This window comes from Pseudomonas hunanensis, from assembly GCF_013393325.1.
In the GTDB taxonomy this organism is placed as follows: domain Bacteria; phylum Pseudomonadota; class Gammaproteobacteria; order Pseudomonadales; family Pseudomonadaceae; genus Aquipseudomonas; species Aquipseudomonas putida_P.
The window spans coordinates 1-56,526 of sequence record NZ_QJRC01000073.1 but is presented as its reverse complement, the minus strand read 5'-3'; the positions used below and the strand labels follow the sequence as shown (position 1 = coordinate 56,526).

General features: G+C 62.2%; 58 protein-coding genes (1 of these 58 only partly in view). 12 read left to right on the top strand and 46 right to left on the bottom strand.

Features of this window, described 5'->3' with window-relative positions; all coding sequences use genetic code 11:
* The 42 genes from flhA to DM807_RS06330 form a co-directional block, all read right to left on the bottom strand.
* Positions 1-812 carry the 5' portion of a flagellar biosynthesis protein FlhA gene (flhA, locus tag DM807_RS06535; protein WP_012273494.1) on the bottom strand. The gene continues 1,318 nt to the left of window position 1, outside the view, so only the first 812 of its 2,130 coding nucleotides appear in the window; the start codon lies at positions 810-812; its stop codon lies beyond the left edge, outside the window.
* Positions 813-953: 141 nt separating this feature from the next.
* Positions 954-2,096 (bottom strand): flagellar biosynthesis protein FlhB, encoded by a 1,143-nt coding sequence (gene flhB, locus DM807_RS06530; protein WP_012273495.1) that lies wholly within the window; start codon positions 2,094-2,096, stop codon positions 954-956.
* A gap of 2 nt (positions 2,097-2,098) precedes the next feature.
* Positions 2,099-2,875 (bottom strand): flagellar biosynthetic protein FliR, encoded by a 777-nt coding sequence (gene fliR, locus DM807_RS06525; protein ID WP_012273496.1) that lies wholly within the window; start codon positions 2,873-2,875, stop codon positions 2,099-2,101.
* Positions 2,876-2,882: 7 nt separating this feature from the next.
* Positions 2,883-3,152 (bottom strand): flagellar biosynthesis protein FliQ, encoded by a 270-nt coding sequence (fliQ, locus tag DM807_RS06520; RefSeq protein WP_012273497.1) that lies wholly within the window; start codon positions 3,150-3,152, stop codon positions 2,883-2,885.
* A 21-nt stretch (positions 3,153-3,173) separates the two neighbouring features.
* Positions 3,174-3,929, bottom strand: a complete 756-nt coding sequence (gene fliP, locus DM807_RS06515) for a flagellar type III secretion system pore protein FliP (protein WP_060514507.1) — start codon at positions 3,927-3,929, stop codon at positions 3,174-3,176.
* Positions 3,929-4,363, bottom strand: coding sequence for a flagellar biosynthetic protein FliO (gene fliO / locus DM807_RS06510; protein WP_012273499.1), 435 nt, complete (start codon positions 4,361-4,363; stop codon positions 3,929-3,931). Before fliO ends, fliP begins: the two co-directional genes overlap by 1 nt.
* Before the next feature lie 12 nt (positions 4,364-4,375).
* Positions 4,376-4,840: a flagellar motor switch protein FliN gene (gene fliN, locus DM807_RS06505; protein ID WP_012273500.1), complete on the bottom strand. Its 465-nt coding sequence runs from the start codon at positions 4,838-4,840 to the stop codon at positions 4,376-4,378.
* Positions 4,841-4,887: 47 nt separating this feature from the next.
* Complete coding sequence (gene fliM, locus DM807_RS06500) at positions 4,888-5,856, bottom strand: flagellar motor switch protein FliM (protein WP_012273501.1); 969 nt, start codon at positions 5,854-5,856, stop codon at positions 4,888-4,890.
* Positions 5,857-5,865: 9 nt separating this feature from the next.
* The gene (gene fliL / locus DM807_RS06495; RefSeq protein ID WP_012273502.1) at positions 5,866-6,363 is read right to left on the bottom strand and encodes a flagellar basal body-associated protein FliL; all 498 of its coding nucleotides are present in this window, start codon (positions 6,361-6,363) and stop codon (positions 5,866-5,868) included.
* Between the two features lie 151 nt (positions 6,364-6,514).
* Positions 6,515-7,780, bottom strand: a complete 1,266-nt coding sequence (locus DM807_RS06490; RefSeq protein WP_069942263.1) for a flagellar hook-length control protein FliK — start codon at positions 7,778-7,780, stop codon at positions 6,515-6,517.
* A 72-nt stretch (positions 7,781-7,852) separates the two neighbouring features.
* On the bottom strand, positions 7,853-8,200 hold the full coding sequence (locus tag DM807_RS06485) for an Hpt domain-containing protein (RefSeq protein ID WP_179027178.1): 348 nt from the start codon (positions 8,198-8,200) through the stop codon (positions 7,853-7,855).
* A gap of 48 nt (positions 8,201-8,248) precedes the next feature.
* Entirely contained in the window at positions 8,249-9,940 is a 1,692-nt protein-coding gene (locus DM807_RS06480; protein ID WP_179027177.1) for a fused response regulator/phosphatase, read from the bottom strand.
* An 8-nt stretch (positions 9,941-9,948) separates the two neighbouring features.
* Positions 9,949-10,254, bottom strand: coding sequence for an STAS domain-containing protein (locus tag DM807_RS06475; RefSeq protein ID WP_012273506.1), 306 nt, complete (start codon positions 10,252-10,254; stop codon positions 9,949-9,951).
* Positions 10,255-10,368: 114 nt separating this feature from the next.
* The gene (fliJ, locus tag DM807_RS06470; RefSeq protein WP_179027176.1) at positions 10,369-10,821 is read right to left on the bottom strand and encodes a flagellar export protein FliJ; all 453 of its coding nucleotides are present in this window, start codon (positions 10,819-10,821) and stop codon (positions 10,369-10,371) included.
* A 6-nt stretch (positions 10,822-10,827) separates the two neighbouring features.
* Positions 10,828-12,183, bottom strand: a complete 1,356-nt coding sequence (fliI, locus tag DM807_RS06465; protein WP_012273508.1) for a flagellar protein export ATPase FliI — start codon at positions 12,181-12,183, stop codon at positions 10,828-10,830.
* A complete protein-coding gene (gene fliH, locus DM807_RS06460) occupies positions 12,173-12,955 on the bottom strand; it encodes a flagellar assembly protein FliH (protein ID WP_069942261.1) in 783 nt (260 codons plus the stop codon). Before fliH ends, fliI begins: the two co-directional genes overlap by 11 nt.
* Positions 12,956-12,991: 36 nt before the next feature.
* Entirely contained in the window at positions 12,992-14,011 is a 1,020-nt protein-coding gene (gene fliG / locus DM807_RS06455) for a flagellar motor switch protein FliG (protein ID WP_003254434.1), read from the bottom strand.
* Positions 14,004-15,782 (bottom strand): flagellar basal-body MS-ring/collar protein FliF, encoded by a 1,779-nt coding sequence (gene fliF, locus DM807_RS06450; protein WP_012273510.1) that lies wholly within the window; start codon positions 15,780-15,782, stop codon positions 14,004-14,006. Before fliF ends, fliG begins: the two co-directional genes overlap by 8 nt.
* A 15-nt stretch (positions 15,783-15,797) precedes the next feature.
* The gene (gene fliE, locus DM807_RS06445) at positions 15,798-16,130 is read right to left on the bottom strand and encodes a flagellar hook-basal body complex protein FliE (RefSeq protein WP_179027175.1); all 333 of its coding nucleotides are present in this window, start codon (positions 16,128-16,130) and stop codon (positions 15,798-15,800) included.
* An 87-nt stretch (positions 16,131-16,217) separates the two neighbouring features.
* Complete coding sequence (locus tag DM807_RS06440; protein ID WP_012273511.1) at positions 16,218-17,573, bottom strand: sigma-54-dependent transcriptional regulator; 1,356 nt, start codon at positions 17,571-17,573, stop codon at positions 16,218-16,220.
* A complete protein-coding gene (locus DM807_RS06435; protein WP_060493034.1) occupies positions 17,573-18,790 on the bottom strand; it encodes a sensor histidine kinase in 1,218 nt (405 codons plus the stop codon). Before DM807_RS06435 ends, DM807_RS06440 begins: the two co-directional genes overlap by 1 nt.
* Before the next feature lie 209 nt (positions 18,791-18,999).
* Positions 19,000-20,475 (bottom strand): transcriptional regulator FleQ, encoded by a 1,476-nt coding sequence (gene fleQ / locus DM807_RS06430; protein WP_060514511.1) that lies wholly within the window; start codon positions 20,473-20,475, stop codon positions 19,000-19,002.
* Positions 20,476-20,643: 168 nt separating this feature from the next.
* Positions 20,644-20,973, bottom strand: coding sequence for a flagellar protein FliT (gene fliT / locus DM807_RS06425; protein WP_060514512.1), 330 nt, complete (start codon positions 20,971-20,973; stop codon positions 20,644-20,646).
* Positions 20,954-21,355, bottom strand: coding sequence for a flagellar export chaperone FliS (gene fliS / locus DM807_RS06420; RefSeq protein WP_012273515.1), 402 nt, complete (start codon positions 21,353-21,355; stop codon positions 20,954-20,956). The genes fliT and fliS overlap by 20 nt, the downstream gene beginning before the upstream one ends.
* Positions 21,356-21,482: 127 nt before the next feature.
* A complete protein-coding gene (gene fliD, locus DM807_RS06415; RefSeq protein WP_179027174.1) occupies positions 21,483-22,871 on the bottom strand; it encodes a flagellar filament capping protein FliD in 1,389 nt (462 codons plus the stop codon).
* Positions 22,872-22,954: 83 nt separating this feature from the next.
* The gene (locus DM807_RS06410; RefSeq protein WP_060493038.1) at positions 22,955-23,305 is read right to left on the bottom strand and encodes a flagellar protein FlaG; all 351 of its coding nucleotides are present in this window, start codon (positions 23,303-23,305) and stop codon (positions 22,955-22,957) included.
* Between the two features lie 76 nt (positions 23,306-23,381).
* Positions 23,382-24,833 carry a flagellin N-terminal helical domain-containing protein gene (locus DM807_RS06405; RefSeq protein WP_179027173.1) on the bottom strand — a complete coding sequence of 484 codons (1,452 nt, stop codon included), beginning with the start codon at positions 24,831-24,833 and terminating at the stop codon, positions 23,382-23,384.
* 407 nt (positions 24,834-25,240) lie between these two features.
* Positions 25,241-26,170, bottom strand: a complete 930-nt coding sequence (locus DM807_RS06400) for a ketoacyl-ACP synthase III (protein ID WP_012273519.1) — start codon at positions 26,168-26,170, stop codon at positions 25,241-25,243.
* A gap of 287 nt (positions 26,171-26,457) precedes the next feature.
* Positions 26,458-28,020, bottom strand: coding sequence for a flagellar hook-associated protein 3 (locus DM807_RS06395; RefSeq protein ID WP_179027172.1), 1,563 nt, complete (start codon positions 28,018-28,020; stop codon positions 26,458-26,460).
* A 13-nt stretch (positions 28,021-28,033) separates the two neighbouring features.
* Complete coding sequence (gene flgK / locus DM807_RS06390; protein ID WP_179027171.1) at positions 28,034-30,076, bottom strand: flagellar hook-associated protein FlgK; 2,043 nt, start codon at positions 30,074-30,076, stop codon at positions 28,034-28,036.
* A 12-nt stretch (positions 30,077-30,088) separates the two neighbouring features.
* Positions 30,089-31,243, bottom strand: a complete 1,155-nt coding sequence (flgJ, locus tag DM807_RS06385) for a flagellar assembly peptidoglycan hydrolase FlgJ (protein ID WP_179027170.1) — start codon at positions 31,241-31,243, stop codon at positions 30,089-30,091.
* Positions 31,244-31,254: 11 nt separating this feature from the next.
* Complete coding sequence (locus tag DM807_RS06380; protein ID WP_049275241.1) at positions 31,255-32,364, bottom strand: flagellar basal body P-ring protein FlgI; 1,110 nt, start codon at positions 32,362-32,364, stop codon at positions 31,255-31,257.
* A gap of 12 nt (positions 32,365-32,376) precedes the next feature.
* Entirely contained in the window at positions 32,377-33,072 is a 696-nt protein-coding gene (gene flgH, locus DM807_RS06375; RefSeq protein WP_012273524.1) for a flagellar basal body L-ring protein FlgH, read from the bottom strand.
* A gap of 36 nt (positions 33,073-33,108) precedes the next feature.
* Positions 33,109-33,894 carry a flagellar basal-body rod protein FlgG gene (flgG, locus tag DM807_RS06370; protein ID WP_012273525.1) on the bottom strand — a complete coding sequence of 262 codons (786 nt, stop codon included), beginning with the start codon at positions 33,892-33,894 and terminating at the stop codon, positions 33,109-33,111.
* A 47-nt stretch (positions 33,895-33,941) separates the two neighbouring features.
* Positions 33,942-34,682, bottom strand: a complete 741-nt coding sequence (gene flgF, locus DM807_RS06365; protein WP_012273526.1) for a flagellar basal-body rod protein FlgF — start codon at positions 34,680-34,682, stop codon at positions 33,942-33,944.
* 160 nt (positions 34,683-34,842) lie between these two features.
* Positions 34,843-35,025 (bottom strand): hypothetical protein, encoded by a 183-nt coding sequence (locus DM807_RS06360; protein WP_016498521.1) that lies wholly within the window; start codon positions 35,023-35,025, stop codon positions 34,843-34,845.
* A gap of 158 nt (positions 35,026-35,183) precedes the next feature.
* The gene (gene flgE, locus DM807_RS06355; protein WP_012273528.1) at positions 35,184-36,506 is read right to left on the bottom strand and encodes a flagellar hook protein FlgE; all 1,323 of its coding nucleotides are present in this window, start codon (positions 36,504-36,506) and stop codon (positions 35,184-35,186) included.
* Positions 36,507-36,534: 28 nt separating this feature from the next.
* Positions 36,535-37,236, bottom strand: coding sequence for a flagellar hook assembly protein FlgD (flgD, locus tag DM807_RS06350; protein ID WP_012273529.1), 702 nt, complete (start codon positions 37,234-37,236; stop codon positions 36,535-36,537).
* A gap of 12 nt (positions 37,237-37,248) precedes the next feature.
* Positions 37,249-37,692: a flagellar basal body rod protein FlgC gene (gene flgC / locus DM807_RS06345; protein WP_012273530.1), complete on the bottom strand. Its 444-nt coding sequence runs from the start codon at positions 37,690-37,692 to the stop codon at positions 37,249-37,251.
* A gap of 2 nt (positions 37,693-37,694) precedes the next feature.
* Complete coding sequence (gene flgB, locus DM807_RS06340; protein WP_012273531.1) at positions 37,695-38,105, bottom strand: flagellar basal body rod protein FlgB; 411 nt, start codon at positions 38,103-38,105, stop codon at positions 37,695-37,697.
* A gap of 272 nt (positions 38,106-38,377) precedes the next feature.
* A complete protein-coding gene (gene cheR, locus DM807_RS06335; protein ID WP_012273532.1) occupies positions 38,378-39,205 on the bottom strand; it encodes a protein-glutamate O-methyltransferase CheR in 828 nt (275 codons plus the stop codon).
* Positions 39,206-39,254: 49 nt separating this feature from the next.
* Positions 39,255-40,184: a chemotaxis protein CheV gene (locus tag DM807_RS06330; protein WP_069942256.1), complete on the bottom strand. Its 930-nt coding sequence runs from the start codon at positions 40,182-40,184 to the stop codon at positions 39,255-39,257.
* Positions 40,185-40,261: 77 nt separating this feature from the next.
* On the opposite strand from DM807_RS06330, the gene flgA reads away from it, so the two are divergent.
* The 4 genes from flgA to DM807_RS06310 all read left to right on the top strand — a co-directional run bounded on the left by flgA (position 40,262) and on the right by DM807_RS06310 (position 42,833).
* Positions 40,262-41,014 carry a flagellar basal body P-ring formation chaperone FlgA gene (flgA, locus tag DM807_RS06325; RefSeq protein ID WP_179027169.1) on the top strand — a complete coding sequence of 251 codons (753 nt, stop codon included), beginning with the start codon at positions 40,262-40,264 and terminating at the stop codon, positions 41,012-41,014.
* Positions 41,015-41,178: 164 nt separating this feature from the next.
* Entirely contained in the window at positions 41,179-41,493 is a 315-nt protein-coding gene (gene flgM / locus DM807_RS06320) for a flagellar biosynthesis anti-sigma factor FlgM (RefSeq protein WP_012273535.1), read from the top strand.
* Between the two features lie 49 nt (positions 41,494-41,542).
* On the top strand, positions 41,543-42,010 hold the full coding sequence (locus DM807_RS06315) for a flagella synthesis protein FlgN (protein WP_012273536.1): 468 nt from the start codon (positions 41,543-41,545) through the stop codon (positions 42,008-42,010).
* 79 nt (positions 42,011-42,089) lie between these two features.
* The gene (locus DM807_RS06310; protein ID WP_012273537.1) at positions 42,090-42,833 is read left to right on the top strand and encodes a flagellar brake protein; all 744 of its coding nucleotides are present in this window, start codon (positions 42,090-42,092) and stop codon (positions 42,831-42,833) included.
* Between the two features lie 105 nt (positions 42,834-42,938).
* Here DM807_RS06310 and DM807_RS06305 read toward each other — a convergent pair whose 3' ends face one another.
* The 3 genes from DM807_RS06305 to bkdR form a co-directional block, all read right to left on the bottom strand.
* Entirely contained in the window at positions 42,939-44,282 is a 1,344-nt protein-coding gene (locus tag DM807_RS06305; protein ID WP_179027168.1) for an MFS transporter, read from the bottom strand.
* 128 nt (positions 44,283-44,410) lie between these two features.
* Positions 44,411-45,652: a glutamine synthetase family protein gene (locus DM807_RS06300; protein WP_179027193.1), complete on the bottom strand. Its 1,242-nt coding sequence runs from the start codon at positions 45,650-45,652 to the stop codon at positions 44,411-44,413.
* 171 nt (positions 45,653-45,823) lie between these two features.
* Positions 45,824-46,309 carry a Bkd operon transcriptional regulator BkdR gene (bkdR, locus tag DM807_RS06295; RefSeq protein ID WP_012273540.1) on the bottom strand — a complete coding sequence of 162 codons (486 nt, stop codon included), beginning with the start codon at positions 46,307-46,309 and terminating at the stop codon, positions 45,824-45,826.
* Positions 46,310-46,507: 198 nt separating this feature from the next.
* Between bkdR and DM807_RS06290 the strand changes: the two genes are divergently transcribed.
* The 4 genes from DM807_RS06290 to lpdA are packed head-to-tail and all read left to right on the top strand — an operon-like array spanning position 46,508 to position 51,454.
* Positions 46,508-47,740 (top strand): 3-methyl-2-oxobutanoate dehydrogenase (2-methylpropanoyl-transferring) subunit alpha, encoded by a 1,233-nt coding sequence (locus DM807_RS06290; RefSeq protein WP_012273541.1) that lies wholly within the window; start codon positions 46,508-46,510, stop codon positions 47,738-47,740.
* A 1-nt stretch (position 47,741) separates the two neighbouring features.
* On the top strand, positions 47,742-48,800 hold the full coding sequence (locus DM807_RS06285; RefSeq protein WP_012273542.1) for an alpha-ketoacid dehydrogenase subunit beta: 1,059 nt from the start codon (positions 47,742-47,744) through the stop codon (positions 48,798-48,800).
* The gene (locus tag DM807_RS06280; RefSeq protein ID WP_179027167.1) at positions 48,801-50,072 is read left to right on the top strand and encodes a dihydrolipoamide acetyltransferase family protein; all 1,272 of its coding nucleotides are present in this window, start codon (positions 48,801-48,803) and stop codon (positions 50,070-50,072) included.
* Positions 50,073-50,074: 2 nt separating this feature from the next.
* On the top strand, positions 50,075-51,454 hold the full coding sequence (lpdA, locus tag DM807_RS06275) for a dihydrolipoyl dehydrogenase (protein WP_012273544.1): 1,380 nt from the start codon (positions 50,075-50,077) through the stop codon (positions 51,452-51,454).
* A gap of 78 nt (positions 51,455-51,532) precedes the next feature.
* On the opposite strand, the gene DM807_RS06270 is transcribed toward lpdA, so the two are convergent.
* Positions 51,533-52,531: a diguanylate cyclase gene (locus DM807_RS06270; RefSeq protein WP_012273545.1), complete on the bottom strand. Its 999-nt coding sequence runs from the start codon at positions 52,529-52,531 to the stop codon at positions 51,533-51,535.
* 216 nt (positions 52,532-52,747) lie between these two features.
* On the opposite strand from DM807_RS06270, the gene DM807_RS06265 reads away from it, so the two are divergent.
* The 4 genes from DM807_RS06265 to DM807_RS06250 all read left to right on the top strand — a co-directional run bounded on the left by DM807_RS06265 (position 52,748) and on the right by DM807_RS06250 (position 56,526).
* Complete coding sequence (locus DM807_RS06265) at positions 52,748-53,263, top strand: hypothetical protein (protein ID WP_060514517.1); 516 nt, start codon at positions 52,748-52,750, stop codon at positions 53,261-53,263.
* 123 nt (positions 53,264-53,386) lie between these two features.
* Positions 53,387-54,007: a GntR family transcriptional regulator gene (locus DM807_RS06260; RefSeq protein ID WP_012273547.1), complete on the top strand. Its 621-nt coding sequence runs from the start codon at positions 53,387-53,389 to the stop codon at positions 54,005-54,007.
* 164 nt (positions 54,008-54,171) lie between these two features.
* Positions 54,172-55,545, top strand: a complete 1,374-nt coding sequence (gene abaF / locus DM807_RS06255; RefSeq protein ID WP_012273548.1) for a fosfomycin efflux MFS transporter AbaF — start codon at positions 54,172-54,174, stop codon at positions 55,543-55,545.
* Between the two features lie 36 nt (positions 55,546-55,581).
* Complete coding sequence (locus DM807_RS06250; protein ID WP_012273549.1) at positions 55,582-56,526, top strand: dihydrodipicolinate synthase family protein; 945 nt, start codon at positions 55,582-55,584, stop codon at positions 56,524-56,526.

The following is a 56,526-nucleotide window of genomic DNA, read 5'->3' as shown; positions in this document are numbered from 1 at the left end:
GCGCGGGTGACCATGATCGCAGCGGCGGTGGACAGCAACAGTGATGGCAATTGCGCCACCAAACCGTCACCAATGGTCAAAAGCGCGTACACCTTGCCGGCATCGCCGAAGCTCATGCCGTGCTGCAGCATACCGATCAGCATGCCACCGATCAGGTTGATGAACAGGATCAGCAAGCCGGCGATGGCGTCGCCGCGCACGAACTTGCTGGCGCCGTCCATCGAACCGTAGAACTCGGCCTCCTGCGCCACTTCGGCACGGCGGTGCTTGGCCTGGGCCTGGTCGATCAGGCCGGCGTTGAGGTCGGCGTCGATGGCCATCTGCTTGCCGGGCATGGCGTCCAGGGTGAAACGCGCACTCACTTCCGAGATGCGCCCGGCACCCTTGGTCACCACCACGAAGTTGATGATCATGAGGATGGCGAACACCACGCCACCGACCACGTAGTTACCGCCGATCACCACTTCACCGAAGGCCTGGATCACCTTGCCGGCGGCGCCATGGCCTTCCTGACCGTGCAGCATGACCACGCGGGTGGAAGCCACGTTAAGCGCCAGGCGTAAAAGCGTGGCCACCAGCAGGATGGTGGGAAAGGCTGCGAAGTCGAGCGGGCGCAGGGCGTACACGCAAACCAGCAGCACCACGATCGACAAGGCGATGTTGAAGGTGAAGAACACGTCGAGCAGGAACGGCGGTATCGGCAACATCATCATTGCCAACATCACCAGCAGCAACAGCGGCACACCCAGGTTGCCCCGGCCGAGCCCGGCCAGGTTGTTACGGGCGTTGCTGATTAACTGAGTGCGATCCACCGCGAGTCCTCTTGATGCAAAACTTTGACGCCCAGGGGGCGCCTGGGCGAGGCTCTGCAAGAAGCCTTCCAACTTTGCTCGGTGAGTGGTCGCCTCAAGATTTTTTACGCCTGTGGGATCGAGCGCCGCCCGCGTGGCGCATCAGCTGTCGCGGCGCAGGTCCGGCGGGATCGGCAGGTCGTCTTTCAACGGCTCAGGGCGCTTGCCCTTGCCGGAGCGGTACTGACGGATCTGGAACACATAGGCCAGCACTTGAGCCACGGCCAGGTACAGGCCGGCAGGGATTTCCTGTTCAACCTCCGTGGAGTAGTAAATCGCCCGCGCCAGCGCTGGTGACTCGAGGATCTGGATCTTGTGCTCCACGCCGATTTCACGAATCTTCAAAGCCATGAAGTCGCTACCCTTGGCCAGCAGCAGCGGCGCCGCTCCGCCCTTCTCCGGGTCGTACTGCAACGCTACCGCATAGTGCGTCGGGTTGGTGATGATCACATCGGCCTGCGGCACCGCCGCCATCATGCGCCGCTGCGACACCTCGCGCTGCAACTGACGAATGCGCTGCTTGACCTCGGGCTTGCCCTCGCTGTCCTTGTACTCGTCGCGCACTTCCTGCTTGGTCATTTTCATTTTCTTGTGCGTCTGGTACAGCTGGAACGGCACGTCCGCCGCAGCGATCAGCAGCAGCCCGGCCGACATCCACAAGGCGCTCCAGCCCACCACCTGCAGGCTGTGGATGATGGCCTGCTCCAGCGGTTCATTGGCAATCGACAGCAAGGCCTGGCGGTCGTTGGACAGCACCACCACCGCCACGATCAAGATCACGAAAAACTTGGCCAGCGCCTTGAGCAGCTCGGTCAAGCTGTTCATCGAAAACATGCGCTTGATCCCGGACAGCGGGTTCATGCGGCTGAATTTTGGCTGCAGCAGGCTGCCGGAAAACAGAAAACCACTGAGGGCAATGGGCGCTACGAAAGAAATAACGAACAGCAGGATCAAAACCGGCTGCACCGCCCATATCGCCATTTTTCCCGAGGCCAGCAGGAACGCGCCCATGGCCCGTTCGTCGACGATGACCTCGCGAGTCAGGCTAAAATTCATGCGCATCATGCTCAGCAACGTCTCGGCCAGGTGGCCGCCAAACGCCAACAGGCCGCCGGCGCCCGCCAGGGTCACCGCCACCGTGTTCAGCTCCTTGGAGCGGGCGATTTCGCCTTTCTCGCGAGCATCGCGCTTGCGCTTCTCGGTGGGGTCTTCTGTCTTGTCCTGACCGCTCTCGCTTTCCGCCATGCTCAGCGCGCCCTCGCCAGTTCACGCAGCCATTGCAGCGTCTCGCTGGCCAATGCCTGATAGTGGGACAGCACATCGGCCAGGCCTACCCAGAAGATGAACATACCCAGCACCAGGGTAAGCGGGAAACCGATGGAGAAGATATTCAACTGCGGCGCGGCACGGGTCATCACGCCAAAGGCGATGTTCACCACCAGCAACGCGGCGATCACCGGCAGAATCAGCAGCAGGCCGGCGGCAAACACCCAACCCATGCGCCCGGCCAGTTCCCAGAAGTGGTTGACCACCAGTGCACTGCCCACCGGCAACGTGGTAAAGCTCTCGGTCAGTACCTCGAAAACCACCAGGTGGCCGTTCATCAACAGGAACAGCACGCTCACCAGCATGGTCATGAACTGGCTGATCACCGTGACGTTGACGCCGTTGGCAGGGTCGACCATCGAGGCGAAGGCCATACCCATCTGCACCGCGACGATCTGCCCGGCAATCACGAAGGCCTGAAACAGCAGCTGCAAGGCTAGGCCGAACAGCGCGCCGACGATGATCTGCTCGGCGCACAGCAACAAACCGCGCAGGCTCAGCGGGTCGAACTCAGGCAGCGGCGGCAGCGCCGGCACGATCACCACGGTAATCGCCACCGCCACGTACAGGCGTACCCGCGCAGGTAACATGCGAGTACCGAAGATCGGCATGGTCATCAGCACCGCGGTCACCCTGAACAACGGCAGGATGAAGGTGGCGACCCAGGTGCCGATCTGCGTATCGGTCAGTTCCAGCATCGCCGCATCAACCAATGAGCTGCGGGATGTTGGTGTAAAGGGTGGTGATGTACTCCATGAACTTCTGCACCAGCCACGGCCCGGCGACGATCAACGTGATCAGCATCACCAACAGGCGCGGCAAAAAGCTCAGGGTCTGTTCGTTGATCTGCGTGGCAGCCTGGAACATCGCCACCACCAGGCCCACCAACAGGCTAGGCACAACCAGCACAGCAACCATCAAGGTGGTCAGCCACAGGGCGTCACGGAACAGGTCGACAGCTACTTCAGGTGTCATCGGCGGCTCTCCTTGACGGCGTCAGACGCCGCCGAAACTGCTGGCCAGGGTGCCCATGATCAGCGCCCAGCCATCCACCAGCACGAACAGCATGATCTTGAACGGCAGCGAGATGATCAGCGGCGACAGCATCATCATACCCATGGCCATCAGCACACTGGCCACCACCATGTCGATGATCAGGAACGGGATGAAAATCATGAAACCGATCTGGAACGCCGTCTTCAACTCGGAGGTGACGAACGCTGGCACCAGGATGGTCAGCGGCACCTGGTCGGGGCCGGCGATGTCGGTACGCTTGGACAGGCGCATGAACAGGTCGAGGTCGCTTTGCCGGGTTTGCGCCAGCATGAAGTCCTTGAGCGGCCCCTGGGCCTTGTCGATGGCCTGCTGGGCCGTCATCTGCTCCTTCAGGTAAGGCTGCAGGGCGTCCTGGTTCACCCGGTCGAACACCGGGGCCATGATGAACATGGTCAGGAACAGCGCCATGCCGGTGAGCAACTGGTTCGATGGCGTCTGCTGCAGGCCCAGGGCCTGGCGCAGGATCGAGAACACGATGATGATGCGGGTGAAGCTGGTCATCAGGATGACGAACGCCGGGATGAAGCTCAGCGCAGTCATGATCAGCAGGATTTGCAGGCTGACCGAATACTCCTGCTGCCCGTCCGCGGTATTGGACAGCGTAATGGCCGGGATCGACAGCGGGTCGGCAGCCAGGGCCAGTGGCGCGGCCAGCAGCAGCGCCAGAGTCAATAACGTACGCAGCGCGCCGCTCATCACTTGTTGTCCTTAGGGTCCTTGCCCATCAGCTCCATCAGCCGCTGGGCAAACTCCGGCGCCGCCTGACGGGCGCTTGCCGGTACTTCCACGGGTTCGGCCAGCACATGCAGCGCCTCGATGCTGCCGGGGGTATGGCCGATCAGGATCTGCTCCTTGCCCACCTGCACCAACAGCAGGCGGTCACGCGGGCCGATGGCACGGCTGCCGACAATCTCGATCACCTGCCCGCCCTTCACCGCCGTGCTCTGCAGGCGCCGCAGCAGCCAGGCCAGAAAGAAGATCAGGCCAACGACCAACAGCAGGCCGAAGACCATCTGCGCCAGCTGCCCGCCGAGGCTGCCAGGTGCCGCTACCGGGGTCGCCGCTGGCGTAGCCGCAGCCAGGCAGGCGTGGCTGCCAAGCAGCGCCGCTAGTGCCGCGAGGGCGCGCATCGTGCCCTTCACTCAGCGCAGCTTCTTGATACGTTCGCTGGGGCTGATCACGTCAGTCAGGCGAATGCCGAACTTTTCGTTGACCACGACCACTTCGCCATGGGCAATCAGTGTGCCGTTGACCAGCACGTCGAGGGGCTCGCCGGCCAGGCGGTCGAGCTCGATCACCGAGCCCTGGTTCAGCTGCAGCAGGTTGCGGATGTTGATCTCGGTGCTACCCACTTCCATGGAGATGTTCACTGGGATGTCCAGGATCACGTCCAGGTTAGGGCCTTCGAGGCTGACGTTTTCGTTCGGCTTCGGCGAACTGGCGAACTCTTCCATCGGCAGGCGACCAGAACCGCTGCTGCCAGCATCACCGCCCAGCAGCGCATCGATGTCGGCCTGCCCGGCCGAGCCGGTTTCTTCAAGGGCAGCAGCCCATTCATCGGCCAGTGCCTGGTCCTCTGCGGAGGTGATCTCGTTTTCGTTAGCCATGGTTTCCTCGACAGGCATTCAATTCGTTGTGAGCGACCGGCACGCCGTCAGCGGCGTTCGATCGGGTCGATAATCTGCAGGGCCAGGTTGCCCTTGTGCGAACCCAGGCGCGCCTTGAACGCCGGCACGCCGTTGGCGCGCAGCACCAAGTGCTCGGGCAGCTCCACCGGGATCACGTCACCCGGCTGCATGTGCAGGATGTCGCGCAGCTTCAACTGGCGCCGGGCGACCGTGGCGGTCATTGGCACGGCAACGTCCAGCACGTCCTCGCGCAGGGCCTTGACCCAGCGTTCGTCCTGGTCGTCCAGGTCGGACTGGAAACCGGCATCGAGCATTTCTCGCACCGGCTCGATCATCGAGTACGGCATGGTCACATGCAGGTCGCCGCCGCCACCGTCCAGCTCGATGTGGAAGGTGGACACCACCACCGCCTCGCTGGGGCCGACGATGTTGGCCATGGCCGGGTTGACCTCGGAGTTCATGTACTCGAAGGTGACCGGCATGATCGCCTGCCAGGCTTCCTTGAGGTCGACGAAGCACTGGTCCAGCACCATGCGCACCACGCGCAGTTCGGTTGGCGTGAACTCACGGCCTTCGATCTTGGCGTGGCGGCCATCACCGCCGAAGAAGTTGTCCACCAGCTTGAACACCAGCTTGGCGTCGAGGATGAACAACGAGGTGCCGCGCAACGGCTTGATCTTGACCAGGTTGAGGCTGGTCGGCACATACAGCGAGTGCACGTATTCGCCGAACTTCATCACCTGCACACCCCCTACGGCCACGTCGGCGGAGCGGCGCAGCAGGTTGAACATGCTGATGCGGGTGTAACGGGCGAAGCGCTCGTTGATCATTTCCAGGGTCGGCATGCGACCCCGCACGATACGGTCCTGGCTGGTCAGGTCGTAGCTTTTGATGCTGCCAGGCTCGGATGCACTCTCGGTCTGCACCAGCCCGTCGTCGACGCCGTGCAACAGGGCATCGATTTCATCCTGGGACAGCAGGTCCTGTACGGCCATTGCGGACTCCTACTGCAATACGAAATTGGTGAACAGCAACTGGTCGATGACCGGCTTGCCGACTTCTTTCTGCGCCACTTCCTGGACCACCGCAGTGGCCTTCTGGCGCAGCATCTCCTGCCCTACCGGGCTGCTGGCAAGGGTGTCGAAGCCTTGCCCGGAGAACATCATCACCAGGTTGTTGCGGATCACCGGCATATGCACCTTGAGCGCATCCAGGTCGGCCTGATTACGCGCCTGCATGGTGATGCTCAGCTGCATGTAGCGCTGGCGGCCGTTCTGGTTGAAGTTGACCACGAAGGCCGGGGTCAGCGCTTCGTAGATGGCCGCAGGCTTGACGTTGCTGGCTGCAGCGTCGGCGGCCGGGGCCGGCTCGCTCTTGTGCATGATGAACCAGGTAGCGCCCACCGAAAGGCCGATCGCCAGCAACAGGCCCACGACGGCCAGCAGGATCAGCTTGAGTTTGCCTTTAGTGGCGGGGTCTTTGACTGCTTCGCTCTTCGCCATGCCAATAATCCGTCGTCCATCGGGGGTTCAAGGGAGGATGGCTTGGCTTGAGCAAGTGTTATGCCAGATTTTGCAGAGGCTCGGTTTCACCAGGATCTGCAGCACCGCGTTCTTCGCGGGCGAGCCCGCGAAGAGGCCAGGTTAACGGCGGTCAGGCGTAGTAATCGACCGCGCTGTCGCCGACAACCACCTGCTGTTCCACAGGCCGCGCACTGTCGGCAACCTCAACCCCACCCTGTTCGCCCCGGCGCGCCGCCACCCCGGACAGATTGCTGCCCTGTGCCTGCCCCTGTTGCTGTTGCTGTCCGCGCGACTGGTCGGCCACGTTCACATCCGGTTGCGCCAGGCCCTGCTGGGCGAACAGTTCGCGCAGGCGGTGCACCTGGCTGTCGAGGGCATCACGCACGCCGGCGTGGCCGCTGATGAAGGTCACCTGGGTGGCCTGGTCCGCCGCAACATTGACGCGAATGTCCAGGCGGCCCAACTCTGCAGGCTCCAGCTGGATATCCGCCGACTTGAGGTTCTGGCTGGACAGGTACATGACCCGGTTGACCAGGCCTTCGGCCCAGGCATTCTGATTCATCGGCAACGGTTGATGCAGCGGGCTGGCATTGGCCGGCACGGCGTTGGCGGTCTTGGCCGTGACGGCCTGGGTCAGGCTGGCCAGGCGGTTGGCGAAATCATCGACACGGGTGTCGCTGCTGGCGCTCTTGGTGTCCTTCAGACCCTCTTCGACCAAGGCACCGAAGGCCTTGTCACCGGACTCGGTGCTATCACCTTCGGCATTCTCGACCAGATTCGCCAAGGTATTGACGGCTGCCCGCCCCTCTTCACCCTGGGCCTGAGTGGGGTCCAAGGCATGTGCAGAGGTAGCCCCCTTAGCCTGGGCACTGTGCTCCAGGGCCAGGCGCAGGGTCGGCAAGTTGGCCAGAGGGTCGGCATCCGGGTCGAAGGCCTCTTCGGCAGAAGGCTCTTCAGGCAACGTCGCGGCAACCTGGGCTTGCGCGGTGGCGGCCTGCAGCACCGGCGCTACCGCCTCGGCCTGGGCCTGGATCAGTTGCGCGCCGGGCTGGGCATCGGTGACTTGGCCGGCCACCAGGCTGGCATCACGCAGCCCGGTATCGGCCTGGGCGGCATCGTCTGCAGGCAATTTGTTGCCGTCATCGGCAACGGCGGTTTTGTCAGCGGGATCTTTCTTGCCGCTCGCTGCCGCCTCGGGTTTGTCCTTGGGCTTGGCCTGGGCGGCCTTGTCATCTTGCCCGGCAACCTTGTCGCGGCCCTGCCTGGCCATCACCTGGCCAAAGCCGTCGCCCTTGCCGCCAAACGCCTGCAGCGGCTTGTCCGCCTGCATGGCGGCCGAACGCGAGGTATTGGTAACGGCATTGGCTTGCAACAAAGGGTTGGGTGCGACAGGCATCGAGCGGTCTCCGCGCCAGAAACAAAAAAATCATCCGGACAGAGACAGGCAAGACTCGCGCCAACTCGCGAATCAGCCTGCGGAAATACGTTCTTGCTCACCACGGTAGAAGCGCTGCACCTCGACGAATTCCAGGTCGATGCGGCTGATCAAGTCTTCAATACCGTACAGCGGGGGCCGCCGTGCGCGCTCTTCCAGCTGTTGGCACAGGTTGGCCAGGGCCACCGCCCCCATGTTGCTGCTGCTGCCCTTGAAGCTGTGAGCGGCTGCACCCAGTTCTTCGGCACTTTGGGCCGCGTGCAGCTGGCCCAGGCGCCGTTCGGAGTCGTCGAGAAAGGTTTGTACCAACTGCAGGTAACCCTCTTCCATGACTTCACGCAGGTCGCTGAGTACCTTGTGGTCAATATGCAGGTCAGACACTTGTTCACTCCTTGATCAAGCCAGATTATGCCCGAGCCAGCTGGTGGCTCACCATACGAACTCCACTTGCGCGCAACGCCCGCCATCACTCCAGCGCGCGTCACTGGCCAACCGCCGAACCAGGTTCAGACCACGGCCGCTAAGCCCCTGATCCCGCGAGGGCCGCGCAAGTACCCGCTGCACGTCGAAGCCGGCACCGCTGTCGCGCACCTGAATCTTCAGACGGCCACCGTCGCCATGGGGTTCAACCTTGAAATCGATGCTTACAAAGCCGCCTGTCAACGACCCCAGGCGCCGCGCGCGCTCCTGATAATAGTCGGCAAAGCCCTGCACATCGCGCTTGAGCTGAGAATCCAGGCCCAGCACACCATGCTCCAATGCATTGGAATACAACTCGCTGAGCACACTGTGCAGGCTGCCGGTGCGCGCGCGCAGGCCGTGAATTTCCTGCAACAACTGCACCAGATACGGCACCGGATTGAAGCGCTTCAGGCTCTCGCCACGCACCTCGAAGCCCAGCGACCAGTCCAGCGGGCTGGAGCGGCCGCTATCAGAGTAGATCATCGGCGCCGGCACCCGCTCATCGGCGGTGAACATGCGAATATCGCACAAGCTGATGTCATCGCGTGGGCGCCCACCAAAGCGCTCCAGGGCCTGCATCAGTTCATCGAACAACTGCGCTGGGTCGCGGTTGTCGGCCAGCACCTGACGTAGGCGCTGCACGCCAAACAAGCGGTCCTGGTCGTCGGCGGTATCGAGTACGCCGTCCGACAGCAGCAACAGGCGCTCGCCCGGCGCCAGCGGCAACACTTCAGTGCTGTCATCGAAGCGCTCGGCAGCGAGAATGCCCAGCGGCAGGTGCCGTGAATTCAGCACCGACAGCACCTGGCCATCCACCGACAGGCGATAACCATCAGGCATGCCGCCATTCCAAACCTCCACCGAACCGCGCTGCATACTGAGGTTGAGCAGTAGCGCGCAGCAGAACATGTCCACTGGCAGGATACGTTTGAGCTTGGCGTTCATCTCGCGCAGGATCTGCGCCATACCGTAGCCCTTGGCGGTCATGCCGTAGAACACCTCGGCCAGTGGCATGGCGCCGACCGCCGCCGGCAAGCCATGCCCAGTGAAATCGCCGAGCAGTACGCGCATATCGCCGGCCGGGGTAAACGCTGCCAGCATCAGGTCGCCATTGAACAGCGCGTAGGGCGATTGCAGGTAGCGGATGTTGGGCGCGCCAAGGCAGCCGGAGTGGGCCACCTTGTCGAACACTGCCTTGGCCACCCGCTGCTCGTTCAGCAGGTGGTGATGGTGCCGGGTAATCTGGTCGCGCTGCTCCAGCACAGTGGCCTGCAACCGGCGCAGGCGGTCCATGGCGCGTATCTTGGCGGCGAGGATCACCGCGCTGTAGGGTTTGGCCATGAAGTCATCGCCACCCGCTTCCAGGCAGCGCACCAGGCCTTCCTCCTCGTTCAGCGAGGTCAGGAAAATGATCGGCACCAGCGCTTCGCCCGCCAGGGCCTTGATTTGCCGCGCCGCCTCGAAGCCGTCCATCACCGGCATCAGCGCATCGAGCAGCACCAACTGCGGGCGCCGCTCGATGAACAGCGCTACCGCCTGCTCGCCGTTTTCCGCGGTGACGACCTGGTGGCCCTGACGGCGCACGATCTGCGCCAACAACAGGCGGTCGGCGGCCCCGTCCTCGGCGACCAGCACGGTCAACGCCTGTTCGGCCGGCATGTCGGCGCTCAACTGATATCGAAGAGTTTTTCGAAATTGGAAATGGCGAGGATCTTGCGCACGTCAGAGCTGGCATGCACCACCCGCACATCGGACTCATCGCCGCCCGCGTGGTCGCGCAGCAACAGCAGCATGCCGAGCGCGGAACTGTCGAGGTAGGTGGTGTCCTTCAGGTCGACGACCACCGAATCGGGCCGATCGGGCTGACGTTCGTAGGCGTCGCGAAATTCCTGATGCTTGCCGAAATCGAAGCGACCCTTGACCTTGATCGTCAGCTTTTTCCCGTCCTGCGAAAAATCAGTCTCGACTGCCATGCTAGCGATTCCTTCGATGATGGCGGATGCAACTCCTTAAGGTTTAGCAGGCGATGCCGGGGGTGACAAGTGCTCGGCACAGGCGCAGAAAGTGCCAGGGCAAGCACCCGAGACCTATAAATGACTCTGCCGAGGCAGGCGCTGGGACAGTTCGTCCAGCAACCGCTGCTCACGCTTGTCTTCAGCGCGCCGGGCTTCGTCCTTGTAGCGCTGCACCAGCTTGCGCAACCCCTCCACCCGGGCATAGGCCTGCTGCCAGACACCACGGGCGTTGTTGAGGTTGTTCTGATGCCAGACCAGGCTTTGCCGCTGCTGGGTCATGGCCGCTTCCAACTGCCCAAGAAAACGCTGGTAGTTGACCAGCCAGCTGCCATTGACGCCCTGCCCGCCGCGGTTGATCCACTGCAACTGGTAATCCTCGCGAAAGCGCTCCAGCTCGGCCAGCTTGGCCTGGGCCGTGACCACCTGCTGCTGGAAGTGCCCAAGGCGCTGAGCCGCCTTGCGCTCGGCCTCTTCGGCCATGTCCACCACCGGCGCCAGGCGCGCGGCGCGTCCGGGCAGCGCCATGGCTTATCAGCCTGCCGGGGGCGTGAAAATCGCCCCCAGCTGTTCGCGGCTCTGCGCCATACCCACGTTTTCACGCAGGCCTTGGCGCAGAAACTCCACCAGCTTCGATTGCAAGGCAATGGCCAGGTCGGTCTCCGGGTCACCACCCGCCACGTAGGCACCCACGCTGATCAGGTCGCGGCTTTGCGACAGGCGCGACCACAGCTGCTTGAACTTCTGCGCCTGGCGCAAGTGGTCGGCATCGACCACCTGGGGCATGACCCGGCTGATCGAGGCTTCGATGTCGATAGCCGGGTAATGGCCTTCCTCAGCCAGCCGGCGCGACAGCACAAAGTGGCCGTCGAGCACACCCCGTGCCGAGTCGGCGATAGGGTCCTGCTGGTCGTCGCCCTCGGACAGCACGGTATAGAACGCCGTGATCGAACCACCGCCCGGCTCGCCATTGCCTGCCCGCTCCACCAGCTTTGGCAGCTTGGCGAACACCGATGGCGGGTAACCCCGGGTGGCCGGCGGCTCACCGATGGCCAGGGCGATTTCCCGCTGAGCCTGGGCGAAACGGGTGAGCGAGTCCATCAGCAACAGCACATTCTTGCCTTTGTCGCGGAAGTACTCGGCAATGCGCGTGCAGTACATGGCGGCACGCAGGCGCATCAGTGGCGCATCGTCAGCCGGCGAGGCCACCACCACCGAGCGCTTGAGGCCCTCCTCACCGAGGATATGCTCGATGAATTCCTTCACTTCGCGCCCCCGCTCACCGATCAGGCCGACCACGATGATTTCGGCTTCAGTGAAGCGTGTCATCATGCCCAGCAGCACCGATTTACCCACACCGGTACCGGCAAACAGGCCCAATCGCTGACCACGGCCGACAGTAAGCAGACCGTTGATGCTGCGAATGCCCACATCCAGTGGCTTGCTGATAGGGTCGCGGTTGAGCGGGTTGATCACCGGGCCGTCCATCGGCACCCAGTCCTCGGCCTTCATGCCGCCCTTGCCATCCAGCGCGCGGCCGGCGCCGTCGAGCACCCGCCCCAGCATGCTCATGCCCATGGGCAGGCGGCCGCCGTCATCCAGCGGCACCACCCGGGCGCCCGGGGCAATGCCGACGATGCTGCCAACCGGCATGAGGAACACCTTGGGCCCGGAAAAGCCCATGACTTCGGCCTCGACCTGCACCGGGTGGTAACTGTCGTCGTTGATCACCAGGCAACGGCTGCCTACTGCGGCGCGCAGGCCCTCGGCTTCCAGGGTGAGGCCGACCATGCGCAGCAGGCGGCCTTCAACGACAGGTTGCGCCGGCAGTTCGATGGCCTCGGCGTAGGTGCCCAGGCGCTTGCCGAAACTGGTGCGCTCAAGGTGCATCAGCGGTATCCACCGGGCTGCCCAGGTCTACCGACATGTCTGGCGCCGCAGGGTGCAGGGAATGGTCGTGCAACTGGTCGAACAGTTGTGCAACGGCTTTTTCGATACGTGTTTCCATGGTCGCGTCGATACGGCTGTGGGCCGTTTCAATGCGGCAGCCGCCAGGCAGCAGTGCGCTGTCTTCCAGCAGCCGCCAGCTTTCCTCATGGCGCTCTCGCAGGGCCTTGGCCAGGTCGAAATCCTGCGGGTTGAGGTGGATGCGGATATTGTCCGCGCCCATGGGCAGCAGCTTGAGCGCTTCGCGCAACACCTGGGTGATCTGGCTGGAATCGTTGCGCAGCTCGCGACCTATCACCTGACGGGTCATGTGCGCCACCAGGTGTACCAGCGACTTCTCGATTTGCGTGTCCTGCTCGGCAATCGGCTCCATCAGGTTGGCCATCAGCCGCTCGAGGCTGTCCAGCTTGGCCTTCAGAGCCTCTTCGGCTTCCTGGCGGACCTTAAGCTGGGTACTGTGGAAGCCTTCACGCTCACCGGTGGCGAAGCCCTCGTTGTAGGCCTCCTGGCGGATGGCTTCGAGCTCTTCCAGGGTTAGCGGCTGGACTTCTTCCAGCGGCACTTCCTCGACTTCTTCCTCGATGACCTCAGGCTCCGGCTCAGGCTCGGGGACGGGCTCTGGCTCGGGGTCGAAGCTGGGCAGCGCCCATACGTCCACGCCCTCTAGGTCGCGGGCACGGATCAGGTCGCTGGGGTGATGTTCTTTGGTGGACATTGAAATGCCTGTTGGTCAAAGCGTGAAGCTTGCCGCTTAAATCATTTCCTCGGCACCCTTGCCGCCGAGCACGATCTCGCCGGCCTCGGCCATGCGACGGGCGATGGTGAGGATTTCCTTCTGCGCCGTTTCCACGTCGCTGACCCGCACCGGCCCCTTGGCCTCCAGGTCGTCGCGCAGCAGTTCCGAGGCACGTTTGGACATGTTCTTGAAGATCTTGTCCTTGACCCGCTCGTCGGCACCCTTGAGCGACACCACCAGCACGTCGGACGACACTTCGCGCAGCAGTGCCTGGATACCCCGGTCGTCGACGTCGGCCAGGTTGTTGAAGACGAACATCAGGTCCTCGATCTGCTCCGACAGGTCGCTGTCGATTTCGCGGATCGCATCCATCAGCGCACCTTCCACCGAGCTGTCGAGGAAGTTCATGATGTCGGCAGCACGCTTGATACCACCCAGGGTGGTGCGTGCGGCGTTGGAGTTGCCCGAGAACTGCTTCTCGAGGATCTGGTTAAGCTCCTTCAGCGCCGCCGGCTGCACGGTGTTCAGCGACGACACGCGCAAGACGATGTCCAGGCGCACCTTGTGGTCGAAGTTGCTCAGCACTTCACCAGCCTGGTCAGGGTCGAGGTAGGCCACCACGATGGCCTGGATCTGCGGGTGCTCGTAGCGGATCACGTCGGCCACGGCGCGTGGTTCCATCCACTTGAGGCTGTCCAGGCCGCTGGTGTTGCCGCCAAGCAGGATGCGGTCGACCAGGCCATTGGCCTTGTCCTCGCCCAGCGCCTGGTTGAGCATCTTGCGGATGTACGCGTCGGACCCCACGCCCAGGCTGGTCTGGTCGCCGACGATGTCGACGAATTCGCTCATCACCTGCTCGACCTGGTCACGGTGCACATTGCCCATCTGCGCCATGGCCACACCCACCCGCTGCACTTCCTTGGGCCCCATGTGCCGCAGCACCTGGGCCGCATCGGTCTCGCCCAGCGAGAGCAGAAGGATCGCCGCTTTGTCGACGCGGCTCAGCTTGGCGGTAACGGCTCGGTTATCACTCATCGGCGTTGATCCAGTCTTTCACGACCTGGGCGACACGGCCCGGGTCTTCGGCCACCAGGCCTTTGATTGCGTTGAGCTGTGCCTCGTAACCCTCGCTCGGGCTAGGCAGCAGAATGCTTGTCGGGCCACCCAGGCTGACGCGGTCGTTGGCCAACTCGCCATCCAGACCCATCATGCCGCCCAGCTCCATGTCGCTATCCGAGGCAGCCTGCTTGCCGCCCCCTGTAATATTGTTGAGCACCGGCCGCAGCACACCGAACACCAGCACCAGGATGAACACCACACCCAGCACCTGCTTGACGATGTCCCAGAACCACGGCTGCTGGTAGAAGGCGATGTCGGCGATTTCCTCGCCACGGTCGGCGGCGAACGGCACGTTGATCACCGTCACGCTGTCGCCACGGCTGGCATCGAAGCCGACGGCGTCCTGCACCAGGCGGGTAAAGCGCGCCAGGTCCTCGGCAGCCCACGGCGCACGGGTGGCGTCACCCGTGGCAGGGTCGAGCTTGACCTGATCGTCCACCACCACCGCCACCGACAGACGGGTCATGCGGCCTTGCTGCTGGCGGGTATGGCTGATGGAACGGTCCAGTTCGAAGTTCTTGGTGCTTTGCTGACGTTTATCTGACGGGTACGGCGCGAGCATCGGCTGGCCGGTGGCTGGGTCCATGATCTGCTGGCCGTTGGCATCGACCAGCGGCTGGCCCGGCTGAATGGCCGAAGCTGGCGTGGCAGCGCCACCGGTGGTTTGCGGTGCCGACGCGGCGCCCGGCGGCTGGTTGCTCAGCGCGCCTGGCACGCCTTGCGGGCCTTGGCTGCTGGCACGTTGTTCATCGACCGACTGCTCGCTGCGCAGTGCCGGCTGGTCGGGATTGAACTGTTCGGAGGTGGACTCGACCGCGCTGAAGTCGAGGTCGGCGGACACTTCGGCCTTGTAACGGTCGTTGCCCAGCACCGGCTGCAGGATGTTGTGCACACGCTGGGTGAGCATGCTCTCTACCCGGCGGCTGTAGTCGAACTGCTTGCCGGCTTGGGTCAGTGATGAATCCTGGATCTGCTCGGACAGCAGGTTGCCCTTCTGGTCGACGACGGTGACCTGGGATTTGTCCAGTTCCGGCACACTGGTGGCTACCAGGTTGACGATGGCCATCACCTGCCCGGCTTCCAAGGCGCGCCCCGGGTACAACTCGACCAGTACCGAAGCGCTGGGCTTGCGCTCATCACGCACGAACACCGAGCTTTTCGGGATGGCCAGGTGCACGCGCGCGGCCTTGACGTTGTTCAGGCTGGAAACAGTGCGCGCCAGTTCGCCTTCGAGGCTGCGGCGGTAGCGAGTGGCCTCCATGAACTGGCTGGTGCCCAGGCCCTGCTCCTTGTCGAGCAGTTCGAAACCGACATTACCGTCGCTTGGCGCTACGCCGGCGGCTGCCAGTTTCAGGCGCGCACGGGAGAGGTCGTCGGCCTTGACCAGCAGAGCACCCGAGTTGGGCTCCACGTTGTAGGGGATGTCAGCAGCGGCCAGGGTATCCATGACCTGCTTGGTGTCCATGCCCGACAGGCTGCCGTACAACGGACGGTAATCGGGCTGTTGCGACCACAGCACCACGGCAAAGCCAATGGCCACGCTGGCCGCCAGGCCAACCATGAGGCCAATCTGGCGCAGCATGGGCATCTGCGAGATGTTTTCCAGAAACGCCATGCCAAACAACGGCGGCTTGGCCGCTGGCGAGCCAGCCTTGGCGGGGGCGTTTTCGACGACTGCTTCAGCCATGGGTTACATCCGTCCTCAAACCGGCATCTGCATGATGTCCTGATACGCCTGGACCAGCTTGTTGCGTACCTGGGTCATGGCCTGCATCGACACGCTGGCCTTTTGCGAAGCGATCATCACGTCGGTCAGGTCGACGCCGCTCTTGCCGATTTCGAAGGCGTTGGCCAGTTGGGTCGAAGCCCGCTGCGTCTCATGCACCTTGCCGATGGCCTGGCCGAGCATGTCGGCGAAGGTACTTTGCCCAGGCGCCAGCTCTGGTGCTGCGGTGACCTTGGGCAGCGACATGGCATCGGCCTGCATGGCCCGCATGTCCAACATCAGACGATTGAATTCAACACCTTGGCTCATGACCCTTCTCTCTCCTGCGGCCGCATTTTTTTGACACTCATGCGGCGAATAGCCTACGTAAAGCAACAAAGGTGCCAGCCTTGCAGCTCAACCGAAAAGGCTGGCCTCGACGTCAAACCCGGCATCACGCATCTGCGCCAGCTTATAGCGCAAGGTACGCGGGCTGATCCCCAGGCGTTCGGCCGCTTCTTTACGACGGCCGCGCTCGGCGCGCAGGGTGTCGATGATCATCTGGTACTCGTGGCGGCGCATGTCATCACCCAGACCGCCGGCCTCAGCGGCCACCTCAAGCGATGGCTCCGTGCCAGCCGACAACGGAATGGCGCCTGCCAGACAAAAATCCGCCGCCTCGATCACGCCACCCTGTTGCAGGATCAGCGCCCGCTGCAACGCGTTGTCCAGTTCGCGCACATTGCCTGGCCAGGCATAGGCCTGCAGGCAAGCGCGCGCCTGCGGCGATAGGCGCACCGGGGCATGCTTCATCTTGGCCACATGCCGCGCCAGCAAGCGCTCGGCCAGCTGCAGGATATCGCCTGGGCGCTCACGTAGCGGGCGCCAGGCCAGCGGGAACACCGACAAGCGGTAGTACAGGTCTTCGCGAAAGCGCCCAGCTGCCACTTCCCCCGCCAGGTCACGGTTGGTGGTGGCCAGCACACGAATGTCGAGGCTGATCGGCTTGCGGCCGCCCACCCGCTCCACTTCGCGCTCCTGCAGCACGCGCAGCAGCTTGGCCTGCAAGGCCATGGGCATTTCCGAGATTTCGTCGAGCAGCAGGGTGCCGCCTTCGGCCTGCTCGAACTTGCCGGCCTGGGCGGCGATAGCGCCGGTGAACGCCCCCTTCTCGTGGCCGAACAGGGTGGCTTCGAGCATGTTGTCGGGGATCGCCGCGCAGTTGATCGCGACGAAGGGTTGCGTGGCACGTGGCGACTGCTGGTGAATGTAACGCGCCAGCACTTCCTTGCCGGTACCGGACTCGCCGGAAATCAGCACGGTCGAGTCACTGCGCGCAACCCGTGCGGCCAGCTCCAGCAGTTGGCGGCTGGCCGGCTCGCAGGCCACCGGCCCCTCTTCGCCGGTCACTCGCCCGGCGGCATGGCGCTGCACAAGACTCAACAGCGCCTTGGGCTCGAACGGCTTGACCAGGTAATCGGCGGCGCCCTGGCGCATGGCCTCGACCGCACGCTCGACGGCAGCGTGCGCCGTCATCAACAACACCGGCAGCTGTGGTTGCTGGCGGCGCAGCTGGCTCAGCAGCTGATGCCCATCCATGCCAGGCATGTTCACGTCACTGACCACCAGGCTGAAGGCGTCACCCCGCACAGCCTCCAGCGCCTCCTCAGCACTTCCCACGGCCTGGTAGGCGAAACCGCCGATTTCCAAGGTATCGCCCAGCGCCTGGCGCAATACGCGGTCGTCCTCGACCAGCAGCACCTTGACCGCCATTACACACCCTCCGCCAATTGCCCGTCGATCAAGGGCAGTTCTACCCGCACGCAGGTACCACGGCCTACCTTCGAGCGCAGGTTGATCGTGCCCTGGTGCGCCCGCACCACCGCCTTGACTACAGCCAGGCCCAAGCCCGTACCTGTGGCCTTGGTGGTAAGAAACGGCTCACCCAGGCGGCCGAGCAAATCAGCATCGATGCCGCTGCCGGCATCGCTGACGCACAGGTGCAAGCTGCATTCGCGGCGGTACAGGTGCACCTTGAGCCGCGCCGGGCCGTCGCTGGCCTGCAGGGCATTTTCGATCAGGTTGAGCAAAGCGCCGACCAGGGTGTCGCGGTTGCACAGCAGCTCACCCAGGTGGCTGTCACACTGCCAGCGCACGGCGTGCCCCTGCACATGCGCCTGGGCCGCTTGCTGCAGGGCCTGGAACAAGGCTTTCGGGGTCACCCGATCACCCAGCGGCAACTCGCCACGGGCGAATACCAGCATGTCACGCACCTGGTGCTCCAGCTCATGCAGACGCTCTTTCAAGGTAGCGGCGAAGCGCTGGCGGGTTTCCGCGCTCAGTGCCGGCTCGTCATCGGCCAGGTGGCTGGCGTAGAGCATGGCGGCCGACAGCGGTGTGCGGATCTGATGGGCCAGCGAGGCGACCATGCGCCCCAGCGACGACAGACGCTCGTGACGTGCCAGCTGGTCTTGCAGGCGACGGGTTTCAGTCAGGTCGTTGAGCAGCACCAACTGGCCGGGTTCGGCATCCAGCGAGCGAGTGGCGATCGACAGGCGGCGGCCGTCGCGCAGTGAGACTTCGTGGCCGTCATCCTTGCGCGGGGCGAAGCTGCGGGCGATTACCTGGCGCCACAATTGGCCGATAAGCGGCTCGCCAAGCAGCTGGGAGGCGGCCGGGTTGGCTTCGCGCACCAGGCCCTGACCATCGATCACGATCACCCCGCCAGGCAGCAGGTCCAGCAGGTTCTGCAGGCGGTTGGCCAGGCGTTCTTTTTCGCTGAGTTCGTCAATGCGCTGGGCGCTGACCACGGCCAGCTCACCCTTGAGCTCACTGACCCGAGCTTCGAGCAGGCTGTAGGACTGGCTCAGCTGGCTGGATACCTGATTGAACAGGGTGAAGGCTTGCTCGATACCCAGGCGGCTGTCCTGCTCGACCGGGGTTTGCCCCTGTTGATCGGGGGCTCGGGTTATGTGGGCGGCCTGGGGCATCGTGCTCTCTCGCGTGGCTGACCGTCATAAAAACGGTGTGTTGCCAGCGGTGTAGCAATAGCCGTGCCGGGGATGGGGTTAAATGTATAACTGGGGCATGACTCGGCCATGACTGAGGGATGTGGTGGGGCGGAAATCGAGCGCCGCGCGGGCGGCACTCGATCTGACAGGCACCAAAGAAGCCGAGGCGAACACCACCCCCAACAAGGTCAATCTTCTGCCTGATCCTCGCCACCCTGGCGGCTCATACCATACTTGCGCATCTTCTCCACCAGCGTGGTACGACGAATACGCAAACGTTCCGCTGCGCGCGCAACGATACCGTTGGCATCGTCCAGCGCCTGCTGGATCAGCCCCTGCTCCAGGCTGCCGAGGTAGTCCTTGAGGTCCAGGCCTTCAGGCGGCAGCATGGCATGGTTGCTGAAGTTCGGCGTGTGGCCATTGATGGCCACGCGCTCCTCCAGATCACTGCGCAGGCTGTCGACCATCTGCTCGTCTTCATCGTCGACATAGCGGAATTTCTTCGGCAGTTCAGACACGCCAATCACCCCGTACGGGTGCATGATCGCCATGCGCTCGACCAGGTTGGCCAACTCACGCACGTTACCCGGCCAGCCGTGGCGACACAGCGACATGATCGACGCAGAGTTGAAGCGAATGGACCCGCGCTTCTCGTGCTCCATGCGCGAAATCAGCTCGTTCATCAGCAACGGGATGTCTTCCACCCGCTCACGCAACGGCGCCATCTCGATGGGGAACACGTTCAGGCGGTAGTACAAGTCTTCACGGAAGGTGCCGTCCTCGATCATGCTTTCGAGGTTTTTGTGCGTCGCGGCGATGATGCGCACATCGATGCTCTGGGTCTTGTTGCTACCCACGCGCTCGAAGGTGCGCTCTTGCAGCACGCGCAACAGCTTTACCTGCATCGGCAACGGCATGTCACCGATTTCGTCGAGGAACAGGGTGCCGCCATTGGCCAGCTCGAAACGCCCGGCACGGCTGGTGATTGCCCCGGTAAAGGCACCCTTCTCGTGGCCGAACAGTTCGCTTTCCAGCAGCTCAGCCGGGATCGCACCACAGTTGACCGGTACGAATGGCGCTTCACGGCGCTTGGAATGGTAGTGCAGGTTGCGCGCCACCACTTCCTTGCCAGTGCCCGACTCACCCAGGATCAGCACGCTGGCGTCGGTATCGGCCACTTGCTGCATCATCTGCCGCACATGCTGGATGGCACGGCTGGTGCCTACCAGGCTGCGGAACAAGTTGGGCTCGCGTTGGCGACCGCGCTCGCGCGCCTGGTCGTACATTTCGCGGTAAACCTGAGCACGGTGCAGCGAATCCAGCAGTTGGCTGTAGCTTGGCGGCATTTCCAGGTTGGAAAGTACCCGGCGGCGAAGGTCCTCTGGCAACTCTGCAGAAGAAATTTCACCTAAAAGCAGAACCGGAAGGAACTCATCCCAGGCAGCCACTGTCTTAAGCAGCCCAAGAAGGTTGCCCGGAGCATTTACGGTACCGATGAGCACGCACAGCACTTCGCGGCTCGAGGACAAAGGCTCCACCGCCTGCTGCCAGTCATGGCTGGCACACGCGAGGTTTTCTTCGCCGAGGAAGTTCAGCACCACCGCAAGGTCGCGGCGGCGCGCGCTGTCGTCATCGATCAGCAGAATCTTGGTTTCACGCCACATGCAATAGCAACTTCCCTAGTCATATCGGCGCCCTGCAGGGGCATGCTCGACATCATTCCGACTGAATGGTCAGTGTTCGGACGTCTGAAATTCGAAAACAGCCACTAGTAAAGTCAAAAAGGCCCACACAGTCAAATTTATGGCGCCTTTTGTTAAGTTGTGCGCATCTTAACTGAACAGATGGTAAACCTTCGAAGCATTTTTCGCTTGATTGATCTGCATCATCTCTTCGGCAATTGCTTGGCGTTCACCGGTTGTCACGTCGATCAGGTTGCGGTAGACCTGCAGCACCCCTTCCAGCTTCTCGCGCAGCAACGCCTGGTCCATCGCGTGGGTTGCCAGCACCTCGTCAATGCACGTGCGGCACGCCACATCCAGCTTGGCGATGGCTTCCCAGTCACGCTCACCCAAGGCGCCGATCAGGGCGTCGCAGGTGTCATCGAGGCGTTGCAGTGCGGTCACGGTAATCTCCTTGCCTTCAGCTGGCAGGCTGAGCATCGGCAATGCCATCCCAACCACTTTTCACGGTAATCAGCAGTTGGGCAACTTCGTCGATAATGCCGGCATCGTTGTCCACGTTGGCCTGCATCAGGCGGTTGGTCATGTAAACGTAGAGGGCGTCGAGTTTTTCAACGTACTCGGGGTTTTCACTCTTTTCAGGCTGCAGGCCATCGCGCAGACCAATGATGATGTCGATCGCCTTGCCGAGCATCAGGCCCTTTTCCGCAATGTCGCCACGCGCCATGGCACCCTTGGCCTGCGCCATGCGATCGAGACCGCCTTCCATCAGCATCTGCACCAGGCGATGCGGCGTAGCTTCGGAAATCTGGGCATGGGAATTGACCTTCTGGTACTGACGAAGGGCTCTCATGGGATTCATCTTGCGACCTCGTGACGGGCAGGCTTAAGGGGGAGATATTCCTTGTATCGGGCAGGCGGCGAAAAACTTTACCGGCCGATGACATGAAGCCCGGCATCATGCCCGGACTCCATGCAATGTTCACGGATTAATCGTCACTGTTCGACTTGTTCAGCGCGTTCAGGGTGCTGAGCACGGAATTCTGCTGCTGGCGCAGCTGGGTGACCAGGGTATCCATGTTGTTGTACTTGTCCTGCAGGCTCTTCTGCAGGGCTTCCATACGGGCGTCCAGGGTGTCCTGCTCGGTCTTCAGCTTGGTCAGGCTTTCGCTCAGGACCTTGGAGCGTTCGGCGAGGGTGCCGGTACTGGCCTTGGCAAAAGGCTCGGTCACCTTTTGCAGGCGTGCCAGCAGGCCATCCTTGCCATTGAAGATACTGGTCAGGTCCGCAGCATTGGTGGAAGCAGCCTTGTCCCACTTTTTGTCGTCCAAGCTTAGCGCACCGCCGTCCTGAGCGGAGGTAACACCGAAGGCGGCGAGCGATTTCAAGGTACCGTTGCCGGATACTGCGTTGAGCTCTTCACGAATGGAAGTCATCAACGTGCGCATCGTGGCATCACCGGTCAGCGCCGCAGCAGTCATGGAGCCATCGGCATTCTTGGTGACCTTGGTTTCTGCGTTCATCACAGTGAGCAAGGCATTGTAGCTATCAATGAAACCCTTGAGACCCGACTTCAAGGTGGTGGAGCTGGTGGTCAGCGAGAGAATGGTCGCTGTCTTTTCACCACTCGTAGCGCTTGTCGGCGACGTACCCACCAATTTGATATTGAGCCCGCTGACGGCATCGTTGATGTCGTTGGTCTTGGACTTCATGGCAACACCGTCGAGCGTGTACTCGGCGTCTGCCGGCTCTTCGACCACGGTATAGCCGGTATCGATACCCGAGTTGCCCGAAAGCGTAATGTCGGAGCCTTCGCCCATCTTGGTAGAGGTAACAACCAGACGCGAGCCATTGGCATCCGTCAGTACGTTGGCACTCAGACCCGCCGTACCAAACTGGCTATTGATGCTATCGCGCACCTGCTGCAAGGTTGCACCGGCAGGAACACTGAGATCGTAAGCCTTGCCATTCTGAGTCATCGTCAAGGTGGTCGGCGTGCTGCCGGAGTTTACTACCGAGCCCGCACCATTGGCGTAAACCTTGGTCGAAACCTTCGACGCCGTCGCCAGCTTGTCGACAATTAACTTGAACGAACCATTGGCAGCCCCGGTGCCCATGGTCACGGTCGCCACCTTCTCATCCGAGGACTTTAGGCTCAGGCCACCAAAGCTGTTGTTATCGGACATATTGGTCAAAGCGCCGCGGAACGCGTCCAAAGCCGCCTGAATCTTGCCGATAGAGGACAACGTGGTGGTTGCCTTCAGCGTTTGGGTATTGATTTGCGCCTGCTTCGGCGCTTTCTGCGCGGCCACCAGGGATTCGACGATCGCCTGGGTATCGATGCCCGAGCCAATACCGCTGACTGTTGTACCTGCCATCATTGCTCTCCTTGTTCAGTAGCTGCCGGATCCTTGGCGGATAAATCCATCAAAGGGTCGACAGCAACAAAAATCATGCCAGCCTATGCCTGATCATCAAACAGCAGGCTGCTGGCTTCACTGAGGCTTTGCGCCAACTTCAGCGCAAGCTCCGACGGCAGCTGTCGGATCACCTCACCGGACTGGGTGGCAATTACCTTGACCACGACCCGACCAGTTGAATCATCAATGGAAAAATCCAGCTGACGCTGGCTCGACTGGACGAAATCTCGAATCTCGCCAACCGCTTTTTCCAGGTCTTCGCGCGAGTGCGGCTGTTTTTCGGGGGCGGCGGCTTCCTGCACTTTGGCAGGTGCAGCGGGGTCCCGATCAGCGACTGGCGCCTGGGGTAACACGGACGGATACACCTGGCTCAGCTTGACACTCATGTCCATGTTTCGAACTCCTCATGTCAAAAAGGGCAAAAGGGCACGTAAACGCGCCCTTTCACCCTTTACTCAGGCGCCTGAATTACTGAAGCAGTTTCAGGACCGAAGATGGCAGCTGGTTAGCCTGCGACAGGATTGCAGTCGAAGCCTGTTGCAGAGTCTGCTGCTTGGTCAGCTCGGCAGTTTCCGAAGCGAAGTCCACGTCCTGCACGGTGGAGCGGGCAGCGGTGGAGTTCTTCTGGATGTTCTGCAGGTTGTCGACGGTGGTTTGCAGACGGTTCTGGGTAGCACCCAGGCCCGAACGGACGCTGTCGATCGAACCGATGGCCTTGTCGATAACGGCCAGAGCGTTCTGAGCGTTGACGGCATCAGTTACATCGGTATCAGCGATAGTGGTCTTGACCGAAGTAGCGGCAGTGCCAGTACCAGTAGCGAACAGCTTGGTTACGCCAGCGCCGGTCAGGGAGTAGCCCTTGGCCGAGTCAAGCGATACCTGGCCAGTTACGGTCAGGTCAGTAGCCAGGAGGGCAGTACCGGCAGCAGCGTAGTCACCGTTACCGTCTTTGACGTTTACCTTGATGCCAGCCTGAGCGGTAGCATCGCTGTTGCCGAAGACCAGGTTCTCACCGGTGTCGGACTTGATGGACAGCGAACCGCCGTTGCTTTCGTCGTAGTTGACGCTGATGCCCAGTTTGGCTGCGTTGGACTTCAGCTGATCAGCCAGGCCTGCAGTGTCGGTCACGCCAACGAACTTGACGGTTTGGCCGCCGACGGTCAGTTCGAAGTTGGCCGATTTAGGAGTACCAGCTGCGATTGCAGTAGCATCAACTTCGAATTTGGCCTCGGTGCTGGCGCTGGCAGTCAGGCCGCCGATCGCACCGCTCATGTTGGCTGCGATGGTTTTAGCCGAATCGCCTTGGGCAACCTTGACCGTTGCCGACTGGCCGTTACCGGTAATGTCGATATCACCAGCATCAACACCATTCTGGGTCGGGGTGATGGCAACGCTCTTGATCTGCTGCGAACCAATGTTCTTGGCCGAAACGTTGTCCAGCGCCAGGTTGATGGTTTCGTTAGCGTTGGCGCCAACCTGGATGGCCTTGGTGCCGTACGAGCCGTCCAGCAGTTTCTGGCCACCGAAGGTGGTGGTGTCCGAAATACGGTTCAGCTCAGCGGTCAGAGCCTGGTATTCGTCGTTGTTCGACTTACGGTCGTCGGCGCTCAGGGAGCCAGTAGCCGAGGACAGGGCCAAGGTACGCATTTTTTGCAGGATGTCGGTCGAAGCCTGCATTGCACCTTCAGCTGTCTGGGCGATCGAGATACCGTCGTTGGCGTTCTTCACAGCCTGGCCCAGGCCGTTGATCTGGCTGGTCAGACGGTTGGCGATCTGCAGGCCGGCAGCGTCATCTTTGGCGCTGTTGATGCGCAGACCCGAGGACAGACGCTGCATCGAAGTGGTCTGGGCAGTGCTGGCCTTGGTCAGGTTGCCTTGGGTGGTGATCGACGCAATGTTGGTGTTTACAGTTAAAGCCATGACGAAATCCTCGTTGGATGGGTACTGCGGCTTCCGGCCTTGGCAACCGCCGGATTGGCCTAGAGAACCTTCGTAATAGTTATCGTCGGGTGCGCGGGTTGCTTGAGGGGTTTTTCGAAAAAAAAATGCTGGCATGGGGCCAGCCTTGGGAAATCAAGGGTTTAAGGGCGGTTTATTGGCGTCAAAAACCTTGTGTAACGGGCTGAATACCGCTTTTTGCACAACCCGCTATCCCTGTGGGAGCGGGTTTACCCGCGAAGAAGGCGACACGGTGGATGGCACCGGCGTCGCCGGTGTTCGCGGGTGAACCCGTTCCCACAGAGCGCGCACCAAGCCAGCGCTTTATGGCAGGCAATAAAAAAGCGCCGGGCGGTAGCCGCCGGGCGCTTTTCTTGAAGCTGAGAGCATCAGTCGCGATAGAGGATGGCCGAGCCCCACGACAGGCCCACGCCAAAGCCACTGATGGCCACACGCTTCCAGCTGCCATCGAGCATGTGCTTCTGCAGCAGCAGCGGCACACTGGAGGACACGGTATTGCCGGTTTCCAGCATGTCCTTGACGAACTTCTCCGGGTGCTGCTCTTCGAAACGTCGCGCCACGGCGTCGACAATCGCCGCACTGCCCTGGTGAATGCAGAAGGCATCGATATCCGACGACTTCAGGCCGCTGGCATCCAGCAGTTCGTGCAGGTGCGCCGGCACCTTGACCAGGGCAAAGTTGAACACCTGGCGGCCGTTCATGAAGAACTTGCCATCGGTGACCTTCAGGTGCTCGGCACCGGAACCATCAGTACCAAAACGCGCCTGGCCGAGGTTCCACACCGCATCTTCGCCCATCCAGGTAGCCGTGGCGGCATCGCCGAACAGCATGGTGGTGTTGCGGTCTTCCGGGTCGACGATCTTCGAATACGGGTCGGCGGTGATCAGCAGGCCATTCTTCAGCCCTGCCGCCTCCATGAAGCCCTTGATCGCATACAGGCCATACACGTAGCCCGAGCAGCCCAGCGACACGTCGAACGCCGCCACGCGGGTCGACAGGCCAAGTTTGCTCTGGACGATGGCGGCGGTGTGCGGCAGGCCTTCTTCGTCACCGTTCTGGGTGACCACGATCAACGCATCGATCGATTGCGGATCAAGGTCGGGGTTGCTGGCGAACAGGGCCCGGGCGGCTTCCACGCACAGGTCGGAGGTTTCCTGTTCTTCGGCCTTGCGCGGCAGGAACGAGGCGCCGATCTTGCCGAACATGAACTCTTCGTCCTTGCCGAACTTCGCACCCTGGACGTAGTTGTCCAGGCCAGCGGTGGGCACGTAACTCGCGATGCTTTTGATGCCAATCATTCTGGCTTCCCAATGAAAACAGCCAAAGACCACCACTCGATGAATTGAGGGCGCCAAATACCGGAGCGTCACCGCCAGGGGTTGAAGGCAGAGCTCGCCTGCGCACCGGTAACAAAATGCTGCAACAGCTGCTGCATAGAATACAGGGAAGATGACCGTTTTGACTCATTGGTCACATTGAAATGCTACGAAAGCCGTGCCAATGGTGTGGAGACTGGGGAATTCGAGGAATGACCAGGCGGACACAAGGCCGATGTGGGGGCGGCCTTGTGTCGCGAAAGGGCAGCTTAAAGCTTGTTGAACAGGCTCAGCTGGGAAATACGCGAGAAAGCCAGCTGCGAGGCCTCCAGCATGGCCTGTTGCAAGGTCAGGGTGATGGCCGCCTGCGACATGTCGGTGTTGCCGATGGCGTTCTGGGTGGTCTTGTTGGCCAGGCCCAGGCTGGTGTTCTCCTGGCGCTGGATCTCCAGCGAGTTGCCACGGGCGCCGATCGAACCCCGAGTGATGTCCACCTGCTCACGGGCGCTGGCCAGGTTGGCGATGGCCGAAGCTGCCGCGTCCTTCAACGCATTGGCCGAGCCAGCACCGGTCACCGGCGTGTCCAGCGCAGCACGCAGCTGGCTGATGGTTTCCAGCACGTTCTGGTTCTGGTGGGTATTGGCAGTGACCGCGAACTGGTCACCCGCCTCCGGCGAACCGGCCACCTGGTAAGTCACCCCGGCCACGGTCAACGACGGCGCGGTAAAGGTACCCGTGGCTATCGCCTTGCTATCGGCCGTCAGCGGCTGGGCATAGAGCTCGTAAGCGCCAGGACCTGTGAACTTGATCACCGCGCCATTGCTGGGGAAGGTGCTGCGATAGGCAGCTTCGTCGGTCACGCTGCTGCTGGTGATCTGGGCACTGGACGTGTTGTTGCCGTTACGCGTGGCATTGAACGAGTCTGGGCGTGCCTCCAGGGAAAACTCGCGCCCCGCCACCGCCGCATCGGCATCAGCGCCCTCTTCCAGGGTAACGGTGATTTCGAACTCCACGCCACGCAGGGCAATGCGGTTGGCCCCTTCCGTCTTGCTGTCGAATGTACCGTTGGTAGGGGTTTCAGACGTAACGTCCCGGCCATTGGCATCGGTGATGGTGTATTGGGTTGCGCTGGTGAAGGTCAACTTGTACGGCTGGCCTGCCGTGAAGCTGTTGTTGTAACTGGTGCTCGAGGTCATCAGGCCTGACGACACCCCGACCACGCCATCGTCGGTGGCAGGCACCAGCAGGGTCGACTGGGTGCGGCTCTTGTTGCTGGCCGAGTCGAAGATGCTGAAACCCGTGTCGTTGGTAGCCAGGCTCAGGGTATCAGACACCTGCAAGCTCAGCTGGGTCTGGTCGCCATGGTAGCTGTAGGTGCCATCGGAATTGCGCACATAGGGCGGCGTAGTGCTTTTGGAGCCGCCAAACATGTAGTCGCCGTTGGCATCGCGCGAGTTGAGCAAACCGAAGATATTGGCCTCGATCTCTTTCAGCTCGGTGCTGATGGCTGTGCGATCAGAGTCGGTAACCCCAGCGCCACCGGCGCGAATCGCCAGCTCGCTGGCGCGCTGCATGGCGTCGTTGATGGTGGAGAGCACGCTCTCCTCCTGCAGCAGCGAATTGCTGACGGTATTGATGTTGCCGCTGTACTGGTCCAACAGCGCCTGCTGCTGTTGCAGCAGCAGCAGGCGCGCAGCACCGACCGGGTCATCGGCGGCGGTCTGGATACGGATACCCGACGTCACCTGATCGTTGGTCTTGTTCATGCTGGAGAAGTTCTTGGAGTAGCTACTGGCGCTGGCCTCATAGAACTGAGCAGTGGAAATACGCACGAGAGTCTACTCCTTACAAAGCATTGATCAGGGTGCTGAAGGTTTCTTGCGCCGCCTTGATGATCTGCGACGACGCCGTGTAGTAGTGCTGGAACTTGACCAGGCTGGCCGCTTCGTCATCCAGGTTGACCCCGGACACCGCACTGCGACTCTCACTGGCGGACTTGAGCACTGCCTCGGTCGCCGTGGTGTCGATGGTCGCCTGGTTGGCCTTGGCACCTACGCGCTCGACCAGCGAAGCATAAGCCGAGGTGAAGCTGGTGCCGCCGCCAGAACCGGTGTTGACCGTCGACTTGGTCTGCAAGCCCAGCAGCGCCGTGGCGTTACGGTTGTCGGCCTTGCCATCGGCATTGAACGACAGGGTGAAGCTGTCATTGGCTGCCGGACTGCCGCCGATAGTGGTCTCGACGCTGAAGGTACGCGGGTTGCCGCTGGCATCCTTGATTGGGTTTCCGGCCGCATCGAGCATCGGCACGGCAATCGACAGTTTGTTGTCCGTACCCGGCACCACGCTGCCAGTGCCGATCTGGGTGCCCTTGGCATCGAACAACTTGTAGCCTTGAGAACCACCGCTGGCAGCATCGAACACCACGCGCACCGGCATCGAGTCGCGAATCGACTGCTGGATCAGTGCGGTGTCGGCACCGCCGTAGATGTCCAGCGATTCGCCCAGGGTCGGCTGGGTGATGGTGCCCGTGCCGCTGTTGCCGCTGCCCGAGGTGGCGCTGATGGGCCCGGCGAAGGCCAGCTTGTTGGCATCGGTCAGGGTGGTGGTGATGCTGCCGGCCGCAGCGCGCGTAGGGATAACCTTGAAGCTGTCGCCGGCCGCCAGGCCGCCACCGTTCAGCGACAGGCTGAAGCCGTCGATCACCGGCGCCGGGTCGGCGTTGAGGTCGAAGCTGCCCATGTCGGTGCCGTCGGAACGGCGCACACTGTACTGGTTGGCGCTGGTGAACTTGACCTCGTAGTCGTAGGTGGTCAGCGCACCGCTGTTGGCGATGGTCACATCCAGATTGCCAGAGCCGGAACTGTTGTTCGACGAGGCCAGGCTGCGCTGTGCAAGGGCAGTGGCACTGTTGACGCTGGAGAACAGCGAGCTGCCGAACTGGCCATTGGCATCCAGGCCCTGCCCCAACTGGCTGTTGATGCTGTCAGCCACCACCAGGGCAACGCGCCCCAGCTCGTTCATCGACGGCGTCAGCACATCCTGGCGATAGCGCAACAGGCCACCGATCGCGCCACCGGTCACCACCGAGGTCACATCAGAGCTGAACGACTCGTAGTTGATACGCAGGCTGGCCTGGCTCTTGTCGGCAGCACCAGGCTCTACCGACAGGGTGTTGGCCTTGTTGCCGGTTACCAACGACTGGCCGCTGCCCAAGTACACGTCGTAGTTGCCGTCGCGCTCCTGCACCGTGACGCCCACCAGCTCGTTTAGCTGACGCACCGCTTCACTGCGCGCATCCAGCAGGCTGTTGGGGGTGTTGCCAGTGCCGCTGGCCGCGGCGATCTGCTTGTTGTACTCGGCAATGCTGGCGGTCAGCTTGTTGACCTGGCCGGCCATGGTGTCGAGCTGGGAGTTGATCGTGGCATTCTGCTGAGTGAGCTGGGTGCTCACTGCGTTGAAACGGTTGCTCAGGGTTTGCGCCTGAGTCAGCAGCAGCTGGCGCGAAGCGACGTCACCGGGCTTGGCCGCTGCGGTCTGCAGCGCCGAGAAGAATGCGGTGAGCACCGAGCTGATGCCGGTGTCACGGTCGGCCAGCAGCTTGTCGATGCTGGTGATCTGGTCCTGGAAGGCAACCGAGTCCGCCTGCAACGAGGTGGCGGTCTGCAGTTGGTTGTCCAGGTAGGAGCTATAAATGCGGCGCACATCCGCCAGCGTGGTACCTGTACCCAGGAACCCGGCGCCGATGTTGTGCGAGGCCCCCGCTGCCTGAATCGTCTGCTGGCGCGAATAGCCACTGGTCGCGGCGTTGGCGATGTTGTTACTGGTTACCGACAAGGCCGCCTGGCTGGCACTCAGGCCACTCAGGCCGATCGAAATCAGGCTCGACATGATTTAGTCCTTTTATAGATTCGTGGTTCTGCCAGCCATGGCGTACTGCGGGGTTGACTGCATTTGCTGGGCGATGCTGATGATCTTTCTCGCATAGCCCGGGTCGCTCGCATAACCTGCCTTTTGCAGCTCTCTTGCAAACTGCTCAGGGTTATCGGCCGAGTCCAGCGCATCTTGATAGCGCGAATTGCTCTGCAACAGGCTTACCAGGTCGTGGAAGCTGTCCTGGTACGAGTCGTAGCTGCGGAACGCCGCCGTTTCCTTGACGAACTGGCCATCGCGGAATTCGCTGGTGATCGCCCGCGCCTGCTCGCCCTGCCAACTGCCAGTGGCTTTGATGCCGAACAGGTTGTGGCTGCTGCTGCCATCGCTGTTGCGCATCACCGACTTGCCCCAGCCGGTTTCCAGCGCGGCCTGGGCCACCAGGTAGCGTGGGTCGATACCAATGCGCTTGGCGGCTTGCTCGGCCATCGGCAACATGGTGGCGACGAATTCATCACTGTCGGCGAACGCCTTGTTCGGCGCCAGCGGTGGCTGGGCCACGGCACGGCCGACAATGCGCAGGCCGTTGTCGGGCACGGCGAAGGCCTTGGCCACTTGCTGGCCGTCACGGGCTGGCACAGCGGCGGTATTGGTGGTGGCCGCCGATGGCACGATACCGGCCAGCAGGCGGTCGGTGAGCTTGCTCGGCAAGGCCAGGCGCCGCGAGTTGAGCGCAGCGACGTCGTTGCGGGTCGTGGACGCGTCCGTGGCATGCACCGGCTCTGCCACCTTGTTGCCCCACAATGCCGGGCCACTGTTATCGACGCGCGGGAACGGGCTGGTGTTGACCGACGCACTGCGGCCCTTGGTCAGCTGACGCACCAGTACGTCCTGCAAGCCGATCCCCCCCCCTTCACGGGACATGCTCACGGCCAACTGCTGGTCGTACATATCGCGGTACTGCTTGACCGTTTCGGTGTTCATCGGGTTGTCGTCGGCCAGCACGTCACTGGCCTTGCGTGAGGCCTTGAGCATTTCGCTGATGAACAGCGACTCGAACTCCTGGGCCACCTTGCGCACGTTGGCTTCGCTGTCGCGGTCACCGTGCTTGAGGGCACTCAGGCGGTTAAGGTCGGTATAGGCGCCGCTGTCGACTCTGCCGGAAACCTGGCTTTTGATGTTCATCCGCGCCGTCCTCAGATCACGATCAGGTCGGCCTGCAAGGCGCCGGCCTGTTTCAGGGCTTCGAGGATCGCCATCAGGTCGCCGGGCGCGGCGCCCACCTGGTTCACCGCGCGGACGATTTCATCCAGCGTGGTGCCTGGGCCAAACTTGAACATTGGCTTGGCTTCCTGCTCGGCATTGACCCGCGAACGCGGCACCACGGCGGTCTGGCCATTGGAGAAGGCCCCCGGCTGGCTGACGATCGGGTCTTCGGTAATGGTCACGGTCAGGCTGCCATGGGTGACCGCCGCCGGCGACACCTTGACGTTCTGGCCGATGACGATAGTGCCGGTACGCGAATTGATGATGACTTTGGCCACCGCCTGGCCTGGGTCGATTTCGAGGTTTTCGAGGATCGACAGGTAATCCACACGCTGGCTTGGGTCCATCGGCGCACTGACCCGCACCGACCCACCGTCCACGGCCTGCGCCACACCTGGGCCGAGCAGGTCGTTGACCTTGTCGACGATGCGCTTGGCGGTGGTGAAGTCGGGGCGATTGAGGTTCAGGGTCAGGGTATTGCCCTGGTTGAAGCCGCTCGGCACCGCACGCTCGACACTGGCACCACCCGGAATACGGCCAGCCGACGGCACGTTGACGGTAATTTTCGACCCGTCACGGCCCTCGGCGTCGAAGCCGCCCACCACCAGGTTGCCCTGGGCGATGGCATAGACGTTGCCGTCGATACCCTTGAGCGGGGTCATCAGCAGGCTGCCACCGCGCAGGCTCTTGGAGTTACCGATCGAGGAAACGGTAATGTCCACCACCTGGCCAGGCTTGGCGAACGCCGGCAGGTCGGCATGCACCGACACCGCCGCCACGTTCTTCAGCTGCACGTTGCCGGAACCGGCCGGCACCTTGATGCCGAACTGCGACAACATGTTGTTGAAGGTTTGCAGGGTGAACGGCGTCTGGGTGGTCTGGTCACCCGTACCGTTCAGGCCCACCACCAGGCCGTAACCGATCAACTGGTTGGAACGCACGCCAGAAATGCTGGCGATGTCCTTCAGGCGCTCGGCCTGGGCCGCAAAGGCACAGGACAGGAGCAGGGTTGCGGCAATCAGCTGCCTCACGTTGAACATGGTCATCCGTACTCAGAAAGGCCAAAGCGGGCTGATGAAGAAGCGGTCCAGCCACCCAGGCTGGCTGGCATCGGCGAACGAGCCAGTACCGGAATAAGTGATGCGCGCGTCGGCCACACGGGTGGACGGCACGGTGTTGTCGGTGGCGATATCGTCGGCACGCACCATGCCGGCAATGCGCACCAGCTCTTCGCCGGTGTTCAGGGTCAGCCACTTCTCGCCGCGCACGGCGATGATGCCGTTGGGCAGTACTTCGGCCACGGTCACGGTAATCGAACCGGTCAGGGTGTTGCCCTGGGTGGCCTTGCTGTCGCCTTTGGTGGCGCGCTCGCCGTTGTAGCCGGCTTCCAGCGACAAATCACCACCGCCGAACGGGTTGTTGGTGTTCGGTGTGCTGCCAAACAGCGAGGTCAGGCCGATGTCGGCCTTGCTGTTCTTCTGGATCTGCGAGCCTGCGTTCTTGCTGGCCGAGGTTTTCTCGTTGAGGGTGATGGTGATGATGTCACCCACCCGGAACGCCTTGCGGTCGCTGTACAGGTTCTGCTCGAAACCGGCCTGGTAGATCGAACCGTTGTTGGCCGCTGCCGGCAATGGGGTGCGCGGCAACACCGGCGCGTAGTACGGGTCGTTGGGCTTGGGCGTCGGCGCGACGCAACCTGCCAGCAACACCGCCCCCCCCAGGGCGAAAACGGACAACAGACGATTCATGACGCTTACCTCACGGGTGCAACGGAGTGACAGGGCTTAGAGCTGCTGGGTTACGAACGACAGCATCTGGTCGGCGGTGGAAATGACCTTGGAGTTCATCTCGTAGGCACGCTGGGTGGTGATCATGTTCACCAGCTCTTCCACGGTGCTGACGTTGGAGTTTTCCAGGGTCTGCTGCTGGGTGGTGCCGAAACCGTTCAAGCCTGGGGTGCCGACTTGTGGCGCACCACTGGCGGCGGTCTCGAGGAACAGGTTGTCGCCGATTGCCTGCAGGCCAGCCGGGTTGATGAAGTCGGCGGTCTGGATGTTGCCGATCACCTGCGCTGCCGGGTTGCCGGCGGTGGTGATCGACACGGTGCCGTCCTGGCCGACGGTGAAGGTCTGCGCATCGTTTGGCACCACGACAGCAGGCTCCAGGGCGTAGCCATTGGCGGTGACGATCTGGCCGTCGGAGTTCAGGTGGAAGGTACCGTCACGGGTGTACGAAACAGTGCCGTCCGGCTGCAGAATCTGGAAGAAACCACGGCCGTTGACCGCCATGTCCAGCGGGTTTTCGGTGGTTTGCAGGCTGCCGGCGACGAAGCTTTTCTGGGTGCCGACAATGCGCACACCGGTACCGACTTGCAGGCCCGAAGGCAGCTCGCTGTCCTGGGTGGACTGGGCACCAGGCTGACGCTTGATCTGGTAGAGCAGGTCGGCGAACTCGGCGCGATCACGTTTGAAGCCGGTGGTCGAGACGTTGGCCAAGTTGTTGGAAATGACCGTCAGGTTGGTGTCCTGGGCGGACAGGCCGGTTTTAGCGACCCAAAGAGCCGGAAGCATGTAAGTTCTCCTCGTGCGCCTGTTTTACGGCACCCGTTCAAAAGTGATTAGCCGATTTGCAAAACCCGAGCCATGGCTTCGTCGCCTTCCTTGGCCGTGTTCATCATCTTGACGTGCAGTTCGAACTGGCGGGACAGCGCCAGCACCGAGGTCATTTCCTCGACAGCATTGACGTTGCTGCCTTCCAGGAAGCCTGCCACCACCCGCACGTTGACGTCGGCATCGGCCGGCTGGCCGGAGGTGGTGTGGATCAGGCCATCCAGGCCCTTCGTCAGGCCTTTGGTGTCCGGGTTGACCAGCTTGATGCGGTCGACCTCGGCCATCACCCGCGGGTCTTCACCCATGGAGCGGATGCTGATGGTGCCGTCGGCGCCCACCTCCACTTTCTGCTCTGGCGGGATGGCGATCGGGCCACCGTTGCCCATCACCGGCATGCCATTGCCGGCACGCAGCACGCCGAGGGCATCGATGTTCAGGCTGCCGGTGCGCACATAAGCCTCGCTGCCGTCCGGTGCCTGCACGGCGATGAACCCCTTGCCGGTCACGGCAACATCCAGGTCACGCCCCGTCTCAACCAACGGACCTTCGCTGAAGTCGGTGGCCGGGCGCTCGGTCATGGCAAAGGCGCGCGCCGGAAAGCTGTCGCCAAACACCGGCATCGAACGGGCCTGCTCCAGGTCACGCTGAAAACCGTTGGTGGAAATGTTCGCCAGGTTGTTGGCGTGGGCCTTCTGCGCCAGCGCGTTCTGGCTGGCACCGGTCATGGCCACATAAAGCAACTTGTCCACAGTATCTCCTCTGCGCGTCGCTGCCGCGCTGTCACTTGGCAGGTTCGAAGCAATAATCGAACCAAGTCTGAAACCGCCTGTTTATGGGGGTTTAAGCGGGGCGAGGGGCAAAAAACGTCAGTTTGTCGGCGGATGTTTGCCGCCTGCGGCAAAGGCTTGTTCAGAAGGTGCGGCAAGCGGCGTTGTTGTAGGGGCCGGAATGGCGCACCCAACCTTCGCCCGGGTTGCTGGCCGAGCACAGGTAGCGGCCGGTGGCCAGGCTTTGCCATTGGTAGAACGGGGCGGGAGCGGCCGAGAGCGGCAAGGCCATGGCCAGGAGAGCTGTGAGCATTAGCCGTTTCATGGAGGGGGAACCTTCGAGAATTTGGGGCCGCGTTGCGGCCCATCGCGACACAAGGCCGCCCCTACAGGTGAACGTGATCTCCTGTAGGAGCGGCCTTGTGTCGCGATGGGCTGCAAAGCAGCCCCAATTACAGACAACACCACACTAACAAGCGACCATCAGGTCATCTGAATGATGGTCTGCATGATGGTGCTTTCGGTGGAAATGGTCTTGGCGTTCGCCTGGTAGTTGCTCTGCGCCTTGATCAGGTTGACCAGCTCACCGGTCAGGTCGACGTTGGAGTCTTCCAGCGCACCGCCAGTGATCTGGCCCAGGGTGCCGGTGTCCGGGGCGCCGATCACCGGCACACCCGAAGCGTAGGACTCTTTCCAGTTGGTGCCGCCAATCGGGGTCAGGCCCTGCAGGTTGGCGAAGTTGGCGATGGCCACCTGGCCGATCACCTTGTCCTGGCCGTTGGTGAAGTTGGCGAACATGTTGCCGCTTTGGTCGATGGTCAGGCCCGACAGCTCACCGGTGGCAAAGCCGTCCTGGCTCTTGGCGGTGGTGGCGGATGCGGCGTTGTACTGGGTGGTGCCAAGCATGTCCAGGTTGACCCCGGCGACGTTGGCGGTAGCGCCGTTGGCACCCCATACACCGGCAGCGTTCTTCTGTGCCGGGATCCAGTTGTCGAGGGTGAAGCTTTTGTTGGCCGCGATGGTCATGCCACCCGCTACCGGGCCCGCGGTCATGGCCGCAGTGTCCAGGGTACCGTCAGATTTGAACGGCAGCTTGTTGGCCAGCGGCGTGGTCGAAGTCGGGTCGGCCGGGTTGCGCCCGTCGATGGTGGTGTACATGGTCCAGGAGTTGCTGGTGGCATCCTTGACGAAGTACTGGTTCAGCTGGTGCGCGTTACCTTGGCTGTCGTACACATCGGTATTGAATGTGTAGTTGTAGGTGCCAGTGTTGGCGGGGTCGAACGGCGTCACGGCCGGTGCAGTGGCGCTGGAATTCAGGTTGACGTTCTCGGAGATTTTTCCGGTCGGGTTCGGCGTCAGGTTCGAGGTGTCGATCTGCAGATCAGTCAACACGCCCTGGGTGATCTTGCCGTTGGCATCCACGGCATAACCTTGCAACTTGGAGCCCGACGCGTTGACCACGTAGCCGTCCTTGTCGCTGTAGAACGCACCGGCACGGGTGTAGATCTTCGAGCCGTTGTCGCTCATCACGAAGAAGCCGTTGCCATCGATGGCCATGTCCAGCGCCTGGCCGGTGCCGTTGATGTTGCCAGGGGTGAACAACTGCGACACAGCCGCCGTCTTCACACCCGTGCCGACGGTGTTCTTGCCGGCACTGGTACCGCGAATGGAGTTGGAGTACTGGTCGGCGAACTCGGCGCGCGACGACTTGAAGCCGGTGGTGGCGACGTTGGCAATGTTGTTGCCGGTAACGTTCAGGGCCTTGTTCGCTGCATAGAGGCCGCTAAGGCCGATATTGAAAGACATGTGTAACTCCTGTCGTTTTGCTCAGGCCCTAGATGCCGATGCTTTGGATTTTGGAAAGCGCAACACTGCCCAGCCCAGCCAGGTTGAGTGTCATCTCCGAACCGTTGGTACCCATGGTCACACTGGTCACCGAGGCCGGCAGGTTGGTGGTCATGGCCGTGGCCTTGCCGTCGATCGAAGCGGTAGCCTTGAAGGTGTAGGTACCTGCTGCCGCTACTTCGCCGTCATCGTTCTTGCCATCCCAGGTAAAGTCGATCTTGCCGGCTTTCTGAGTACCCAGGTCGATGGTGCGAACCAGCTTGTCATCCTTGTCGTAGATACCCACCGAGGTGGCGGTACTGGACGAGGTGAGGTTGACCGTGCCTTTCAAATCCTTGCTGGTGTCGACCACCGCCTTGTCGGTCTGGACAATCACATTGCGCCCGACCAGTGACGACGCCTGCAGCGCCTGGGAAGACTGCAGCCCCGCCGCGATATAGGTCACCGAGTCATTGAGCGACTGCATGCTCTCAAGGCTACTGAACTGCGCCAACTGCGCCACGAACTCGCCGTTTTCCTGTGGGTCGAGCGGGTTCTGGTTCTTCATCTGGGTAACCAGCAACTGCAGGAAGGCATCTTTGCCCAGTGCACTGCCGGCAGCGCCGGTGTTGCTGTTGTTCTTTGACGCCTGCTTCTGCAGTGAGGTCAGGTACGCACTGTTGACGTCAGAGGTGGAATTGGTGGTGGTCATGTCGGCTTCCTATCACTGCCCCAGGGTCAGGACTTTCTGCATCATGCTCTTGGCCGTGTTCATCAGCTCGGCGTTGGTCTGGAACGCGCGGCTGGCGGAGATCATGTCAGCCATCTCCTCGACCACATTGACGTTCGGGTAGTAGACGTAGCCATCCTTGTTCGCCGCCGGGTGGTTAGGCTCGTAGCGCGCCTCCAGGGTGCTCTGGTCTTCGACGATGCCTTTTACCTGCACGCCCTGCCCTGCTTCGCCCTGGTCTTCGAACAGCGATTGGCTGCCGCCAGCCTGTGCGTTCTGGAAGGTGGTGGCGAACACCGGGTGGCGAGCGCGATAGGTCTGGTCGATGCTCGAAGACACGGTCTCGGCGTTGGCAATGTTGGACGCGACGGTGTTCAGGCGCGTGTTCTGCGCGCTCATGCCGCTACCGGCAATGTTGAAGACACTGGAAAGGGACATGGTCATTCTCCCCGCAGGGCGGATACCAGCCCTTTGAATTTACTGTTGAGCAAAGTGAAGCTGGCCTGGAAGCCAATGGCGTTTTCGGTGTAGTTCGATTGCTCGATCTGCGCGTCCACGGTGTTCTGGTCGATCGACGGCTGCAGCGGCGTGCGGTACTTGAGGGTTTCATCCGCCATGGCCAGGCCATCAGCCTCGATGTGCCGGCTGTTGGTACGGTCAAGGCTGAAGCGGCCGCCGCTCTGCTGCTTGTCGCTTTCGGCGGCGAGCACCGAGGCGAAGTCCATGTCACGCGCCTTGTAGTTGGGCGTATCGGCGTTGGCGATGTTGTTGGCCAGCACTTCGGCGCGCTGGGCGCGGAAGCCCAGGGCCTTTTCGTGAATACCAAGCGCCTTGTCGAAGCTGATGCTCATGTCGGGGAAACCTTCGAAGGTTGACCGGAATTTCGTTGAGCAAGGTATAGCAAGGGCTGTGCCAACCCTTGAAAAGCCAGAGAATACGGGGCTGCGAGATGAAGTACTGTCAAGGTGATGCCAGAAAAGCGGCAAAGGCCTTCCGCCTAGGGCGGCGAAAGCGGCAATTGCCGGGCGGCAAAAGCGGCAAAACAAAAAATTGACGTCAGTGTTTGGCGATGTAGGTGTGGTGCCTGGGAGATCGAGCGCCACCACACCCCTCAAGACAGACCCTACTTGGCCTGGTAGATGATGCCCGGGCTGCATTGGACCATCTGGTAGTGGTCCGGCAAGCCATTGAGCGCCTCCGAGGCGCCGAGGAACAGGTAGCCACCCGGCTTCAAGGTACTGTGAATGCGCAGCAGGATGTCCCGCTTCACCTGCGCCGAGAAGTAGATCAACACGTTGCGACAGAACACGATGTCGAACTTGCCCAGGCTGGCATAGCTGTCCAGCAGGTTGAACGAGCGGAACTCGACGCGGCTGCGAATCGCCGGCTTGACCGCCCAGCGCCCAGGCCCCTTGGGGTCGAAATAGCGCTGCAGGCGCTCCTGGGACAAGCCGCGGGCAATCGCCAGGCTGTCGTACTCACCCGTCTTGCAATTGTTCAGCATGGTGCCCGACAGGTCGGTGGCAACAATCTGCGCGCCCATCTTCAGCTGGCCGAGGTTGCTGCGCTCGAACTCGTCGATGGCCATGGAGATGGAGTACGGCTCCTGCCCCGACGAACAGGCCGCCGACCACATGCGCAGGCGCTGGCCAGGGTTGTTGCGGATGAACTCGGGGATCACCTTGTTCTTCAGCACTTCGAACGGGTAGGTATCGCGAAACCACAGGGTCTCGTTGGTGGTCATGGCATCGACCACCTGCTCGCGCAAACCGCCGCGCGGCTGGGCCTGGATGCGCTGCACCAGCTCGCCCAGGCTCTTGATGCCCTGTTGTTCCATCAGCTTGTTGAGACGGCTGGAAACCAGGTACTGCTTATTCTCGCCCAGCAGGATGCCACAGGCTTTCTCCAGGAAGACCCGGAACTGTTCGAAATCCAAATTACCCGTAGACACTACTGCCGCCTCTTTTCAATCACTGGTGCCGGGGCATGCCCCGGCTGCTTCAATGCGCTGCCTTGATCCGGTCGACCACCCGCTGGGCCAGGTCGTCCGGCTTGAACTTGGCCAGGAAGTCATCGGCACCGACCTTCTTGACCATTGCCTGGTTGAACACCCCAGAAAGCGAAGTATGCAGGCAGATGTGCAATTTTTGCATACGCGGGTCGCTGCGGATCTCCGCCGTGAGCGTATAGCCGTCCATTTCCGGCATTTCAATGTCCGAGATCATCATCAGGAACTCTTCTTCCGGCTTTTTGCCCTCATCCACCAACTGACGCAGGTAGTTCAGAGCCTGACGGCCATCGTTGAGCGCAACCACTTCGACCCCTACGGTCTGCAGGCAGCGGCTGACCTGCTTGCGCGCCACCGACGAATCGTCGACGGTCAGCACCCGCATCAGCACGGCCTTGTCCTGCACCTCGGCATCGATCACCCCAGCCGATACCGACTCGGACGAAGGCGACACTTCAGCCAGCACCTTTTCCACGTCGATGATCTCGACCATGCGGTTGTCCACCCGGGTGACCGCCGTCAGGTAGTGGTCGCGACCGGTCCCCTTGGGTGGCGGATGAATCTCTTCCCAGTTCATGTTGACGATGCGCTCCACCGAGTGCACCAGGAAGCCCTGGGTCTTGGTGTTGTACTCGGTGATGATCACGAAGCTGTTGCGCGCGTCTTCCTGCAGCGGTCGCAACCCGGTGGCCATCGACAAGTCGAGGATCGGGATGGTTGCCCCACGGATATTGGCAACGCCACGCACCACCGGGTGCGCCTTGGGCAGCAGGGTCAGCGCAGGGCATTGCAGCACTTCCCTGACCTTGAATACGTTGATGCCGTATAGCTGTTCGCCATTGAGGCGGAACAGCAGCAATTCCAGGCGATTCTGCCCCACCAGCTGCGTGCGCTGGTTGACCGAATCCATAACACCCGCCATGCCAGACTCCTTTATCTTTCAGCCTTTCGTTGCAACTCAGGTAGCGAGTCGGCACGGGCTTTGCTTTTTTGAGCGTCATGCACACGAAAACGACATTTTTCCGACGATTGACGCGCCTGCTGACTGGCTCGCTGGCCACCCTGTGTCTGCTGGTGCCCGGCGTTCGCACGGTGGCGGACGCGTTTACCTTGCCTGAACAGCTTATCGGTGTCACCCAAGGGTTTCTTGAATTCACCGTCGAAGACTATCTGGCCACCACCCAGACCGCCGGCCGCTATGAAATCCAGGTCAACCCACTGGACCCGCGCCTGCGCATGCCGCTGTGCAGTCAGCAGCTGGACGTCTCACTGGAAAGCCCGGCTCAGCCGCTTGGCCGCGTGACAGTGCGGGTGCGCTGCGATGGCGCGGCGCCGTGGACGGTGTTCGTCCCCGCCACCGTGCGGCTGTTCCGCGACGTGGTGGTGGTTACCCGCCCGCTCAAGCGCGACAACACGGTGGGCGAAGGTGACGTGGCCCTGCGCGAGCGGGATGTCGGCACCCTGGGCCAGGGCTTTCTGACCGAGCTGGACCAGGCGGTGGGCATGAAAATGCTACGCCCCACGGTGATCGACCAGGTGCTCACCCCGCAACACCTGGAACAGGCCGAGGTGGTACGCAAGGGAGATCAAGTGGTGATCATTGCCCGCAGTGGCAGCCTGAGCGTGCGCATGCCGGGTGAGGCCCTGAGCAAGGGCGGCCTGAGCGAGCAGATACGGGTACGCAACCTCAACTCCAAGCGAGTGGTGAAGGCCAGGGTGACCGGCCCCGGCCAGGTCGAGGTCAGTATGTAGGCCGGCCACCAGATTAGGCTGGCAGTGAGGAACCGCTTTTCCTAAACTGTGTCAGAACACGGGTTCGCGAGCTTGCTGACAGGCGGCGATGCATTTGTGCCTAAAGTTTCTATCGGGTTGGCCGAAAACAAGGCAAGCGTCCAAATACCCAGAGGTTTCTGATCATGGTCATCGACTTCAGTCGTTTGAATAACTCTCCGTCCGTCACGGGCGGCGTGCGCGGCAACACCGCGTCCGGCAGCGCCGAAAAACCGGCAGCCAGTCAGGAAGCGGCAAGCGCCACCAGCACCAGCGGAGAAGCGGTACACCTCAGCCAAGAGGCACAGCAGTTGCAGAAGATCAGCGACAAGCTGCGCGACGAGCCGGTGGTCAACAGCGCCCGTGTGGCCCAGTTGAAACAGGCGATCGCCGACGGCAGCTACCAGGTCGATGCCGGCCGGGTCGCCAGCAAACTGCTCGATTTCGAAGCCCAGCGCTGACCGTACGGCGCGCTGACTTCACGGACGCTAGAAAAGCCAAGAGTTAGCCATGCACGACACCACCTTGCTGCAACTGATCGAAGATGACATTGCCCCGATGCAGGAACTGCTCGACCTTCTGCACAAGGAGGCGATCGCCCTGCATGGCCGCGACATGCCGCTACTGGAGCAAATCCTGGCGCGCAAGCAGTCGTTGATCATCTTGCTCGAGCAGCACGGCCAGCGCCGCAGCCAATTGCTCGGGAGCCTGGGCCTGAGTGCCGATCGCAGCGGTGTGCAGGCGGTAGCCGCGCAGTCGCCGCATGGCGATGTGATGCTGCAGCGCCTCGACATGCTGTCGCAACTGATGGACGACTGCCAACAGGTCAACCAGACCAATGGCCGGATCATCCAGGTGCAGCAACACGTCACCAACAACCAGGTCAGGATCCTCATGGGCGGCGATTCGCCCTCGCTCTACGACAGCCGCGGCAGCACCTCGCCGCTGGCCAAGCCGCGCGCCCTCAGCCAAGTGTGATTTTTCTATCAAGGCACGGAACATACTGGCAAAATGCCGTTACTTGCGTGTGTCGCTTTTGCCTGGAGAACGATAAGCCGTGTTCAATGAATCCGATGCCCCGCAACCACCAAAGGTGCTGAGCACCCCCTTGGAAATTGCGGCCAACTTGCGGCAGTTGCAGGAAAGCCACGACCCTCTGATCATCACCTTCCACGACCGCAGCCAGCGTTTCCAGAGCTACGTGGTACACGTGGACCGAGAAAGCAACACCCTGGCACTGGACGAGATGATCCCCCGTGACGGCGAGAAGTTCATCGAAAACGGCGAGCACTTTCGCGTCGAAGGCTTCCACGATGGCGTGCGCATCGCCTGGGAATGCGACCACGAGCTGAAGATCAGCGAAGTCAACGGCCACCGCTGCTACAGCGGCGCCCTGCCGCAAGAGATGACCTACCACCAGCGCCGCAACGCCTTCCGTGCCGCGCTGAAACTGTCGCAGCTGGTCGATATCATCCTCGATGGTGCCCACCTCAAGGGCAACGGCGCCCTGCGCGGCAAGCTGCTGGATATTTCGGCCACCGGCTGCAAACTGCGCTTCGAAGGCAATGTCGAAGACCGCCTGCAACTGGGCCAGGTGTATGAGCGCTTCAAGGCGGGCAATCCGCTCGGCCTGGTGGACACCATGGTCGAGCTGCGTCACCTGCACTATGAAGAGCGCATCAACACCACTTTTGCCGGCGTGCGTTTCCATAACCTGAGCGGGCAGGCACAGCGCAAGATCGAGAGCTTTGTGTACCAGCTGCAGCGTGAGGCGCGGCGGTTCGACAAAGACGACTATTGATCGTCGGCTGATTGCAAAAACGCCACCTGTCGAGGTGGCGTTTTCATTTGTGGTCCTCCTGTGCCGACCCTTTCGCGGGTTTAGCCGCAAAGGGCCGGCACAAGCTTAAACGGACTTGCTGACCTCCCCTTCCGGCGCAGCCGCTTGTTGCTCGGCGGTCTTCTCTTCCTCCTCGGTATCCTCCGCCGCCACCGGTGCCTGCATCACGTCCTGCACAGTCTGCTCATCCACCCGTGGGTCCAACGCTGCCGACAGCGGTGAGCCGGCCGCCGGCATGGCCACGTGACCCAGCGGTGCGTCCTGCACCTGATGCAGGCCGGTAACCGCTTTCGGTCGGATGCGCCACACCAGCACCAGCGCAAAGAACACGAAGAAGGCATACAGCATCTGCGCGCCCAGCATCTTCATCAGCACACCCGCCGCCAGCGGCCCGATGCACGCGCCCACGCCATAGGTCACCAACAGCATGGCCGTCAGCGACACCCGCCGCTCGCTCTCCACGTGGTCGTTGGAAAACGCCACAGCCAGCGGATACAGGCAGAACTGCAGCAACGAAATCAGGAAGCCGATACCGAACAGCAGCTCCAGCGGCACACTGGGCAGTATCGTCAATGGCGCAGCGGCCAGCGCCAGGCCTATTGCCACGCTACGGATCAGCACTGCCCGGTCGTAACGGTCAGACAACCATCCCAGCGGCCACTGCACCAGCAGGCCGGCAAAAATGCAGCTACCCATGAACAGACCAATCTGCTCGGTCGTCATCCCTTGGCTTGAGGCATACAAAGGCGCCAAGCCGTAGAACGAACCCACGATCAACCCGGAACCGAGCACCGTACTGAGCGACTGCGGCACACGCTTGATGAAGAACTTCGGCTCCATCGGGGCCGGGCGCAAGGGCGCCGGGTGAATGCGCCGGGTCATCGCCACCGGCACCAGGCACAGGGCAAAGCACATCGCTACCAGCATCAGCAGCTCAGGGCCGAGCTGCGGGTGGACCACCAGAATAAGCTGGCCCAGGACCAGGCCCAGGTACGAAGCGATCATGTAGCCGCTGAACACCGCGCCGCGGTGTTTCACATCGGCCTGCTCGTTGAGCCAGCTCTCGATGACCATGTACTGGCACATCATGCCCAAGCCCACGATCATGCGCAGCCCCACCCAGGCCGGCAGCCAGTTGGTCAGGCCATGACCGAGCACTGCGGCGCCGACAATACCGGCGCAGGTGGCATAGGCGCGTATATGCCCTACCCGGCCGATCAGCCGGTGGCCGACTTTGCCGCCAACCGCCAGGCCAAAGTAGTTGGCCGCCATCAACGCACCCACCCACAGGCTGTCGACATGGTCGGCAGCCAGGCGCAGGGCCAGGTAGGTACTGAGCAGGCCCGAGCCGATCAACATCATCAGCGCGGCGAAATACAACGACTGAAACGGCTTCCATACATTTCGCATACGTACCGAGAAGCTCCCTGGTCAGGTGGCGGTAGGTGCTAGCAGCATAAGGGCAAATGCCGGTCAGTGCAGGCCCCCGCCAGCAAAATGCCGCGGCGAGGACGTGTCCGATGCAGGTCGTGTCGCGATCAGGCCTGTGCCGCCAGCACCCGGCGCTCCCACGGGGTGATCTCATCGTAGAAATCGGTCAGTTCCAGGGTCTTGCTGGCGATGTAGCCTTCGATGAACTCGCTGCCGAACAGTTCCCGTGCCAGTGTGCTGCGCTTGAGCCTTTCAAGGGCTGCATGCAGGGTACACGGCAGGCTCAGGTGCTCGGGCACTTCGAACTCGCCCTGGCTGGCGGGCGACGGCTGCAGGCGCTGCTCGATGCCGTGCAGCCCGGCGGCCAGGCTGGCGGCGATGGCCAGGTAGGGGTTGGCGTCGGCACCGGGTAAACGGTTTTCGACCCTTCGCGCTGCCGGCGCACTGGCCGGAATGCGCAAACCGGCGGCACGGTTGTCCTCGGACCAGCAGGCATTGTTCGGCGAGGCATAGGGGTGGCACAGGCGCTGATAGGAATTGACGTTGGGGGCGAACAGCGCGGTGAAATCGGCCATGCACGCCTGCAAACCGCCGATGAAGTGGTAGAAGGTATCGGTCGGCAGGCCCTGCTCGTCGCTGAACACATTACGCCCGCTGCTGGCCTCGACCAGGCTCTGGTGGATATGCATGGAACTGCCAGGCGTACGCGCCAACGGCTTGGCCATGCACACCACGGTCAGCCCATGCTTGAGCGCCACTTCCTTGAGCAGGTGCTTGAACAGGAACGTCTGGTCGGCCAGCAGCAGCGGGTCGCCATGCAGCAAGTTGATCTCGAACTGGCTGACGCCCATTTCGTGCATGAAGGTGTCGCGCGGCAGGCCGAGCGCGGCCATGCACTGGTACACCTCTTTGAAGAACGGGCGCAGGCCGTTGTTGGAGCTGACACTGAACGCTGAATGGCCCAGCTCGCGGCGGCCGTCGGTGCCCAGCGGTGGCTGGAACGGCTGCTGCGGGTCACTGTTGGGGGCAAACACGAAGAACTCAAGCTCGGTCGCCACTACCGGTGCCAGACCCAACGCTGCGTAGCGGGCGATCACGGCCTTCAACTGGCCCCGGGTGGACAGTGCCGAGGGCCGGCCATCCAGTTCATTGGCATCGCAGATGGCCAGGGCGCGACCGTCATCGCTCCAGGGCAAGCGATGAACCTGGCTGGGTTCGGCTACCAACGCCAGGTCGCCGTCGTCACTGCCGTAGAATTTCGCCGGCGGGTAGCCGCCCATGATGCATTGCAGCAGCACCCCACGGGCCATCTGCAGGCGGCGGCCTTCAAGAAAGCCTTCGGCGGTCATCACCTTGCCGCGTGGGACGCCGTTGAGGTCGGGGGTGACGCATTCGATTTCATCGATGCCCTGGAGCTGAGCGATGCTCATGACGCTTGTCCTTGTTGTTGTAGGCTGACAACAACATAGGCTGGGGGTGTTTAAAATATCAAGCAGCCTCTCGAACGCCTGGGGCCTCTTCTATTCGCGCAAGGTCATGCCATTGGCCGGCAACGGCAAGGCCGTCTTGTAGCGCACCTGTTTCAAGGCAAAACTCGAGCGGATATTTGCCACCCCCGGCAACCGGGTCAGGTAGTCGAGAAAGCGCTCCAGCGCCTGGATACTCGGCAACAGCACCCGTAGCAGGTAATCCGGGTCCCCGGTCATCAGGTAGCACTCCATCACCTCGGGCCGTTCGGCAATTTCTTCCTCGAAGCGGTGCAACGACTGCTCTACCTGTTTTTCCAGGCTGACATGGATGAACACATTCACATCCAGCCCCAACGCCTCGGGCGACAACAAGGTCACCTGCTGGCGGATCACCCCCAGTTCTTCCATGGCCCGCACCCGGTTGAAACAGGGCGTGGGCGACAGGTTGACCGAGCGTGCCAGCTCGGCGTTGGTGATGCGGGCGTTTTCCTGCAGGCTGTTGAGAATGCCGATATCGGTACGATCGAGTTTGCGCATGAGACAAAATCACCGGTTTTTTGTGTTTATGCGGAATGTTTATCTGCCCCGCTCGGCAAAGGCAACCAACTTGAGAGAAAAATTCTCCCGCCGGGCCACTAACATGTAGATGACGCTGACCTACCAGTCACAAGCCGGTATTCAGCGGCGGCCGCTTCAGAGCTCACAAAAACAAATACCCGAGCGAGCGTAAAAAGCATGAACGAGTACGCCCCCCTGCGTTTGCATGTGCCCGAGCCCACCGGCCGGCCAGGCTGCCAGACCGATTTTTCCTACCTGCGCCTCAACGATGCAGGTCAAGCCCGTAAACCCCCTGTCGATGTCGACGCTGCCGACACTGCCGACCTGTCCTACAGCCTGGTCCGCGTGCTTGACGAGCACGGCGACGCGCAAGGCCCGTGGGCCGAAGACATCGACCCGCAAATTCTCCGCCAAGGCATGCGCGCCATGCTCAAGACGCGGATCTTCGACAGCCGCATGGTGGTTGCCCAACGGCAGAAGAAGATGTCCTTCTACATGCAGAGCCTGGGCGAAGAAGCCATCGGCAGCGGCCAGGCGTTGGCGCTGAACCGCACCGACATGTGCTTCCCGACCTACCGCCAGCAAAGCATCCTTATGGCCCGTGACGTGTCGCTGGTCGAGATGATCTGCCAACTGCTGTCCAACGAGCGCGACCCGCTCAAGGGCCGACAGCTGCCGATCATGTACTCGGTACGCGAAGCCGGCTTCTTCACCATCAGCGGCAACCTGGCCACTCAGTTCGTGCAGGCGGTCGGCTGGGCCATGGCGTCGGCGATCAAAGGCGATACCAAGATCGCTTCGGCCTGGATCGGCGACGGCGCCACCGCCGAATCGGACTTCCACACTGCCCTCACCTTTGCCCACGTGTACCGCGCCCCGGTGATTCTCAACGTGGTCAACAACCAGTGGGCCATTTCTACCTTCCAGGCCATCGCCGGTGGCGAGTCGACTACCTTTGCCGGCCGTGGCGTGGGTTGTGGTATCGCTTCGCTGCGGGTTGACGGCAACGACTTCGTCGCCGTGTACGCCGCCTCGCGCTGGGCTGCCGAGCGCGCTCGTCGCGGCCTGGGCCCAAGCCTGATCGAGTGGGTCACCTACCGCGCCGGCCCGCACTCGACCTCGGACGATCCGTCCAAGTACCGCCCTGCCGATGACTGGAGCCACTTCCCGCTGGGCGACCCGATCGCCCGCCTGAAGCAGCACCTGATCAAGATCGGCCACTGGTCCGAGGAAGAACACCAGGCCACCACGGCCGAGTTCGAAGCGGCGGTGATTGCCGCGCAGAAAGAAGCCGAGCAGTACGGCACCCTGGCCAACGGTCACATCCCGAGCGCCGCCTCGATGTTCGAGGACGTGTACAAGGAGATGCCCGACCACCTGCGCCGTCAACGCCAGGAACTGGGGGTTTGAGATGAACGACCACAACAACAGCATCAACCCGGAAACCGCCATGGCCACCACTACCATGACCATGATCCAGGCCCTGCGCTCGGCCATGGATGTCATGCTTGAGCGCGACGACAATGTGGTCGTGTACGGCCAGGACGTCGGTTACTTCGGCGGCGTGTTCCGCTGCACCGAAGGCCTGCAGACCAAGTACGGCAAGTCGCGCGTGTTCGACGCGCCAATCTCCGAGAGCGGCATCGTCGGCACCGCCGTTGGCATGGGTGCCTACGGTCTGCGCCCGGTCGTGGAGATCCAGTTCGCCGACTACTTCTACCCCGCCTCCGACCAGATCGTCTCCGAGATGGCGCGCCTGCGCTACCGTTCGGCCGGCGAGTTCATCGCCCCGCTGACCTTGCGCATGCCTTGCGGCGGCGGCATCTATGGTGGCCAGACCCACAGCCAGAGCCCGGAAGCGATGTTCACCCAGGTGTGCGGCCTGCGCACCGTCATGCCGTCCAACCCGTATGACGCCAAAGGCCTGCTGATTGCCTCGATCGAATGCGACGACCCGGTGATTTTCCTGGAGCCCAAGCGCCTGTACAACGGCCCGTTCGACGGCCACCACGACCGCCCGGTAACACCCTGGTCGAAGCACCCGCACAGCGCCGTACCCGACGGCTACTACACCGTGCCGCTGGACAAGGCCGCCATTACCCGCCCTGGCAATGACGTGACCGTGCTCACCTATGGCACCACGGTATACGTGGCCCAGGTGGCCGCCGAAGAAAGCGGCGTCGATGCCGAAGTGATCGACCTGCGCAGCCTGTGGCCGCTGGACCTGGACACCATCGTCGAGTCGGTGAAAAAGACCGGCCGCTGCGTGGTGGTGCACGAAGCGACCCGCACCTGCGGCTTCGGTGCCGAACTGGTGTCGCTGGTGCAGGAGCACTGCTTCCACCACCTGGAGGCGCCGATCGAACGCGTCACAGGTTGGGACACCCCCTACCCTCACGCACAGGAGTGGGCTTACTTCCCAGGGCCTTCGCGGGTAGGTGCGGCATTGAAAAAGGTCATGGAGGTCTGAATGGGCACGCACGTCATCAAGATGCCGGACATTGGCGAAGGCATCGCGCAGGTCGAGTTGGTGGAATGGTTCGTCAAGGTCGGTGACATCATCGCCGAGGACCAGGTGGTGGCCGACGTCATGACCGACAAGGCCACCGTGGAAATTCCTTCGCCGGTCAGTGGCAAGGTGCTGGCCCTGGGTGGCCAGCCCGGTGAAGTGATGGCGGTCGGTAGCGAACTGATCCGCATCGAAGTGGAAGGCAGCGGCAACCATGTGGATACGCCACAGGCCAAGCCGGTAGACACGCCATCGGCCCCAGTGGCCGCCAAACCAGAACCGCAGAAAGAGATGAAACCCGCCGCGTACCAGGCGCCCGCCCAGCACGAAGCCGCACCCATCGTGCCGCGCCAGCCAGGCGATAAACCGCTGGCCTCGCCGGCCGTGCGCAAACGCGCCTTGGATGCCGGTATCGAACTGCGTTACGTGCATGGCAGCGGCCCGGCCGGGCGCATCCTGCACGAAGACCTCGACGCCTTCATGAGCAAGCCACAGCGTGCTGCCGGGCAAGCGCCGAGTGGCTATGCCAAGCGCAGCGACAGCGAGCAGGTGCCGGTGATCGGCCTGCGCCGCAAGATCGCCCAGCGCATGCAGGACGCCAAGCGCCGGGTCGCGCATTTCAGCTATGTGGAAGAAATCGACGTCACCTCCCTGGAAGCCCTGCGCCAGCAACTCAACAGCAAGCATGGCGATAGCCGAGGCAAGCTGACCCTGCTGCCGTTCCTGGTACGCGCCCTGGTCGTGGCACTGCGTGACTTCCCGCAGATCAACGCCACCTACGACGACGAAGCACAGATCATCACCCGCCATGGCGCGGTGCATGTGGGCATCGCCACCCAAGGTGACAACGGCCTGATGGTGCCGGTGCTGCGCCATGCCGAAGCGGGCAGCCTGTGGGCCAATGCTGGCGAGATTTCGCGCCTGGCCAACGCTGCGCGCAACAACAAGGCCAGCCGTGATGAGCTGTCCGGCTCGACCATCACCCTGACCAGCCTCGGCGCCTTGGGCGGTATCGTCAGCACCCCCGTGGTCAACACCCCGGAAGTGGCCATCGTCGGCGTCAACCGCATGGTCGAGCGACCAGTGGTGATCGACGGCCAGATCGTCGTGCGCAAGATGATGAACCTGTCCAGCTCGTTCGATCACCGCGTGGTCGATGGCATGGACGCCGCACTGTTCATCCAGGCCGTGCGTGGCCTGCTCGAACAACCCGCCTGCCTGTTCGTGGAGTGAACATGAACCCGACCCTTCAAACGACCCTGTTGATCATCGGCGGCGGCCCTGGCGGTTATGTAGCGGCTATCCGCGCCGGACAACTGGGCATTCCCACCGTGCTGGTGGAGGGCCAGGCACTGGGCGGCACCTGCCTGAACATTGGCTGCATCCCCTCCAAGGCGCTGATCCACGTGGCCGAGCAGTTCCACCAGGCATCGCGCTTCACCGAGCCATCGCCACTGGGCATCAGCGTGGCTTCACCACGCCTGGACATCGGCCAGAGCGTGGCCTGGAAGGACGGCATCGTCGACCGCCTGACCAGCGGTGTTGCTGCCCTGTTGAAAAAGCACGGGGTGAAAGTGGTGCACGGCTGGGCCAAGGTGCTCGACGGCAAGCAGGTCGAGGTCGATGGCCAGCGCATCCAGTGCGAACACCTGTTGCTGGCCACTGGCTCCAGCAGTGTCGAACTGCCGATGCTGCCGCTGGGTGGCCCGGTGATTTCCTCGACTGAAGCCTTGGCACCGAAAGCCCTGCCGCAACACCTGGTGGTGGTGGGCGGTGGCTATATCGGCCTGGAGCTAGGCATCGCCTACCGCAAGCTGGGCGCGCAGGTAAGCGTGGTGGAAGCGCGTGAGCGCATCCTGCCAACCTACGACAGCGAACTCACCGCCCCGGTGGCCGAGTCGCTGAAGAAGCTGGGCATCGCCCTGCACCTGGGCCACAGCGTCGAAGGCTACGAAAATGGTTGCCTGCTGGCCAACGACGGCAAGGGCGGGCAACTGCGCCTGGAAGCCGACCAGGTGCTGGTAGCCGTGGGCCGTCGGCCCCGTACCCAAGGTTTCAACCTGGAATGCCTGGCGCTGAAAATGAACGGTGCCGCCATCGCCATCGACGAGCGCTGCCAAACCAGCATGCACAACGTCTGGGCGATCGGCGACGTGGCTGGCGAGCCGATGCTTGCGCACCGGGCCATGGCCCAGGGCGAAATGGTCGCCGAAATCATCGCCGGCAAGGCCCGCCGCTTCGAACCGGCTGCGATTGCCGCCGTGTGCTTCACCGACCCGGAAGTGGTGGTGGTCGGTAAAACCCCGGAGCAGGCCAGCCAGCAAGGCCTGGACTGCATCGTCGCGCAGTTCCCGTTCGCCGCCAACGGCCGGGCCATGAGCCTGGAAGCGAAAAGCGGTTTCGTGCGCGTGGTGGCGCGGCGTGACAACCACTTGATCCTGGGCTGGCAGGCGGTTGGCGTGGCGGTTTCCGAATTGTCCACAGCGTTTGCCCAATCACTGGAAATGGGCGCCTGCCTGGAAGATGTAGCGGGCACCATCCATGCCCACCCGACGCTGGGTGAAGCGGTACAGGAAGCCGCCCTGCGCGCCCTGGGCCACGCACTGCATATCTGACACTGAAGCGGCCGAGGCCGAATTGGCCCGCTGCGCCGTGAGGCGCAGCGGGTCCTTTTTATGCCTGAAGCGGCCCAATCACTCGGCAATCGCGTTCTTGCCAGCATCTTTGGCCCGGTAAAGCGCCTTGTCTGCCCGCGCCAGCAGCGCGTGCTGGTCTTCCCCTTCCCGCCATTGCACCACGCCATAGCTCATGGTCAGCCGACAATCGCCCACCGGTTCCAGCTGCTCCATCGCCTGGCGCAAGCGCGCCGCCACCTCCAGCGCCTCCCCGAGCATGGTCTGCGGCAGCACGATGACGAACTCGTCGCCGCCCCAACGCGCCAGCAGGTCCAATTCGCGCAAGCAGGTGTGCAGGTTTTCGGCCACCCGGACCAGCGCCGCATCGCCACGGGCGTGACCGTAGCGGTCGTTGATGGGCTTGAAATCATCCATGTCCATGGCGATCAGCGACAACGGCTGGCGGAAGCGCTGGGCGCGTTCGCACTCCAACTGCAACGCTTTCTCCAGCCGATAGCGGTTGGCGACCCGGGTCAACGCATCACGTTCGGCCAGTTCACGGTTTTCGTCCAGTTGCCGCTGCAACTGATGGTTCACCCAGGACAGCTCACGGGTGCGTTCGGCCACCTGGTATTCCAGCGACTGGTTCTTCTGCTCCAGCTCTGCCACCAGGCGCTTGCCGGCGTCGATGTTGCGGTGTGCACCAAGCATGCGCGCCACCGAGCCGTCTTCGTTATGCGCGATGATATAGCCGCTGTCTTCGATCCAGATGTAGCTGCCATCCTGGCAACGGCAACGGTATTCGATGAGGTAGCGCTCGTTGCGCTGATTGATGTAGGCCTCGAAATGCGCCATTACCCGTGTGTAGTCTTCGGGATGGATCACGCTTTCCCAGGTAAAAACCGAGTTGGCCATGGAGTGGCTGGCATAACCGAGCATGGTGTACCAGCCTGGATTGCGATAAACGTAACCGGTGTTGGCATTCCAGTCCCAGATGCCATCGCTGATCAACTCGAACAAAGTGTGCAACTGCTGTTCACTGAAGCCGGCTGGTGCCGGCCTGGTTTCCTGATTCATGGACGCTCTCCCTGATGCCCAGCAACTGCGCTCCGTTCAAGGGGCTGCCGACAGTGGTGGTAATTGCCGCAGGCGGCAAGATCATGCCTGTGACGGGCAAGCATATGCCCACCGTGCCGCGACCGGAATAGCACCAACGCGCTATTTGCATGGCGGGGATAGGTGGCATGGCAATTGCCCTTCCCTGCTGCCTATGACATTTCCAAGGAGGAATTCATGACTATCGTAATCAACGACCTCGGCTGGCAGGCCGCGCTCCATCAGCAACAGCGCACCGGCATGGACCAGGCCGCGGCCGACGTGCCGCAGTTCCGTCTACCAGTGGTCGCCAACAGCGCCACCGCGCAGCAGAGCCGCCAGGGCAATACCTCGCAGCAGGATGCCGAGGATGCCCGCGAGGAGGCCTTTGCCAAGCTCAAGGTGCAGTTGCAGAACCCTGGCAACGATCCTGGCCAGCCTGCTGAAATGGGTACGCAACAAACCAGCAGCGCCAGGCAGGACTTCCAGGATCTCATGTCCAAATCGCCTGCCGAGATGATCAAGGAAAAGCTGCTGCGCGAATTGGGCTTGACCGAGGACGAGTACAACGCCCTGCCACCTGAGAAGAAGGAACTGGTCGACCAGCAGATTGCCCAGCGCATGAAGGACGATATCGAGGCCAAGGCCCTGGCGAAGACCAATACTCAGTCAACCGGTGAGGACGAGAACGCACTGGCGGCCCGCCAGGTGTAAGCCCTACGGCGGTCGGTATGGCTGGCAGGGCGTTTCGTATAAGATATCCGCACTGCCTGATTGCTGGAATTTCCCGTGCCGCTGCCGTCTTTCAAAGCTACAGACCTGGGTGCAACACCCTCGATGTCGGAAATCATCGCCAAACACCTGCGCGAGGCGATCATCTCGGGCCAGCTGGCCGAAGGCGAACCCGTGCGCCAGGACGAAGTGGCGCAGGCGTTCAACGTCAGCAAGATCCCGGTGCGCGAGGCCCTGAAGCGCCTTGAGGCTGAAGGCCTGGTGGATTTCCACCGCAACCGTGGTGCATTGGTCACCCGCATCTCGGAACCTGAACTGGCGCAGATGTTCGAGGTACGGGTGTTGCTGGAGGTGAAGGCCATTCGCCTGGCGATCCCCAACATGACCGAACAGCATTTCGCTCGCGCCGAAGCCATTTGCGCGGAGTTCATCGGTGAAGATGACGTTGGCCGCTGGGCCGACCTCAACTGGGCGCTGCACGCTTGCCTGTACGAACCCGCAAGGCGGCCCTATCTGGTGGGCCTGATACGCTCGATCCATGACAAGGTGGAACGCTACCTGCGCATGCAGATGAGCCTGTCGGCGGGCAAGCTGCGCGCCGATCATGAGCACCGCGACATCGTTGCCGCCTGCCGGGCGCGCGATGTAGAGCTGGCGGCGCAACTGATCGAAGAACACATCAACGGGGTGTGCCAGAGCCTGTACGAGCACCTGCCCCACAACTGACTCAACAACCTGCTGCCGCTCGATTCTAAATCTCCCTTCTGGCTTTGTTTTTGCTTATCTAGATATCGTATACGAAATACCATATAAGGAATCAGCGGCATCGATTTGCCAGTGCCGCGCTGCCTACTCCTTCTTCCAATAATTACGTATCGGAGTGCAAAACCATGGCCACACCCTCTTCGGCGGCATCGGTGAATGTCGCAAAAACAGCAGACCAGGCCCCAGCGGGCATCAAGCGTGTGGTAGCTGCGGCCATGGCCGGCGCAGTCGCCGAGTGGTACGAATTTTTCCTTTACGGCACCGCCTCGGCACTGGTCTTCGGCCAGCTGTTCTTCCGCCAGACCGGCAGCGCCATGGATGGGATCATCGCCGCCTTTGCCCTCTATGCCGTAGGTTTCCTCGCCCGCCCCATCGGTGGCCTGGTGTTTGGCCATTACGGTGACAAGGTTGGCCGCAAGCATTTACTGCAAATCAGCCTGATCGTGGTCGGGATAACCACCTTCCTGATGGGCTGCCTGCCCACCTTCGAACGCATCGGCTATGCCGCCCCCATCCTGTTGGTGGTGCTGCGGCTGATCCAGGGCTTTGCCTTTGGCGGCGAATGGGGCGGCGCGGTGCTGCTGGTGTCCGAACACAGCCCGGACAACCGCCGCGGCTTCTGGGCCAGTTGGCCACAAGCGGGGGTGCCGGCCGGCAACCTGATCGCCACCATCATCCTGCTGCTGTTGTCATCCAACCTGAGCGAAGCGCAGTTCCTTGACTGGGGTTGGCGGGTGGCCTTCTGGTTCTCGGCGGTGGTGGTGCTGATCGGCTACTGGATCCGCACCCGGGTCGACGATGCACCGATCTTCAAGGAAGCCCAGGCCAAGCAGCAGAAGCTGGAAAGCCAGCAACTGGGCGTGGTGGAAGTGGTTACCAAGTACTGGCGCGAAGTGCTGATCGGCATTGGCGCGCGCTTTGCGGAAAACATCCTTTACTACACCGTCGTCACCTTCTCCATCACCTACCTGAAACTGGTGGTGCACAAGGACACCTCGCAAATCCTGCTACTGATGTTCGGCGCCCACCTGCTGCACTTCTTCATGATCCCGGCGATGGGTTACCTCTCGGACATCATTGGCCGCAAGCCGGTGTACCTGATCGGTGCCGTACTCACTGCGTTCTGGGGTTTCGTCGGCTTCCCGATGATGGACACCGGCAATGACTGGCTGATCATGGCGGCGATCACCCTTGGCCTGGCCATCGAGTCGATGACCTATGCGCCCTATTCCGCGCTGATGGCCGAACTGTTCCCCACCCACGTGCGCTACACCGCTCTTTCCCTGTGCTACCAGGTCGCGCCAATCCTGGCTGGCTCGCTGGCGCCACTGATCGCCGTGACCTTGCTGAAGGAATACAACAGCTCAACGCCCATCGCCTGGTACCTGGTGGCTGCGGCAGCCATCTCGATCGTGGCCGTAGCGGCAGCCAAGGAGACCCGCGGCAAGTCGCTGCGTGCTGTTGACGAAGAATCCGTGGCCCGCAACGCCAGCCGCTGAACAACCCATAAAAATACACACCTTGAGGTAACGACCATGAGCAATATCTTCACCGGCACCATGCCCGCCCTGATGACCCCGTGCACCGCCGAGCGCAAGCCGGACTTCGACGCCCTGGTGCGCAAAGGCCGCGAACTCATCGAAGCCGGCATGAGCGCCGTGGTGTACTGCGGTTCGATGGGTGACTGGCCACTGTTGACCGAGGCCGAGCGCCAGGAAGGCGTGGCGCGCCTGGTGGCCGCCGGCATCCCGACCATTGTCGGCACCGGCGCGGTGAACACCCGTGAAGCGGTGTCTCATGCCGCCCACGCAGCCAGCGTCGGCGCCGCCGGCCTGATGGTCATCCCCCGCGTGCTCAGCCGCGGCGCTTCGTTGATCGCCCAGAAGCACCACTTCTCGGCCATTCTCGCCGCCGCACCAAAGCTGCCAGCGGTGATCTACAACAGCCCGTACTACGGCTTCGCCACCCGCGCCGACCTGTTCTTCGAGCTGCGCCGCGAGTTCCCCAACCTGATCGGTTTCAAGGAATTCGGCGGTGGCGCCGACCTGCGCTATGCCGCCGAACACATCACCTCCAAGGACGACGATGTGACCTTGATGGTCGGCGTGGATACCCAAGTGGTGCACGGCTTCGTCAACTGCAACGCCACCGGCGCCATCACCGGCATCGGCAACGCCCTGCCGCGTGAAGTGCTGCAGCTGGTGAGCCTGAGCAAGCAGGCGGCCAAGGGCGACGCCCGTGCCCGCCGCCTGGCGCGCGAGCTGGAGGCGGCACTGGCCGTGCTGTCGTCGTTCGATGAAGGTTGCGACCTGGTGCTGTACTACAAGCACCTGATGGTGCTGAACGGCGACACCGAGTACAGCCTGCACTTCAACCAGACCGACGTGCTGACCGATGCCCAGCGCAACTATGCCGAGCAGCAATACGCGCTGTTCCGTAGCTGGTACGCCAGCTGGTCGGCCGAGCAGAACCTGGCCTGA

Coding starts and splice junctions, on each gene's coding strand:
- flhB (WP_012273495.1), bottom strand. CDS start 2,096: ATGGCGGAAAGCGAGAGCGGTCAGGACAAGACAGAAGACCCCACCGAG.
- fliR (WP_012273496.1), bottom strand. CDS start 2,875: ATGCTGGAACTGACCGATACGCAGATCGGCACCTGGGTCGCCACCTTC.
- fliQ (WP_012273497.1), bottom strand. CDS start 3,152: ATGACACCTGAAGTAGCTGTCGACCTGTTCCGTGACGCCCTGTGGCTG.
- fliP (WP_060514507.1), bottom strand. CDS start 3,929: ATGAGCGGCGCGCTGCGTACGTTATTGACTCTGGCGCTGCTGCTGGCC.
- fliO (WP_012273499.1), bottom strand. CDS start 4,363: ATGCGCGCCCTCGCGGCACTAGCGGCGCTGCTTGGCAGCCACGCCTGC.
- fliN (WP_012273500.1), bottom strand. CDS start 4,840: ATGGCTAACGAAAACGAGATCACCTCCGCAGAGGACCAGGCACTGGCC.
- fliM (WP_012273501.1), bottom strand. CDS start 5,856: ATGGCCGTACAGGACCTGCTGTCCCAGGATGAAATCGATGCCCTGTTG.
- fliL (WP_012273502.1), bottom strand. CDS start 6,363: ATGGCGAAGAGCGAAGCAGTCAAAGACCCCGCCACTAAAGGCAAACTC.
- DM807_RS06490 (WP_069942263.1), bottom strand. CDS start 7,780: ATGCCTGTCGCACCCAACCCTTTGTTGCAAGCCAATGCCGTTACCAAT.
- DM807_RS06480 (WP_179027177.1), bottom strand. CDS start 9,940: ATGCCGGCCGAACAGGCGTTGACCGTGCTGGTCGCCGAGGACGGGGCC.
- DM807_RS06475 (WP_012273506.1), bottom strand. CDS start 10,254: ATGGCAGTCGAGACTGATTTTTCGCAGGACGGGAAAAAGCTGACGATC.
- fliJ (WP_179027176.1), bottom strand. CDS start 10,821: ATGGCGCTGCCCGGACGCGCCGCGCGCCTGGCGCCGGTGGTGGACATG.
- fliI (WP_012273508.1), bottom strand. CDS start 12,183: ATGCACCTTGAGCGCACCAGTTTCGGCAAGCGCCTGGGCACCTACGCC.
- fliH (WP_069942261.1), bottom strand. CDS start 12,955: ATGTCCACCAAAGAACATCACCCCAGCGACCTGATCCGTGCCCGCGAC.
- fliG (WP_003254434.1), bottom strand. CDS start 14,011: ATGAGTGATAACCGAGCCGTTACCGCCAAGCTGAGCCGCGTCGACAAA.
- fliF (WP_012273510.1), bottom strand. CDS start 15,782: ATGGCTGAAGCAGTCGTCGAAAACGCCCCCGCCAAGGCTGGCTCGCCA.
- fliE (WP_179027175.1), bottom strand. CDS start 16,130: ATGAGCCAAGGTGTTGAATTCAATCGTCTGATGTTGGACATGCGGGCC.
- DM807_RS06440 (WP_012273511.1), bottom strand. CDS start 17,573: ATGGCGGTCAAGGTGCTGCTGGTCGAGGACGACCGCGTATTGCGCCAG.
- DM807_RS06435 (WP_060493034.1), bottom strand. CDS start 18,790: ATGCCCCAGGCCGCCCACATAACCCGAGCCCCCGATCAACAGGGGCAA.
- fleQ (WP_060514511.1), bottom strand. CDS start 20,475: ATGTGGCGTGAAACCAAGATTCTGCTGATCGATGACGACAGCGCGCGC.
- fliT (WP_060514512.1), bottom strand. CDS start 20,973: ATGCTCAGCCTGCCAGCTGAAGGCAAGGAGATTACCGTGACCGCACTG.
- fliS (WP_012273515.1), bottom strand. CDS start 21,355: ATGAATCCCATGAGAGCCCTTCGTCAGTACCAGAAGGTCAATTCCCAT.
- fliD (WP_179027174.1), bottom strand. CDS start 22,871: ATGGCAGGTACAACAGTCAGCGGTATTGGCTCGGGCATCGATACCCAG.
- DM807_RS06410 (WP_060493038.1), bottom strand. CDS start 23,305: ATGGACATGAGTGTCAAGCTGAGCCAGGTGTATCCGTCCGTGTTACCC.
- DM807_RS06405 (WP_179027173.1), bottom strand. CDS start 24,833: ATGGCTTTAACTGTAAACACCAACATTGCGTCGATCACCACCCAAGGC.
- DM807_RS06400 (WP_012273519.1), bottom strand. CDS start 26,170: ATGATTGGCATCAAAAGCATCGCGAGTTACGTGCCCACCGCTGGCCTG.
- flgK (WP_179027171.1), bottom strand. CDS start 30,076: ATGTCGAGCCTGATTTCGATCGGCCTGAGTGGCCTGAGTGCCAGCCAG.
- flgJ (WP_179027170.1), bottom strand. CDS start 31,243: ATGAACATCAAAAGCCAGGTTTCCGGCAGAGTCGACAGCGGCGCCTAT.
- DM807_RS06380 (WP_049275241.1), bottom strand. CDS start 32,364: ATGTTCAACGTGAGGCAGCTGATTGCCGCAACCCTGCTCCTGTCCTGT.
- flgH (WP_012273524.1), bottom strand. CDS start 33,072: ATGAATCGTCTGTTGTCCGTTTTCGCCCTGGGGGGGGCGGTGTTGCTG.
- flgG (WP_012273525.1), bottom strand. CDS start 33,894: ATGCTTCCGGCTCTTTGGGTCGCTAAAACCGGCCTGTCCGCCCAGGAC.
- DM807_RS06360 (WP_016498521.1), bottom strand. CDS start 35,025: ATGAAACGGCTAATGCTCACAGCTCTCCTGGCCATGGCCTTGCCGCTC.
- flgE (WP_012273528.1), bottom strand. CDS start 36,506: ATGTCTTTCAATATCGGCCTTAGCGGCCTCTATGCAGCGAACAAGGCC.
- flgD (WP_012273529.1), bottom strand. CDS start 37,236: ATGACCACCACCAATTCCACCTCTGACGTCAACAGTGCGTACCTGACC.
- flgC (WP_012273530.1), bottom strand. CDS start 37,692: ATGTCCCTTTCCAGTGTCTTCAACATTGCCGGTAGCGGCATGAGCGCG.
- flgB (WP_012273531.1), bottom strand. CDS start 38,105: ATGAGCATCAGCTTCGACAAGGCGCTTGGTATTCACGAAAAGGCCCTG.
- DM807_RS06330 (WP_069942256.1), bottom strand. CDS start 40,184: ATGGCGGGTGTTATGGATTCGGTCAACCAGCGCACGCAGCTGGTGGGG.
- flgA (WP_179027169.1), top strand. CDS start 40,262: ATGCACACGAAAACGACATTTTTCCGACGATTGACGCGCCTGCTGACT.
- flgM (WP_012273535.1), top strand. CDS start 41,179: ATGGTCATCGACTTCAGTCGTTTGAATAACTCTCCGTCCGTCACGGGC.
- DM807_RS06315 (WP_012273536.1), top strand. CDS start 41,543: ATGCACGACACCACCTTGCTGCAACTGATCGAAGATGACATTGCCCCG.
- DM807_RS06305 (WP_179027168.1), bottom strand. CDS start 44,282: ATGCGAAATGTATGGAAGCCGTTTCAGTCGTTGTATTTCGCCGCGCTG.
- DM807_RS06300 (WP_179027193.1), bottom strand. CDS start 45,652: ATGACCGCCGAAGGCTTTCTTGAAGGCCGCCGCCTGCAGATGGCCCGT.
- bkdR (WP_012273540.1), bottom strand. CDS start 46,309: ATGCGCAAACTCGATCGTACCGATATCGGCATTCTCAACAGCCTGCAG.
- DM807_RS06290 (WP_012273541.1), top strand. CDS start 46,508: ATGAACGAGTACGCCCCCCTGCGTTTGCATGTGCCCGAGCCCACCGGC.
- DM807_RS06285 (WP_012273542.1), top strand. CDS start 47,742: ATGAACGACCACAACAACAGCATCAACCCGGAAACCGCCATGGCCACC.
- DM807_RS06280 (WP_179027167.1), top strand. CDS start 48,801: ATGGGCACGCACGTCATCAAGATGCCGGACATTGGCGAAGGCATCGCG.
- lpdA (WP_012273544.1), top strand. CDS start 50,075: ATGAACCCGACCCTTCAAACGACCCTGTTGATCATCGGCGGCGGCCCT.
- DM807_RS06270 (WP_012273545.1), bottom strand. CDS start 52,531: ATGAATCAGGAAACCAGGCCGGCACCAGCCGGCTTCAGTGAACAGCAG.
- DM807_RS06265 (WP_060514517.1), top strand. CDS start 52,748: ATGACTATCGTAATCAACGACCTCGGCTGGCAGGCCGCGCTCCATCAG.
- DM807_RS06260 (WP_012273547.1), top strand. CDS start 53,387: ATGTCGGAAATCATCGCCAAACACCTGCGCGAGGCGATCATCTCGGGC.
- abaF (WP_012273548.1), top strand. CDS start 54,172: ATGGCCACACCCTCTTCGGCGGCATCGGTGAATGTCGCAAAAACAGCA.
- DM807_RS06250 (WP_012273549.1), top strand. CDS start 55,582: ATGAGCAATATCTTCACCGGCACCATGCCCGCCCTGATGACCCCGTGC.